At 71.1% G+C, this 57,259-nt stretch carries 47 protein-coding genes and 1 pseudogene; 25 read left to right on the top strand and 23 right to left on the bottom strand.

The features are described from left to right. Positions 1-7 precede the first annotated feature (7 nt). The 3 genes from AB0H21_RS29150 to AB0H21_RS29140 all read left to right on the top strand — a co-directional run bounded on the left by AB0H21_RS29150 (position 8) and on the right by AB0H21_RS29140 (position 1,875). On the top strand, positions 8-304 hold the full coding sequence (locus tag AB0H21_RS29150; protein ID WP_114028534.1) for a hypothetical protein: 297 nt from the start codon (positions 8-10) through the stop codon (positions 302-304). Beyond that, positions 301-1,077: a 4'-phosphopantetheinyl transferase superfamily protein gene (locus AB0H21_RS29145; RefSeq protein ID WP_358522739.1), complete on the top strand. Its 777-nt coding sequence runs from the start codon at positions 301-303 to the stop codon at positions 1,075-1,077. The genes AB0H21_RS29150 and AB0H21_RS29145 overlap by 4 nt, the downstream gene beginning before the upstream one ends. A 72-nt stretch (positions 1,078-1,149) precedes the next feature. After that, positions 1,150-1,875: an alpha/beta hydrolase gene (locus AB0H21_RS29140; protein ID WP_358522736.1), complete on the top strand. Its 726-nt coding sequence runs from the start codon at positions 1,150-1,152 to the stop codon at positions 1,873-1,875. A gap of 8 nt (positions 1,876-1,883) precedes the next feature. Here AB0H21_RS29140 and AB0H21_RS29135 read toward each other — a convergent pair whose 3' ends face one another. Continuing rightward, on the bottom strand, positions 1,884-2,330 hold the full coding sequence (locus AB0H21_RS29135) for a hypothetical protein (RefSeq protein ID WP_358522733.1): 447 nt from the start codon (positions 2,328-2,330) through the stop codon (positions 1,884-1,886). A 2-nt stretch (positions 2,331-2,332) separates the two neighbouring features. After that, entirely contained in the window at positions 2,333-2,884 is a 552-nt protein-coding gene (locus tag AB0H21_RS29130; RefSeq protein WP_358522730.1) for a hypothetical protein, read from the bottom strand. Between the two features lie 216 nt (positions 2,885-3,100). Here AB0H21_RS29130 and AB0H21_RS29125 point away from each other — a divergent pair, with 216 nt between their 5' ends. From AB0H21_RS29125 to cmdF, 3 genes are all read left to right on the top strand, one after another. Further along, positions 3,101-3,295 carry a hypothetical protein gene (locus AB0H21_RS29125; protein ID WP_358522727.1) on the top strand — a complete coding sequence of 65 codons (195 nt, stop codon included), beginning with the start codon at positions 3,101-3,103 and terminating at the stop codon, positions 3,293-3,295. A gap of 242 nt (positions 3,296-3,537) precedes the next feature. Next, entirely contained in the window at positions 3,538-6,765 is a 3,228-nt protein-coding gene (locus AB0H21_RS29120) for a condensation domain-containing protein (RefSeq protein ID WP_358522724.1), read from the top strand. After that, complete coding sequence (cmdF, locus tag AB0H21_RS29115; RefSeq protein ID WP_358522721.1) at positions 6,758-8,437, top strand: tyrosine 2,3-aminomutase; 1,680 nt, start codon at positions 6,758-6,760, stop codon at positions 8,435-8,437. The genes AB0H21_RS29120 and cmdF overlap by 8 nt, the downstream gene beginning before the upstream one ends. 194 nt (positions 8,438-8,631) lie before the next feature. Here the strand turns inward: cmdF and AB0H21_RS29110 are convergent, their stop codons facing one another. From AB0H21_RS29110 to AB0H21_RS29095, 4 genes are all read right to left on the bottom strand, one after another. Beyond that, the gene (locus tag AB0H21_RS29110) at positions 8,632-10,212 is read right to left on the bottom strand and encodes a 4-hydroxyphenylacetate 3-hydroxylase N-terminal domain-containing protein (RefSeq protein ID WP_358522718.1); all 1,581 of its coding nucleotides are present in this window, start codon (positions 10,210-10,212) and stop codon (positions 8,632-8,634) included. Between the two features lie 13 nt (positions 10,213-10,225). Beyond that, positions 10,226-11,461 carry an acyl-CoA dehydrogenase family protein gene (locus AB0H21_RS29105; RefSeq protein WP_358522715.1) on the bottom strand — a complete coding sequence of 412 codons (1,236 nt, stop codon included), beginning with the start codon at positions 11,459-11,461 and terminating at the stop codon, positions 10,226-10,228. Between the two features lie 598 nt (positions 11,462-12,059). Then, on the bottom strand, positions 12,060-13,196 hold the full coding sequence (locus AB0H21_RS29100; protein ID WP_358522712.1) for a DegT/DnrJ/EryC1/StrS family aminotransferase: 1,137 nt from the start codon (positions 13,194-13,196) through the stop codon (positions 12,060-12,062). Positions 13,197-13,218: 22 nt separating this feature from the next. After that, positions 13,219-13,998 (bottom strand): class I SAM-dependent methyltransferase, encoded by a 780-nt coding sequence (locus AB0H21_RS29095; protein ID WP_358522711.1) that lies wholly within the window; start codon positions 13,996-13,998, stop codon positions 13,219-13,221. Between the two features lie 160 nt (positions 13,999-14,158). Between AB0H21_RS29095 and AB0H21_RS29090 the strand changes: the two genes are divergently transcribed. Next, positions 14,159-15,382, top strand: coding sequence for a class I SAM-dependent methyltransferase (locus AB0H21_RS29090; RefSeq protein ID WP_358522708.1), 1,224 nt, complete (start codon positions 14,159-14,161; stop codon positions 15,380-15,382). Between the two features lie 271 nt (positions 15,383-15,653). Here the strand turns inward: AB0H21_RS29090 and AB0H21_RS29085 are convergent, their stop codons facing one another. From AB0H21_RS29085 to paaA, 6 genes and pseudogenes are all read right to left on the bottom strand, one after another. Further along, positions 15,654-17,789, bottom strand: coding sequence for a molybdopterin-dependent oxidoreductase (locus AB0H21_RS29085; RefSeq protein WP_358522705.1), 2,136 nt, complete (start codon positions 17,787-17,789; stop codon positions 15,654-15,656). 23 nt (positions 17,790-17,812) lie between these two features. Further along, positions 17,813-18,907, bottom strand: coding sequence for a 2Fe-2S iron-sulfur cluster-binding protein (locus tag AB0H21_RS29080; RefSeq protein ID WP_358522702.1), 1,095 nt, complete (start codon positions 18,905-18,907; stop codon positions 17,813-17,815). Beyond that, positions 18,907-19,371 (bottom strand): 1,2-phenylacetyl-CoA epoxidase subunit PaaD, encoded by a 465-nt coding sequence (paaD, locus tag AB0H21_RS29075; protein ID WP_358522699.1) that lies wholly within the window; start codon positions 19,369-19,371, stop codon positions 18,907-18,909. The genes AB0H21_RS29080 and paaD overlap by 1 nt, the downstream gene beginning before the upstream one ends. After that, complete coding sequence (gene paaC / locus AB0H21_RS29070) at positions 19,365-20,096, bottom strand: 1,2-phenylacetyl-CoA epoxidase subunit PaaC (RefSeq protein WP_358522697.1); 732 nt, start codon at positions 20,094-20,096, stop codon at positions 19,365-19,367. Before paaC ends, paaD begins: the two co-directional genes overlap by 7 nt. Next, entirely contained in the window at positions 20,093-20,398 is a 306-nt protein-coding gene (paaB, locus tag AB0H21_RS29065) for a 1,2-phenylacetyl-CoA epoxidase subunit PaaB (protein WP_358523148.1), read from the bottom strand. Before paaB ends, paaC begins: the two co-directional genes overlap by 4 nt. Before the next feature lie 36 nt (positions 20,399-20,434). Continuing rightward, positions 20,435-21,367 (bottom strand): annotated as a pseudogene (gene paaA / locus AB0H21_RS29060) (1,2-phenylacetyl-CoA epoxidase subunit PaaA); the annotation flags it as partial. 138 nt (positions 21,368-21,505) lie between these two features. On the opposite strand from paaA, the gene AB0H21_RS29055 reads away from it, so the two are divergent. Then, positions 21,506-23,032 (top strand): benzoate-CoA ligase family protein, encoded by a 1,527-nt coding sequence (locus tag AB0H21_RS29055; RefSeq protein WP_358522694.1) that lies wholly within the window; start codon positions 21,506-21,508, stop codon positions 23,030-23,032. 30 nt (positions 23,033-23,062) lie between these two features. On the opposite strand, the gene AB0H21_RS29050 is transcribed toward AB0H21_RS29055, so the two are convergent. Continuing rightward, the gene (locus tag AB0H21_RS29050; protein ID WP_358522691.1) at positions 23,063-23,863 is read right to left on the bottom strand and encodes an arylamine N-acetyltransferase; all 801 of its coding nucleotides are present in this window, start codon (positions 23,861-23,863) and stop codon (positions 23,063-23,065) included. Positions 23,864-24,085: 222 nt separating this feature from the next. Here AB0H21_RS29050 and AB0H21_RS29045 point away from each other — a divergent pair, with 222 nt between their 5' ends. From AB0H21_RS29045 to AB0H21_RS29010, 8 genes are all read left to right on the top strand, one after another. Beyond that, positions 24,086-25,828, top strand: coding sequence for a non-ribosomal peptide synthetase (locus AB0H21_RS29045; protein ID WP_358523145.1), 1,743 nt, complete (start codon positions 24,086-24,088; stop codon positions 25,826-25,828). A 5-nt stretch (positions 25,829-25,833) separates the two neighbouring features. Further along, the gene (locus AB0H21_RS29040) at positions 25,834-27,738 is read left to right on the top strand and encodes a cobalamin-dependent protein (protein ID WP_358522688.1); all 1,905 of its coding nucleotides are present in this window, start codon (positions 25,834-25,836) and stop codon (positions 27,736-27,738) included. Continuing rightward, a complete protein-coding gene (locus AB0H21_RS29035; protein ID WP_358522687.1) occupies positions 27,728-28,864 on the top strand; it encodes an acyl-CoA dehydrogenase family protein in 1,137 nt (378 codons plus the stop codon). Before AB0H21_RS29040 ends, AB0H21_RS29035 begins: the two co-directional genes overlap by 11 nt. Beyond that, entirely contained in the window at positions 28,861-29,664 is an 804-nt protein-coding gene (locus AB0H21_RS29030) for an alpha/beta fold hydrolase (protein ID WP_358522685.1), read from the top strand. The genes AB0H21_RS29035 and AB0H21_RS29030 overlap by 4 nt, the downstream gene beginning before the upstream one ends. Continuing rightward, the gene (locus tag AB0H21_RS29025; RefSeq protein ID WP_358522683.1) at positions 29,661-30,908 is read left to right on the top strand and encodes an acyltransferase; all 1,248 of its coding nucleotides are present in this window, start codon (positions 29,661-29,663) and stop codon (positions 30,906-30,908) included. Before AB0H21_RS29030 ends, AB0H21_RS29025 begins: the two co-directional genes overlap by 4 nt. 63 nt (positions 30,909-30,971) lie before the next feature. Beyond that, a complete protein-coding gene (locus AB0H21_RS29020; protein WP_358522681.1) occupies positions 30,972-31,841 on the top strand; it encodes a phytanoyl-CoA dioxygenase family protein in 870 nt (289 codons plus the stop codon). A gap of 84 nt (positions 31,842-31,925) precedes the next feature. After that, entirely contained in the window at positions 31,926-32,366 is a 441-nt protein-coding gene (locus AB0H21_RS29015) for an SRPBCC domain-containing protein (protein WP_358522679.1), read from the top strand. A 325-nt stretch (positions 32,367-32,691) separates the two neighbouring features. Next, positions 32,692-33,903 (top strand): class I SAM-dependent methyltransferase, encoded by a 1,212-nt coding sequence (locus AB0H21_RS29010; RefSeq protein WP_358522676.1) that lies wholly within the window; start codon positions 32,692-32,694, stop codon positions 33,901-33,903. Positions 33,904-33,972: 69 nt separating this feature from the next. Here the strand turns inward: AB0H21_RS29010 and AB0H21_RS29005 are convergent, their stop codons facing one another. Next, a complete protein-coding gene (locus AB0H21_RS29005; RefSeq protein WP_358522673.1) occupies positions 33,973-35,454 on the bottom strand; it encodes an FAD-dependent oxidoreductase in 1,482 nt (493 codons plus the stop codon). Continuing rightward, on the bottom strand, positions 35,455-36,999 hold the full coding sequence (locus tag AB0H21_RS29000; protein ID WP_358522672.1) for a methyltransferase domain-containing protein: 1,545 nt from the start codon (positions 36,997-36,999) through the stop codon (positions 35,455-35,457). Positions 37,000-37,132: 133 nt separating this feature from the next. On the opposite strand from AB0H21_RS29000, the gene AB0H21_RS28995 reads away from it, so the two are divergent. Beyond that, positions 37,133-38,557, top strand: coding sequence for an extracellular solute-binding protein (locus AB0H21_RS28995; protein WP_358522669.1), 1,425 nt, complete (start codon positions 37,133-37,135; stop codon positions 38,555-38,557). 85 nt (positions 38,558-38,642) lie between these two features. Here AB0H21_RS28995 and AB0H21_RS28990 read toward each other — a convergent pair whose 3' ends face one another. Next, positions 38,643-39,938, bottom strand: coding sequence for a glycosyltransferase (locus AB0H21_RS28990; protein WP_358522666.1), 1,296 nt, complete (start codon positions 39,936-39,938; stop codon positions 38,643-38,645). 213 nt (positions 39,939-40,151) lie between these two features. On the opposite strand from AB0H21_RS28990, the gene AB0H21_RS28985 reads away from it, so the two are divergent. Further along, positions 40,152-41,126, top strand: coding sequence for an NAD-dependent epimerase/dehydratase family protein (locus AB0H21_RS28985; RefSeq protein ID WP_358522663.1), 975 nt, complete (start codon positions 40,152-40,154; stop codon positions 41,124-41,126). Between the two features lie 64 nt (positions 41,127-41,190). Here the strand turns inward: AB0H21_RS28985 and AB0H21_RS28980 are convergent, their stop codons facing one another. The 4 genes from AB0H21_RS28980 to AB0H21_RS28965 all read right to left on the bottom strand — a co-directional run bounded on the left by AB0H21_RS28980 (position 41,191) and on the right by AB0H21_RS28965 (position 46,101). Continuing rightward, positions 41,191-42,432 (bottom strand): cytochrome P450, encoded by a 1,242-nt coding sequence (locus AB0H21_RS28980; protein WP_358522661.1) that lies wholly within the window; start codon positions 42,430-42,432, stop codon positions 41,191-41,193. A gap of 36 nt (positions 42,433-42,468) precedes the next feature. After that, entirely contained in the window at positions 42,469-44,058 is a 1,590-nt protein-coding gene (locus AB0H21_RS28975) for an MFS transporter (RefSeq protein WP_358522658.1), read from the bottom strand. A 13-nt stretch (positions 44,059-44,071) separates the two neighbouring features. Continuing rightward, positions 44,072-45,247 carry an acyltransferase gene (locus AB0H21_RS28970; protein WP_358522656.1) on the bottom strand — a complete coding sequence of 392 codons (1,176 nt, stop codon included), beginning with the start codon at positions 45,245-45,247 and terminating at the stop codon, positions 44,072-44,074. Positions 45,248-45,348: 101 nt separating this feature from the next. After that, on the bottom strand, positions 45,349-46,101 hold the full coding sequence (locus AB0H21_RS28965; RefSeq protein WP_358522654.1) for an SDR family oxidoreductase: 753 nt from the start codon (positions 46,099-46,101) through the stop codon (positions 45,349-45,351). Positions 46,102-46,240: 139 nt separating this feature from the next. Between AB0H21_RS28965 and AB0H21_RS28960 the strand changes: the two genes are divergently transcribed. Then, entirely contained in the window at positions 46,241-47,641 is a 1,401-nt protein-coding gene (locus tag AB0H21_RS28960; protein ID WP_358522651.1) for an FAD-binding monooxygenase, read from the top strand. Then, positions 47,641-48,975 (top strand): condensation domain-containing protein, encoded by a 1,335-nt coding sequence (locus AB0H21_RS28955; protein ID WP_358522649.1) that lies wholly within the window; start codon positions 47,641-47,643, stop codon positions 48,973-48,975. The genes AB0H21_RS28960 and AB0H21_RS28955 overlap by 1 nt, the downstream gene beginning before the upstream one ends. A 645-nt stretch (positions 48,976-49,620) precedes the next feature. Here the strand turns inward: AB0H21_RS28955 and AB0H21_RS28950 are convergent. Both AB0H21_RS28950 and AB0H21_RS28945 read right to left on the bottom strand, forming a co-directional pair. Continuing rightward, a complete protein-coding gene (locus AB0H21_RS28950; protein WP_358522647.1) occupies positions 49,621-49,758 on the bottom strand; it encodes a hypothetical protein in 138 nt (45 codons plus the stop codon). A gap of 20 nt (positions 49,759-49,778) precedes the next feature. Beyond that, positions 49,779-50,564, bottom strand: coding sequence for an alpha/beta fold hydrolase (locus tag AB0H21_RS28945; protein WP_358522645.1), 786 nt, complete (start codon positions 50,562-50,564; stop codon positions 49,779-49,781). Between the two features lie 307 nt (positions 50,565-50,871). On the opposite strand from AB0H21_RS28945, the gene AB0H21_RS28940 reads away from it, so the two are divergent. From AB0H21_RS28940 to AB0H21_RS28920, 5 genes are all read left to right on the top strand, one after another. After that, the gene (locus tag AB0H21_RS28940) at positions 50,872-52,110 is read left to right on the top strand and encodes a GNAT family N-acetyltransferase (protein ID WP_358522642.1); all 1,239 of its coding nucleotides are present in this window, start codon (positions 50,872-50,874) and stop codon (positions 52,108-52,110) included. 210 nt (positions 52,111-52,320) lie between these two features. After that, positions 52,321-53,067: an alpha/beta hydrolase gene (locus AB0H21_RS28935; RefSeq protein WP_358522640.1), complete on the top strand. Its 747-nt coding sequence runs from the start codon at positions 52,321-52,323 to the stop codon at positions 53,065-53,067. Between the two features lie 174 nt (positions 53,068-53,241). Continuing rightward, a complete protein-coding gene (locus AB0H21_RS28930; protein WP_358522637.1) occupies positions 53,242-54,744 on the top strand; it encodes a benzoate-CoA ligase family protein in 1,503 nt (500 codons plus the stop codon). After that, the gene (locus AB0H21_RS28925; protein WP_358522635.1) at positions 54,741-55,541 is read left to right on the top strand and encodes a tryptophan 2,3-dioxygenase family protein; all 801 of its coding nucleotides are present in this window, start codon (positions 54,741-54,743) and stop codon (positions 55,539-55,541) included. The genes AB0H21_RS28930 and AB0H21_RS28925 overlap by 4 nt, the downstream gene beginning before the upstream one ends. Then, entirely contained in the window at positions 55,538-56,749 is a 1,212-nt protein-coding gene (locus AB0H21_RS28920) for an aminotransferase class V-fold PLP-dependent enzyme (protein WP_358522633.1), read from the top strand. The genes AB0H21_RS28925 and AB0H21_RS28920 overlap by 4 nt, the downstream gene beginning before the upstream one ends. Here the strand turns inward: AB0H21_RS28920 and AB0H21_RS28915 are convergent. Continuing rightward, a complete protein-coding gene (locus tag AB0H21_RS28915; RefSeq protein WP_358522630.1) occupies positions 56,733-57,053 on the bottom strand; it encodes a hypothetical protein in 321 nt (106 codons plus the stop codon). The two genes, AB0H21_RS28920 and AB0H21_RS28915, sit on opposite strands and share 17 nt — an antisense overlap. Positions 57,054-57,259: the final 206 nt, after the last annotated feature.

Here is a 57,259-nt window from a genome sequence, read left to right as displayed (position 1 = left end):
CCGAATCATGCTGATCCAGCTGACGATGCGCAAGGCCCACGGCCTCCCCATGCCCGGCTCGCCGGTCGACGGGATCCGCATCATGGCACTACTGCCGAGCCGCTGGCACAAGGACCTCACCCAGGCCACCGGAGACATCGTCATCCGGGTGCGCACGGACGAGTCCACGACGACCGCACAGGTGCGCGCCGTGGTCACGGAGATCCTCACCAACCCCGAGGTCGACAACTGGGAGCTGGTGACCTGCCGCACGCTGCTCGCGAAAAATCACGAAGAGGACGCCGCTGAAGGAGGAAATCAATGATTGCTTCCCTGCTGGCCCCCGGAGAATGCCGTGTCTGGTGGGCCACACCCGGGGACCGGACCGTGGAGACGCTGTCCGCGGTGCTCAGCGACCCGGAGCTCGAGCGGGCCGCCAGGTTCCGGCGCGACCCCGACCGCCGCCGCTTCCTCACCGGAGCCTGGCTGCTGCGCAATGCGGCCGCCACCCAGCTAGGGGTGCGGCCGGAGGACGTGGTGGTCGATCGGAGTTGCTCGGACTGCAACCGGCATCACGGCAAGCCGTACATCAGGACGTCCGGCCGCCGGCTGCACGTCTCGGTCTCCCACTCGGGGGACCGGGTCGCGGTCGCCATGACGAGCGTGGGAGCGCTGGGCGTGGACGTCGAGGCCGTTCCCTCGACGCCCGTGGATGATCTGGCCAGGTGTGCCCTGACACCGGGTGAGTTGCGGGCCATGGACGCGCTGCCGCCGATGGAGAAAAATGAGGCGTTCGCCAGGGTTTGGACGCGCAAGGAGGCGGCGCTCAAGGCCACCGGGCACGGCTTGCGCATCTCGCCGGACAAGCTGGAGGTCAGCCGCCCGGAGGAGGCTCCCAGGCTGCTCAGCTGGCCGCTGGAGATTCCGCCAGGTAACCTCCGTTTCGTCGACCTGGACCCCGGCGAGGGGTACGTGGCCGTGGTGGCGCTGATCGCCGGCGCCCAGCGCGTCAATGTCGTGGAATCCCAGGTGACCGGCTGGCAGCCGGCCCCCTTCTTGACGCAGCCCGCGCGCTCGCGCGTGCTGCGGGCCGTCTGAACATGTGGACCTGAACCTGTGGACACCGTGGGAGAGCCTCGATCAGATGAGAGGGAAGGGAGGTGACCGTCGGTGAAGAGAGGGCTCGTCCTGATCCCGGGCCCCTGGATGGGGGCCTGGGTCTGGGAGCCGGTCGTGCGGCGGCTGCGAGCGCACGGGCACGACGCCCGCGCGGTCACCCTGCGGGGCCTGGCCGCCGGCGAGGACGACGTGTCGGACGTCGGCCTGGAGACGCATGTCAACGACGTGCTGGCGCTGCTGGAAGCGGACGACCTGCGCGACGTCGTGCTCGTCGGGCACAGCTACTCCGGTCTCGTGGCCGGGCAGGTGGCCGACCGGGCGCGCGACCGGGTCGCGCATACGGTGTTCGTCGAGGGGTTCCTGCCGCACCATGGCAGGTCGATGTTGCACGCGTTCCCCGAGCGCCAGCGGACCCAGGAGTTGCGGCTCATCGCCGACAACGAGGGCCGCTGGCCCGCCCCCGACCCGACGGTCGTGGGCGAGGGACAGGGGCTGACCCGCACGCAGGCGCGGTGGCTCGCCCAGCGCCTCATAGGGCACCCTGGACGCACCATCGCCGAGCCGGCCACGCTGACCCGGCCGCTCGAGCGGCAGCGGGCCAGCTATGTCGTCTGCACCATGGACCACTTCGCCGGGCGGCTGGCGGCCGACGTGTCCGCCATGCGGGCCGTGCCGACCTGGGACTTCCACACGCTGGAGACGGGGCACTGGCCGATGGTCTCCGCCCCGGGCCCGCTCGCCGCCCTCCTGGCCCGTATCGCGGGCCAGGACTCCTGAACCGGGGATCAGGACCTCGGGATGAGCTCCCGCCGGCCGGTAGTGCGGCGCAGCGCACCGCCGTACTGCCAGAGGAGGATCCCCAGCCCGCTCGCGAGTATGAGAGCCGTGAGCACCCACTCGTTCGACCCGCCGGGCCCGTAGACCCGGCCGGCGAGGCCGATGTCCACCGCCCGCGTACGCTCCCCGGCCCGGTACGATTGCCGGTCGCTGCCGTACATCTCGACGCCGGACCTGCCGATCGAGCCGTCGTCGGACCGGAACTCGCCGACCCAGACGCACGACTCGTGACCGGGATGCAGCACGCACGTCAGCTCCCGCGCGATGAACACTCCAGGCGCGCCGTCGGCCCGTGCCGCGCGAACGGCCGTGCCGATGTTCGGCACGGCCAGATAGAGCAGGAACGCCGCGATGAGGGTCAGTACGGCGGTGAAGGCGGGAGAACGCCGGGCCATCACTACGCGGGGGCCACGGCACAGGCGCACCGCATGGCGGCGCGCTCGCCGGGCCGCGGGTGGCGGTGCAGGAGCATCGCGACCACCATGGGGGCGAAGACGATCGCGTTGTAGAACAGGTGCAACTCCACGCGCGGCACGAGGAGCTGGATGAGGCTGGTCGGCACCGGGCGGCCGAGCAGGTTGTTCCCGGTGATCGCCTGCAGGAGCAGAAGCAGATGCTCCAGGTGGTGCCAGACCTGGATCCCCAGCGAGATGTTCCACCACACGCGGGACCGGCCGGTGAAGCCGCTCCGCAGCATGAGCAGCCCGGCCAGCATGAGCAGCGCGTAGCCGTAGTGCATCCATTCGGAGGTGACCAGCCAGGGGAAGGGCACGCCGAGCACGCCGCGCGCCTCCTTCAGCGGCCAGCCCAGCACGTAGATCTGGACGGCCTGGGCCACGTGCTCTGCCCAGTGGGCCAGGACCACGACGAGATAGGCGGTCAGAGCCGCCTTGTGATGCCGGGTGTTCAGCCGGTACAGCGGCCCGGCGGATACGGCTTGCGTGACCATGAGCGGGACCTCGATTCTCCAACCGTTCGGCTCGTTTCGCGGTACCGAGCTTCGATCGGGAGACCGGCGCGGTGCACCTCCGGGATTGCGGACTTCCCCACGAGTGCAATCCAGGAGATGCGGGCAGCCGCCGCACACGGTGAGTATGGGGCCGTGAAAGCACGCTGACCCACTGGTCGCCGGGGCCTCCGCGCTTGTAGCGTGATGTGATTCGCCTTGCTGGAAAGCAGGAACGCGACGGCCTCCGCGATATCGGCGGGCCTGGCGATCTCCCCGAGCAGGATGCCGGTGCGATACACGCCGGGGCTGCCCTCGATCGACGCCTGGAGCGCCCGCTCGTGGTCGCTCCAAAGCGCCGAGAGCATCGGGGTGTCGGTCGAACCCGGGGTCACCCGCGCGCCGCGCCGGTGACCAGTGCCACCATCAAGCGCTCCCGGCGGAGAACCGCGCCGTGGTGATGAGCGTCATGAATTCAACTGCCTTTCTCCGCGCGCCCGGCCTTATTCCCGGTGCGCCGGATTGCCGATTCCAGTGATTTCTTCTTATTGCCAAAGTGCGGTCGCCGATTGCTCGGAACAAGGCGGGAAGGTGGCGGCAAGTTGTCCCCGGCCCGCTGTTTCCTGCCGGCTCGAGGCAACGCAGCACGCCAAGAGATGCCGCGCGCGGCGGCCCGACCTGACGATGTCGTGGTGAGGAAGTCCGGTGTTAAGAGAGCGGCGACCTCGTGGCTGCAGGACCAGGCGTGGTTTCTGCAGAAACTGGTCCCGGATTCACCCGCGTACACAATGTTTCGCGCCTACCGAACGACCGGCGAGCTCGACGTGGCCGCGCTGCGGGCAGCGTGGCGGAGTGTCGTGCTCCGCCATGAGATCCTGCGGACCACCCTCGTGGAGGTTGGCGGGCTGCCCGTGCAGGAGATCGCCGCCGACTGCCATCCGAACGCCTTCACGGAGGCCCGCGCCACCGGCTCATCGGCCGAGCAGCTCTGCGCCGACCTCGCGCGTACCCCGCTCGACCTGGAAGAGGGGCCGCTCGCCCGCCTCACCGTGGCGCGGCTGGGCGCCGGCGACCACCTTCTCGTGCTGCGGCTGCACGAGGCCGTCGCGGACGAGTGGACCGTCGCGACCTTGCTGGACGAGCTCTCCGACTGCTACGCAGCCCAGGAGGCCGAGCAGGCGCCGCCGCCGAACGGGATCCAGTACACCTCCTACGCCCGCTGGCAGCGCGACCAGGTGCACACCCCCGAGTTCCACCGCCTGCTCGGCTATTGGACCAGGACGCTGAGCCCGCCGCCCGCGTCACCGGCGCCACCCGCCGACCGGCCCCGGCCCCAAGGGCCGTCGTTCCACGGTGGGGTCGTCCGGTTCGAGTGGGAGTCCGCGCTGGCACACGCGCTCGCCGGGCTGGCACGCGAGGAGCGGGTCACCCGCTCGGCGGTCATGCTGGCCGCGTTCCTCTGCTTGCTGCGCAGGCACAGCGGGGAGGACCGGGTCGCGGTCGGCACTCCGGTGAACGCGCGGCCCAGTGTCCGGGGCGGCGCTCTCGTCGGCCCGTACCGCAACCACCTGGTGCTCTGCGCCGACCTCTCCGGCGGGATCACCTTCAGAGAGGCCGTCCGCCGGGTGGCGCGGGTGGCGAACGAGGCGTACCGGCACCGCGGCCTGCCCTTCGAGCGCCTGGTGCAGGCGCTGCGGCTGGACCGGGATCCGCGCCAGATCCCGCTGTGCGACGTGATGTTCGACTACCGCGACGAGGCCGAGCCCATGCCCTTGCTGGGCGCGGCCGAGGTCCGGCCCGAGCGGCCGCGCTCCGTCGCGGCCAGGACCGACCTCTCCCTCGCGGTGGAGCACGTCGGGTCCACGCTGGCCGGTTCGCTCACCTACCGCCACAGCCTGTACGAGGAGGAGTCGGCCGAGCTCCTCCTCGACCAGCTCCGCACGTTTCTGGCCATCGCCCTGCGCGCACCGGACCTGCCCGCCGACCAGATCCCGCTGGAGGACCACGCGCGCACGCGCAGGAGGGTCCGCGAGGCGGACCAGACGGCGGTGCCGGACCCCCTCCTGCCCTCCGCGCCCGAGCTGGTGCGCGCCTGGGCCGAGCGGGCGCCGGACGCGGTGGCGCTGGACTGGCAGGGCGGCAGCCTGACCTACCGCGAGCTGGACGGGCGCGCCGCCGCGGTCACCGCCGCCCTGCGCGCGATCGGCCAGGTCGAGGGCGCCTCCGTGGTCGTCCGGATGCCGGCGGGACCGGCCCAGGTCACCGCCGCGCTGGGCGTGCTCGGCGCCGGGGCGCGGCTGACCTGCCTCGGCACCGGCGACGTGGGCGAGCGCGGCAAGGTCGTGCTGGCCGAGCTGCGGCCCGCCTGCCTGCTGGTGGAAGGTCCCGCGGACGGGGACGGCCTGGTCAGGTGGTACGAGGAGGAGCTGGCCGGCACGGTCATCGACGTCGCCGCCCTGGACCTGCCGGGCCAGGCGGTCGCCCCCGTCTGCCCGACGACCACCGCGCCCGCCTACATCGCCTACACCTCGGGCTCGACCGGCAAGCCCAAGGGAATCATCCAGTCGCACGGCAGCCTGGCGCAGTTCGCCACCTGGCTGGCCGCCGAGTTCCGGATGCGGCCGGGCGCCAGAGTGGCCCAGTGGGCCGCGCCCGGCTACGACGCCGCGCTGTGCGAGACGTTCGCCGCGCTGGTCGGCGGCGCGACGCTGTGCCCGGTGCCCGAGCGGATCAGGGCCAACCCGGAGAAGATGGTCCGCTGGCTCGCGGACGAACGGATCACCCTGCTCCAGACCGTCCCGAGCTTCGCGCGCAAGCTCCTCGACGCGGTCAGGGCCGACGGCGCCACGGAGCGGCTCGCGCTCAACTGCCTGCTGCTCGCGGGGGAGCCGCTGTCCGGCGAACTGGCCAACGACCTGCGCGCGTACCTGCCCGCCGTGCGGCTGGCGAACCTGTACGGCGCCACGGAGACGATCCTGGCGACCTGGTACGAGGTCTCCGGCCCGGTGCACGGCATGACCCCCATCGGCCGGTCCATCCCCGGCCGGCAGGTCGTGGTGCTGGACGACTGGGACCAGCCCTGCCCGCCGGGCGTCACCGGGCACATCGTGGTCAGGAGCCCGTACGTCGCGCTGGGGTACACCGGCGACGGCGAGGACACGCCGGCCTTTGAACCGGTGGACCACCTCCAGGCGCGCGGGACCGGCTACGGCCGCTTCTACCGCACGGGCGACCAGGGCCGCATGCGGTGGGACGGCCTGCTGGAGTTCCGCGGCCGCGGCGACTCCCAGATCAAGTTCCACGGCACCCGCGTCGAGCTGGCCGAGGTCGAGGCCGCGCTGAGCCGGCACGAGGCGGTCGCCGAGTGCGCGCTCGTCCCGGTGAACGGCCCCGACGGCTGGGTCACCCGCCTGGTGGCCTACGTCGTGCCGCGGCGCACGCAGGCGGGCGAGGCGGAGGTGCGGGCCGCCGACCTGCGGGCCGCACTGCGCGCCCGGTTCGGGAAGAGCGAGCTGCCGCTGTCGGTCAGGACGGTGAGCGCCTTGCCGCGGAACGTGGGCGGCAAGATCGACCGGCGCGGGCTGCCGGCGCTCGTGACCGACGGGCCGCGCGGCGCCGCCAGCACCCCGGTGGAGCTGGAAGTGGCCGCCATCTGGTCAGACGTTCTGGGGACCGAGCTGGACAGCGACGGCGACCCCTTCTTCGAAGCCGGCGGGCACTCGCTGATGGTGCCCCGTCTGCTCGACCGCGTCCGCGAGAGGTTCGGCGTCGAAGTGCCGCTCTGGGAGTTCTTCGCCGACCCGACTCCTGGCGGCCTGGCCGCCCAGGTCAACGCGCACGCGCTTTCCACCGATGCAGTCAAACAATCTACGGCGGGTGAGTGATGTGACACTGGTTGAGACCTCAACCTCAGTCGACTTCGATGGGGAGAGCCTGGATGTCCCGACAGTGCGGCTGATCGCCGAGAACGAGATCACCTGTGGCGTCGCCCCCTCCGCCCTGGCCAAGGTGGCGGCGAACAGGCGGCTGTTCGAGGACATCATCGCGCGCGGCATCCCCGTCTACGGCGTGACCACGGGCTACGGCGAGATGATCTACATGCTGGTCGACACCTCCAACGAGGTGCAGCTCCAGACCAACCTGGTCCGCAGCCACAGCGCCGGCGTCGGCCCGATCTTCGCCGAGGACGAGGCGCGGGCGATCCTCGCCGCCCGGCTCAACGCCCTGTCCAAGGGCTACTCGGCGGTGCGGCCGGAACTGCTCGAACGCCTGGCGCTCTACCTCAACCTGGGCATCACGCCCGCCATCCCCGAGATCGGGTCGCTGGGCGCCAGCGGCGACCTGGCGCCGCTGGCGCACGTCGCGTCGACGCTGATCGGCGAAGGGTACGTGTTGCGGGACGGCAAGCGGGTGGAGACCGGGCGGGTGCTGCGCGAGTTCGGCATCGAGCCGCTGCAACTGCGGTTCAAAGAGGGGCTCGCGCTGATCAACGGCACCTCGGCGATGACCGGCCTCGGCTGCCTGCTCGTCACGCGGGCCCTGGACCAGGTGCGGCAGGCCGAGATCGTGACCGCGCTGATCTGCGAGGTGCTGCAGGGCTCGACCAGCCCGTTCGTGGCCGACGGGCACGACATCGCCCGCCCGCACCAGGGGCAGATCGACGTCGCCGCCAACATGCGGGCCCTGCTGAACGGCAGTGGCCTGGCCGTTGAACACAGCGAGCTGCGCCAGGCGCTCAGCGTCGACCCGTCGCGCCAGTCGGCACTGAAGGACAGGGAGCCGCCGAGCCGCCGGCGCAAGGACGAGGACGAATCCGCGCAGCACGGCGTCCACCGGACCGAGGTCTACCTGCAGAAGGCGTACACGCTGCGCGCCATCCCGCAGGTCGTCGGCGCCGTCAGGGACACCGTCTACCACGCCGCGACCACGCTGCACATCGAGCTCAACTCCTCCAACGACAATCCCCTCGTCTTCGAGGGCAAGGAGGTCTTCCACGGCGCGAACTTCCACGGCCAGCCGGTCGCCTTCGTCATGGACTACCTCACCATCGCGCTCACCCAGCTCGGCGTCTTCTCCGAGCGGCGGACCAACCGGCTGCTGAACCGCCATCTCAGCAACGGCCTGCCCGAGTTTCTCGTCGCCGGCGATCCCGGGCTGAACAGCGGGTTCGCCGGAGCGCAATACCCCGCCACCGCCCTGGTCGCGGAGAACAGGACGATCGGGCCCGCCAGCACGCAGAGCGTCCCGTCCAACGGCGACAACCAGGACGTCGTCAGCATGGGCCTGATCGCCGCCCGCAACGCGCGCAGGGTGCTGCAGAACAACACCAGGATCCTCGCGGTGGAGTTCCTCGCCGCGGCCCAGGCCGTGGACCTGTCGGGCCGCAAGGACCGGCTCAGCCCGGCCGGGCTGGCCACGTACGAGAGGGTGCGCTCCCTCGTGCCGGCCGTGGACGAGGACCGTTTCATGTCCGACGACATCGAGCTGGTGGCCGCCGCGATCTCCCGCGGGGAGTTCCTGGCCGCCGTCGAGCAGGCCGACGTCGCCCTCCGCTGATTCTCCGGCAATACCAGAGCGCCCCCGGGATCACGACCCCGGGGGCGCTCTCGTATGAAGGGAAGGCCAGGGCACGCGCCTTCCTGCGACGGAAAGCCGGGGCGCCTTCCTGCGGCGGCAAGGCCGGGGTGGCCCGCTACGACAGAAAAGGCGCTGGGAGGGCGAGCCTCCCAGCGCCTTTCCGCGGCGGCGGATCAGAAGTCGTGCAGCCCTGCCCTGGCCTGCCGCAGGTGCTCGAACGAGGACAGGTCGGGGACCGTCCAGCCGTCGAGGTCGTACTCGCTCAGGCACTGGTCGACGAACGCCTTGTACCCGTCCACCTGGCCGCTCGCCGTCTGCGCCGACAGCAGCTCCACGCGCGTGTTCTCGTGGTTGCCCGCGTAGTTGCGCTCGTACAGCTCGTGCCGCCCGCCGAACTCGGTGCCCACGGCGTCCCACAGCAGCTTCATCACCTTGATCCGCTCGACCGAGTCGATGCCGCCGGAGCCCCGCAGGTACTTGTCCAGGTACGGCCGCACATCGGGGTTCTTGAAGTCCTCGGCGCTGGAGTTGATGTAGATCAGGCCGCTGGCGATGTCCTGCTCGATGATCTCCTTGACCCGCGGGTAGCCGATCTGCATGAACCAGCGGTAGGCCAGGCCGTATTGGGGGTTGGGCAGCACCGCGCCGTTCGTCCACGGCACAGGGTTGCGCGCGGCCGCGTCCGACAGCCCCCAGAACAGGTTCCGCCAGGCCAGCACCTCGCCGATGCGGCTCTGCACGCCGCGGAAGTCCTTGGTGCCGGTGATCTCCACCGCCTTGGCCAGCAGGCCGGCGATGAACTCCAGCTTCACGGCCAGGCGTGTGCACCCGTGGAAGGTGAAGCGCTCGGGGAAGCCGGAGCGGCCGGTGAAGAGCTGGACCTTGCCGAGGTGGCCGTAGATGAAGACGTTCTCCCAGGGGATGAGCACCTTGTCCAGGACGAGGATGGTGTCGTTCTCGTCCAGCCGGGAGGACAGCGGGTAGTCGAACGGGCTGCCCATGACGGTCGCCGCGGCCGAGTAGGACGGGCGGCAGATCAGCTTCAGCCCGGGGGCGTGCATCGGCACGGTCGCCACCAGGGCGAACTTCCTGTCCTTGATCGGCAGGCCGTAGTGGGCGATGAAGTTGTAGTGGGTCAGCGCCGAGCCCGTCGCCACCACCTTCGCGCCGCTCACCACCAGGCCCGCGTCGGTCTCCTTCTCCACGTGCACGAAGACGTCGGCGACCTCGTCCGGCGACCGGCCGCGGTCCACGGGCGGGTGCACGATCGCGTGGTTCCAGAACAGGACCTTCTCCTGCGACTCCCGGTACCAGCGCCGCGCGTTGTCGGCGAACGGCTCGTAGAACTCGGCGTTGGCGCCGAGCGTGCCGAGGAAGGCCCCCTTGTAGTCGGGGCTGCGGCCCATCCAGCCGTAGCTCATCCGCGCCCATTCGGCGATGGCCCGCTGGTTGGCCACCAGGTCCTCGGCGCTGCGGGGCGTGGTGAAGAAGCTGTGTGTGTAGCCGTCGCTGCCGGTGTCGGTGGGCGCGACGATCGCGTCCCGCCGGTCCGGGTCGTGCAGCGAGTCGTAGAGCCTGGCGGTCATCCTGATCGGGTTGTAGAACGCCGGGTGCGCGGTCACGTCCTTGACGCGGTCGCCGTACAGGTAGATTGCCCGGTCGTCGCGCAGGCTCTCGATGTACTCCGCGCCGGTCATCGGGCGGGTCTTCGGCCGGGCGTGCTCGACGGGTGGCGCGTCCTGAAGGTCGGTCATCGGATTCCTTCCGCTATTCGAGCCCGAACCGGGCCTTGGCCAGATCGCGCTTGGCGATCTTCGCGAGGTAGGTGGACACCCCGGCGTGCGTGACGAACATCGACATGTCCCGCCACACCCGCTCGATGCGCTCGCCGCCGCGCACGGCGCTCGAACCCGCAGTGGGGAACAGGTACGACTCGACCGCCCGCCAGCACAGCGCGACCGCCTCGCTGCAGATCCCGGCCAGGCCGAGCTCGTGCTCCTTGGTGACGGCTGACGCGCCGTGGGCGCTCGCCTCGCGCCACTGCCGGGCCACGTCCATGGTCGCCGCCTCCGCCGTGGCGATCAGACCGGCGGCCTTGCCGTACGTGAGCTGGAAATCCGGGTCCTCGCTCCGTGTCACGATGGGCGGGAAAGGCGTCGTCCGCGTGCGCATGAGGTCCTCGTACGCGTCGAGCGCGCCCTTGGCCATGCCGACGGCGAGCAGCGCGTCCTCCATGACCATGAAGCTGAGCTGCCCGCCCCCGTACTCGGGGCCGTGGAGCGAGCGCCCCGGGGTCCCCCCGGTGACGTCGATCTGGCTCATGTGGCCCTTGATGGTGTAGCGGTCGGGGACGCGGCCGTTCACGATGCGGATGCTGTGCGACCCGCTGCCCTTCAGCCCCAGAGCCTGCCCCCAGTCGTCCAGGCGGGTCCACTGACTGCGCGGGGCGATGAACAGCATGGGCTCGGGCGGCCCCCCGTCCTCGGGGGAGACCATCGCGTGTCCCATGAAGTGCGAGGCGTACGGCGAGCCGGAGCAGTAGCCCCAGGTGCCGTTGATCAGCCAGTCCCCGTCGGCCGTGCGCTCGGCCGTCCCGCCGGGCACGACGGTAGCGGGGCAGATGAACTCGCCGGAGGCGAAGATCTCCTCCTGCGTGAGCTCGTCGAAGATCGTGGCGGCCGCCAGCGCGTGCGAGGCCCCCAGGCAGAACATCCACCCCGCCGACGGGCAGCCCCTGGTGAGGTTGATCGCCACGCGGACGAAGGTGTCGATCCCGAACTCGTAGCCGCCGTACCGGCGGGGCACCAGGATCCGGTAGAAGCCGGCCTCGGAGAAGCGTTCGTGGACGTCCTCGCCGTAGTACGTGCGCTGCTCGGTCTCGCCCTGGCGCTCGACCAGTTCGGGGATCATCGCCTCGGCCCTGGCGACCACGTCCTCGGGGGTGAGGCCAGGCTCCGGCGGCTCGGCGAGACGGTGCTCGAAAATAGTGGTGTCGACACCCATCGCTATGCGAGTCCTCACGGTTTCGTGGACCAATTGGGCATGTCGACAGCGTCACATTTACGAATTTCCGGCGCATCTTTAGGTGTGCTGTTTTCCCGAGGCTGGAAGGAAGCGGAAAACGGCCTGCAGTCTAATGCCTGTCAAAAGCCTGGTCCGCGCCCTTGCCGCAGCGCAGAGTTCGGGGTGTCAGGAAAACCGAGGCCGCCGACCCTGCCAAGGGTGACACCATTCTCGCTTACGATGACCTCGATCGGCTCGTCTCGAGCACCGATGCGCGAGGTAAGACGACTTTCACGACCACGACGGGCCCGGCCGCAAGACCGGGACACGTGAAGGCTCCGTCACCGGGCGCCTGCCGACCTCATGGACCTACGACACCGCCACCCGGGGCAAAGGCCTGCTCGCCGTCTCCACCCGGCACGGCACGAACGGTGATCACACCAATCAGATTTCCCGCCATGACATGCTCGGGCGGCCCGAGAATCGCGCGGGAAAATGGTCGTGCGCTCGCCACTCTCAGCCAAATGTACGTCGAATTCAAGGCCTGATGAATGCTTTGTGACAACACTCGCGGAGTGCGCACGCAAAGAGAAGGGAATTACCAGCCGGATTTGATCGTGTCCGCTATATGCGCGCGATCGGCCTCGGAAAGCCACCAGCCGACGGGGATGTGGACTATGCGGTCGTGCACGGCGTCCAGGCCGGGCAGCGCCGGATCCACGACGTCCCGCACGGCGCCGTGCGTGTCGTTGCGCCGGACCAGCATGCTCACCATGATCCCCGCGTCGTTCATCTTCCGCATGAACGAGGGCCGGTCCTCGGCCTTGACCGGGTACAGCCAGCAGGACGACTCCCGGTCCGGCTCCCGCGCGGTCAGTTCCAGTCCCGGTACGCCGGCCAGCTCCGCGTCGTAGAACGCGGCGTTCCGGCGGTGCTGTTCCACCCGCTCGTCGACCGTCTCCAGGTTCGCCAGCCCGATGGAGGCGCTGATCTGGTCCAGGTAGAAGTTGTAGCCCCACTCGGGCACGTCGTAGTTGCCGTTGACCCGGTCGGCCCGCCGGTCGATGCCGAAGAAGCGGAGCCTGCGGGCGCGCTCGTACGACCGCTCGTCGGGCAGGGTGAGCATGCCCCCGCAGCCCGTGCCGAGGTGCTTGGTCGCGTGGAAGCTGAACACGCAGATGTTCTCGCCGTCACCGCCCACCGGACGGCCGCGAAGGGTGCTCCCCCAGGCGTGCGCGCAGTCCTCGACGACCACCGGCCGGTAGCCGTGCGCGGCCTCGGCCGCGTCGAGGATCTCCCGCAGCCGGTCCAGGTCCACCGGATACCCGGCCCAGTGGACGATGGCGATGGCGCGGGTGGCCGGTGAGATCTTCTTCGCGAGATCGTCGAGGTCGAGGTTGAGCGTGGCCGGGTCCACGTCGACCCAGCGCAGGCGCAGCCCGTTGGCCAGCACGGCCCAGTTGGTGGCCTCGAAGGTCAGCGGCGTGCTCAGCACCTCGTCCCGGGCGGCGTCCAGTCCGTCGCCGGTGCCGGACGCGCCCGCCAGCCGCAGCGCGAGATGCAGGCCCGAGGTGCCGTTGTTGACCGTGGCCACGTACGGGTTCCCGAGACGCGCGCCCAGCGCCGCCTCGAACTCCTCGACCACCGGCCCGTGCCCGATCATGCCGGTGCGCAGCACGTCGGCGATCCGGTCCAGGGTGCCCGGCCCGATCGCGGCCTTGAGCAGCGGGATCATCGGCGCGCTCCGTCCGGTCCGTTCAGTGCCGGACGCCGACGAAGAGCCCACGGCCGTCCCCGATGTCCCCGCTGTCGATGTACTCGGCGTCGCAGCCCGCGCGCCGGAACGCGGCCGTGTAGTCGGCGGGCTCGAACAGGGTGAAGATCTGGACCTGGTCGAAGTGGCGTACGCCTGTCGCGTCCGCCACGGACCAGTGCGACTCCTGCCGGACGGTGGAGCCCGTGGTCCGCGCCATCCGCCCCACCCGCGCCACCGTACGGTCCGCGCCGCGTACGAAGTCGCCGGCGATGTGGCCGTCGATGAACCTGGAGGGGAAGTACCACGGCTCGACGATCAGCACCCCCCCGGTCGGCAGATGAGCGGCCATGCGGCCCACCGCCGCCTCCAGCTCCGCCGTGTCGGTCATGTAGCCGACCGTGCCGAAGAGGCTGCACACCGCGTCATAGGTCCGGCCGGTGTCGAACCGCCGGATGTCCCCGTCGTGGACCGCCACGCCGGGCACCTTCCCCCTGGCCGCCGCGCGCATCGTCGGGGACAGCTCGACGCCCTCGACCTCGTCGAACATGAGCCGGAACGTCCGCAGGTGCTCCCCCGTCCCGCAGGCCACGTCCAGCAGCGAGGCCGCCCCGGGGTGGCGGGCGCGCACCAGCTCGGTGACGAAGGCGGACTCGTGCGCGTAGTTCTTGCCCCGCCCCAGGTAGACGAGGTCGTAGACCTCGCTCACCTCGGCGCTGTAGACGTTGGCCTTCCGGGCGCCCTCGGCGTCCCGGGTGGCCATGGCGGACATGTCCGTGGTCATCAGCCCTCCGCAGTGAATTCGATCACCCGGCAAGTCTCACATCCGCCGCGTTCGCCGGGCATCTTCCCGATTGCGCAGCGGCGCCGCCGGCGCCGCGGGCGCGGCGAACTGGGCAATCTTCGAGATGTTCCCTGCGAGGGCCCGCGGCTAGCCTCGGCTCATGTCGAATGGTAGCTGTAGGATTTGCGGCGGCACGGTGAAGGAAATCGTCGACCTGGGGCGGCAGCCGTCGGGCAATGGATTTCCGTTGCCTCATGAGATCGAGCACGAGAAGTCTTTCCCGCTCAGCGCGGGGACCTGCGACTCCTGCACGATGTTCCAGCTGCTCGATGATGTTCCCTCAGAGGCGAAATACCGCGACGAATATCCGTATCACGCGTCGGGTTCTGCGGTGCACCGCGCGCATTTCGAGGGGAACGCCCGCCGTTTCCTGGAGACCGAGCTGACCGGGCCGGACCCGTTCATCGTCGAGATCGGCAGCAATGACGGCGTCATGCTCGCCACGATCGCGCAGGCCGGCGTCCGGCACCTGGGCGTCGAGCCGTGCCGGGAGGTCGCCGACGTCGCGCGGGGGCGGGGGATCCGGGTGCTCGGCGAGTTCTTCGACGAGAACACCGCGGCCGCCATCCGCGCGGAGCACGGCCCCGCGGACATGGTGTTCGGGGCCAACTGCATCGCCCACATCGTCCATCTCCGGCGGCTGCTTAAGGGCATCGACACGCTCCTGACGCCCGACGGGGTGTTCGTCTTCGAGGAGCCCTACCTCGGGTCGGTCATCGCGCAGAACGCCTTCGACATGATCTACGACGAGCACGTCTTCGTCTTCTCGGTGCGGTCGATCAAGGCCATGGCGGAACTCGCCGGATTCGAGCTCGTCAACGCCGAGCCCGTGCCGCTGCACGGCGGCACGATGCGCTACACGATCGCGCGGCCGTCCCGGCGCGCCCTGGCTCCCGCGGTGGCGGAGTTCCTGGCCCGGGAACGAGAGCAGGGGCTGGCGGAGCACGGCACGATCGAGAAGTTCGCCGCCGCGGTCCAGAAGATCCGGGAGGACCTCACCGGGCTGCTGGGCGACCTCCACGCGCAGGGCAAGCGGGTGGTCGGCTACGGCGCGCCCGCCAAGGTCACGACGGTGACGAACTACTGCGGCATCGGGACCGAACTGATCCCGTTCGTGGTCGACTCGACCCCGTCCAAGCAGGGACGGCTGGTCGCGGGCTCGCACATTCCGGTGCTGGAGCCCGGGGCGTTCTCCGCGGACCACCCCGACTACGCGGTGCTGTTCGCGTGGAACCACGCCGAGGAGATCATGGCGAAGGAGCAGGCGTTCCGCGAACGGGGCGGACGCTGGATCCTCTACGTGCCCGACGTGCACATCGTGTGAGACGTCCCGGCCCGCCGCCGCCCGCCCCCGTCGAGCCACGGCATCCCGCCGCCGGGCCGTCACGCCGTGCCACCGTGCCGCCGCATGCCAGTCGTGCGGCGGCACGCTGCGTCGCGTGGTCAACATCCCGGTGGGCTGGTGGCTGTCGGACGACGAGCGCGCGCACATCGCGCGGACCATCAGATCCGGCTGGTAGAGCCGCCTCCTGCGGGGGACCGCCCCGGCCGTCACCCGCCGCGCGGGATCGGGCCGGAGCCGCGTGCCTACCAGGTCAGGCCATGACCTTCGAGACCGTCACGGGGACCGCGTTGAAGACGGCGTTGCCCGACACCGGGTCGATGACCGTCTCGTCGGTCAGGGCGTTGGCGTTGACCCCGGCGTGCCGCACCGCCACCGGCTGCTTCCCGCCCGCGTGACCCCACCCATGCGGCAGGCTGACCACGCCCGGCATGATCGACTCGGTGGGCTCGACGGGCACGACGACCTCCCCGGCCGCCGAGCGGACGAGCGCGGTCTCACCCAGCCCGAGCCCGGCCACGTCGTCGGGGTGCACGTGCAGCGTGCACCGGTTGGAGCCGCCGACCAGCACGGGCACGTTGTGCAGCCAGCTGTTGTTGGAGCGCAGCTGACGCCGCCCGATCAGCAGGAGCTGCGAGTCGGGCGCGGCGGGCCGCGCGCGCAGCCGGCGCACTTCCTCGACCATCGCCTCCGGCGCCAGCGCCACCCGCCCTGAGGGCGTGCACACCAGTTCGCCGAGCCGCGGCTCCAGCGGGCCTAGGTCGACGCCGTGCGGCTGGGCGATCAGCTCCTTCAGCGACAGCTCGTACGCGCCGAGCCGCAGCAGGGCGTCGAGCATCAGCTCCGGCCCGCTGTCGCCGGACAGCTCGGCCCGCAGGCCGCTCGCCTCGCCGAGCACCTGCCCGACGATCATCTCGTCGAGCGCCGCCGGGTCGGCCTGCGCGCCCTGGCCCGCGGCGATGAGCGTGAGCCTGGCCAGGATCTCCGCCTCCGACCGCTGGTCGGGGCCGAGCGGGAGGATGGCGGGCGAGAACCTGGCGTAGTTCCGCACGGTCACGGTGGACAGCAGGAAGTCGTAGTGCGGCATCTGCAACATCCGCGGCGGCGGCAGGATCACGTCGGCGTGCCTGGTCGTCTCGTTGAGGTACGGGTCCACGCACACCATGAAGTCCACGCCGGCCAGCGCCCGGTCCAGGCGCGGCCCGTTCGGCGCCGACAGCACGAGGTTGCCCGCCACCGTCACCATGGCCCTGACCTGGCCCTCGCCCGGCGTCTCCAGCTCGTCGGCGAGCGTGGCGACCGGCAGCTCGCCCATCACCTCCGGCAGGTCCCGCACCCGGCTGCGCCAGTTGCCCGTGGTGAACGGCTCGCGCGGCCGGAAGATCTCCGCGATGGCGGGCCGGGTGAACATGACGCCGCCGGGCCGGTCGAAGTTGCCGGTCAGCACGTTCACCACGTCCACGAGCCACTGCGTGAGCGTGCCGAACTCCGAGGTGCAGGTGCCGACCCTGGTGTAGACGGCCGCCGAGGGCGCCGCCGCCAGGTCGCGGGCCAGCGCGGTGATGCGGCCGGCCGGAACGCGGCAGATCCGCGCGGCGGCCTCCGGCGTGTGCGGGGCGACCGCCTCGCGCAGCTCGTCCAGCCCGTCGACCTCGATGTCGATCGAGGTCAGCTCCTCCGCCAGCAGCGTGTGCACGATGGCCAACAGCAGGTGGGGGTCGGTGCCCGGGCGGACGAACAGGTGCTCGTCGGCCATGGCGGCGGTCCTGGTGCGCCGCGGGTCGGCCACGACGAGCCTGCCGCCGCGCCGGCGCAGCGCCTTGAGCCTGCCGGGGAAGTCGGGGGCCGCGCACAGCGAGCCGTGCGACTCGGCCGGGTTGGCCCCGATGACCAGCAGGAAGTCGGTGCGGTCGAGGTCGGGCACGGCGATCGCGAAGGGGTCGCCGAGCATCAGCCCGCACGCCACCTGCTTGGGGGCCTGGTCGATGGTGCTGGCGGAGTAGACGTTGCGGGTGCCGAGCGACTGCGTGAGCGGCATCCGGTACATGAACCCGGCCATGGTGTGGAAGGTCGGGTTGCCGAAGTAGACGGCGACCGCGTCCCGTCCGTGCTCGGAGATCACCCGTCCCAGGCCGCGCTCGACCGCCTCGAAGGCCTCCTCCCACGACGACTCGCGCAGCTCGCCGTCCACGCGGACGAGAGGGTGACGCAGGCGGGAGGGGTCCTCGTCGAGCGCGCCGAGGCTGGCGCCCTTGGGGCAGACGTAGCCCCGCGAGAACGGGTCGTCGGCGTCCCCCTTGACCGAGAGGACGTGACCCGTGTCGTCCAACTGGAGGCGCAGGCCGCAGACGGCGTCGCAAATGGGACAGGTTCTGTGCGCGATGGTCATGGAAACTCCCCGATGTCGAAAGATCAGAGCACGTCGAAGTCGATGCGCACCCGGGCGGTCAGCGGCACCGCCTGGCACGTCAGGATGTCGCCCGCGGCCCTGTCCTCCTCGCTGAGCGCCCAGGTGCGCGCCATGCGCACCTCGCCCTCGACGACGCGGGCGCGGCAGGTGCCGCACACGCCGGTCTGGCAGGAGTACGGCACGTCGGGGCGGTCGGCCATGACCGCGTCGAGCACCGTGCGCCCCGGCTCCAGGGGCACGCTCGTGACCCGGCCGTCCATGACGACGCTCACCTCGGCCGCCCCGGGGACCGTGCCCGTGGGGGAAGCCGGACGGCTCTCGCCGGCGGGCACGCCCGGGTGGAACAGCTCCGTGTGGATCGCGGCGGGGTCCACCTCGTGCCCGGCCAGGGCCGCGAGCGCCTCGTCCACCATGCCGGCGGGCCCGCACACGAACCACTCGTCCACCTCGGCGGGCCGCAGCAGCCGGGCGAAGAGCGCGTCGAGCGTGGCACGGTCCAGCCGCCCACGGGGCAGGCCGACGCGCGGCTGCTCGCGGGAGAACAGGTGCACCAGGTGCAGCCGGCCGGGGTGGCGGTCCTTCAGGTCGCCGAGCTCGTCGGCGAACATCGTCGAGCCGGCCGCGCGGTTGCCGTACAGGACCGTGAAGCGGCTGCCCGGCTCGGTGTCCAGCGCCGTGGCGACGAGCGACAGCACGGGCGTGATGCCCGAGCCGGCGGCCACGGCGGCGTAGCGGCGTCGGCGGGCGGGGTCGAACCGCACGCCGAACGTCCCGACGGGCGACAGCAGTTCGAGCTGGTCGCCCGGCGCGAGCTCCCTGGCCGCGTACGTGGAGAAGGCCCCGCCGGGCACAACCCGCACGCCCAGGCGGAGCCTGCCCCGGCCGGCCAGCTCGCGCGGGGTGGAGCAGAGCGAGTAAGACCGGCGGACCTGGCGCCCGTCCACCGGCAGCCGCACCGTGACGTGCTGGCCGGCGGTGAAGGAGAAGGCGCCGGTCAGCTCGTCCGGGACCAGGCAGGTCACCTCGACCGCGCTGCCGTCCGCGGCGACCGGCGTGACCGACTCGACGCGGACGCGGTGGAAGCGCGGTCTGGCCATCAGTGCGCCTTCAGATGCTCGAAGGGCTCGCCGCAGCCCGGGCAGAGCCGCAGCGCCATGCAGGCGGCGGCGCCGGCGCTGGCCAGCTCCGTGGTGTCGGGGAACGCGCAGCGGGGGCAGCCGGGCTGCAGCAGCGGCAGCGACAGCCGTCCCGGCGGCGCGATGCCCGCGTCGGCGAGCTTGGCGCGCGCGGTCTCGCTCAGCCAGTCGGTCGTCCACGGCGGCGACATGGAGACCACCACCTCCACGTCGGCCGCGCCCGCCGCCCGCGCCGCCGCGGCGACGTCCGCCTTGATCAGCTCCAGAGCGGGGCAGCCCAGGTAGGTGGGGGTGACCGTGATGACGGCGTTGCCGTCGTCGTCCACGCTCACCTCGCGCAGAATGCCCAGCTCACCGATGGACAGCACCTGCAGCTCGGGGTCGGGCACCGCCCGCACCGCCGCCTCCACTTCGGCCTTCACCATCGTGCCCCCACATGCGCTCGGTGGACGTACTGCATCTCCGCCAGCAGCGGACCGAACCACTCCGTGCGCCGGCCCTCCCGGCCGCCCGTCGCCGCCCAGCCGTCCCGCGGCCTGGCCAGCGTCGCCTCGCCGAGGACGCGGTCGACGACCTCCAGCCACGGCCCGCGCAACGCCGCCGGGTCGAGGCCCGCCTCGGGCGCCGCCCACGGCTCGAACAGCTCGTGCGTGTACGGCCACACCTCCTCGACCGCGTCGCGCATCCGCCGGTGCGACAGCGGCGTCCCGTCGCCCAGCCGGACCGTCCAGACGGAGGCGTAGCTCACGTGGAACGCGCTCTCCTTGGCCGCCTTGGCGGCGATGCCGGCCAGCTGGGGCTCGGCCGCGTGCGACAGCCGGGTGTAGAGCAGGTTCTGGTACACGGCCAGGAGCAACGTCTTGGCCACGGTCGTCGCGAAGTCCCCGTTGGGCAGCTCGACGAGCTGGACGTTGCGGAACTCGTGCTCGTCGCGCAGGAACGCCAGCGCGTCCTCGTCCCTGCCGGCCCCTTCGAGGTCGCCGGCGTAGGTCAGGAACGCGCGGGCCTGTCCGAGCTGGTCCAGCGCGACGTTGGCCAGCGCGACCTCCTCCTCCAGCTGCGGCGCCCGCGCGCACCACTCGGCGGTGCGCTGCGCGGCCACGAGCGCGTCGTCACCGAGGCCGAGCAGGTAGTCGAACAGGGAGGTCACAGGCCCTCAACCCCTTCGGGCGGCGGGAAGGAGGAGGCGTGGCGGTACTGCTTGTCCGCGGCGGGGGCGAAGTAGGCGTCCTTGTGCTCGGGGTCCGAGGAGGTCATCGACCGCGACGGCACCACCCACAGGGACACGCCCTCCTCCCTGCGCGTGTAGAGGTCGCGGGCGCTGTGCAGCGCGAGGGCGGCGTCGGGGGCGCGCAGGCTGCCCGCGTGGGTGTGGCCGAAGCCGCGACGCGGGCGCACGAACACCTCCCACAGCGGCCACTCCGCCTCGACCGCGTCGACATCCTGAGCGATGGCCTCCTGCGCGTCGATCTCCCGCGCGGCGGCCTGCTTCGCCGCCTCCTTCGCGGCGTGGGCGGCGGCGGCCTCGCGCACCCAGGCGCCCTCCTCGTGCGCGCGCCTGCGGTGTGCCAGCCGCTGCTTGTTGCGCGGCCCGTGCCCGGCCACCACCCGCATCAGCTCGTCGTAGTCGGGCGGGGTGAAGTCGTGGTGCCCCCGCTCGGGGTTCCAGCGCAGCGCCGGATCGGGTAGCCGGACGCCCAGGGCCTCGGCCTGGGGCACGCACAGGTCCACGAACCGCTGCCGCAGCTCGTCGTTGCTCGCCCGCTTGATCCGCCACGCCATGGAGGAGGAGGAGTGGGTCGAGAGAGAATCCGGCGGCCCGAACATCGCCAGCGACGGCTGCCACCAGCGCTCCACCGCCTCCTGCAGCGACCGCCGCTGCGCGGGCGTGCCGCGCGACAGCGTGTACAGCAGGTCGAAGCCCTGCCGGTGGTGGAAGGACTCCTCCCGGCAGATGCGCACCAGCGCCCTGGCGTACGGCCCGTACGAGGTACGGCAGAGCGAGACCTGGTTGACCACCGCGGCCCCGTCGGTCAGCCACGCCAGCGCGCCGACGTCGGCCCAGGTGAGCGTCGGGTAGTTGATGAACGACAGGTACTTCTGCCGGCCCTCGTGGAGCGCGTCGAGCAGGTCCTCCCTGCGCGCGCCCAGCGTCTCGGCGACCGCGTACAAGTACAGCCCGTGCCCGGCCTCGTCCTGCACCTTGGCGATGAGGACGGCCTTGCGCGCCAGGCTCGGCGCGCGGCTGATCCAGGCGGCCTCGGGCTGCATGCCCATGATCTCCGAGTGCGCGTGTTGCGCGATCTGCCTGATCAGGCTCTCGCGGTAGCCGTCAGGCATCCAGTCCTTGTACTCGATCTTCTGATCCCCCGCGATCAGGGCATCGAACGCGCTGATGCTCACGACCCACCTCCTCCGCAGATCGTCTTCAGCGTCGTTCGCGGGCCCCGCGCCGCGCATCTTCATGCTTGCGGCGATCTGCCCTGCTTGCGGAAATCTGCCATAATTTCGGCAATCTGCGAGATGCACGCCGGGGCGGGCCCCCCGACCATGGGCGGCATGACCATACGCGCGAGGGACCTGCCGAGGACGTTCAACATCGCCACCCACTTCCTGGACGGCAACGACCCCGGCAGGACCGCGCTGCTCACCTCGGCGGGCCCGGTGACCTACGGCCGGATCCAGGCGCTGGCCGGTCAGGTGGGGCACGTGCTGCGCGGGCTGGGCGTGCGCCGCGGCGACCGGGTGCTGCTGGCGCTCGGCGACGGCGTGGAGTCGGTCGCCACCTGGTACGGCGTGCAGAAGATCGGCGCGGTCACCGCCGAGGTCTACACCTACCTGCAGCCGGAGGAGTACCGCTTCTTCGCCGAGTACGCCCGCCCCGCCGTGGTCGTCGCCGACGCGTTCACCCTCGACCGGCTCCGCGCCGCCGGCATCCGGGACCTGCTGGTGGTCGGCGTGCCCGAGGAGGAGTTACGCGCGGGCGAGCACCACTTCGCCTCGCTCACCGCCGCCGCGCCCACGGAGCTGGAGGCCGCGCCCACCACGCCCGACGACGTCGCCATGTGGCGCTTCACCACGGGCAGCACGGGCAAGCCGAAGGCCTGCGTGCTGGCCGCCCGCAGCGCCGCGCTGAGCATGGAGTGGTTCGCCAGGGGAGTGCTCGACCTCGGGCCCGACGACATCGTGCTGCCCGTGCCCAAGCTCTTCTTCGGCTACGCCAACAACATCACCGCGCTGTTCCCCTTCCGCGTGGGCGCGAAGGGCATCGTCTTCCCCGAGCGCAGCACGCCCGAGCGCATCTTCGAGCTGATCGCCGAGCACCGCCCGACGATCCTGGTCAACGTGCCGACCATGATGGCCGCCATGCTCGCCCACCCCGACGCCGCCCGCCAGGACCTCAGCAGCCTGCGCGTGTGCATCTCGGCCGGCGAGGCGCTCCCGCTCGAACTGCACCGCCGGTGGCTGGCGACGTTCGGGGTCGAGGTGATGGACGGCATCGGCTCGTCCGAGATGTTTCACGGGTACGTGTGCAACCGGCTGGGCCGGGCCAGGATGGGCACGCTCGGCCAGGCCGTCCCCGGCTACGACGTGCGGGTAGTGGACGAGCACGGCGTGCCGCTGCCCGACGGCGAGGTGGGCCGGCTGGAGATCACGGGGGAGACGGCGGCGCTGGAGTACTGGCAGGACCCGGCGAAGACGGCCGCCACCTTCGTGGCCCCGGACACGGTGCGCTCGGCCGACCTGTTCTCCCGTGACGAGGACGGCTACTTCACTTTCAGCGGCAGGGCGGACGACCTGCTCAAGGTGGGCGGGAAATGGATCGCGCCCAGCGAGATCGAGAACTGCCTGATCGCTCACCCCGCCGTGGTGGCGTGCGCGGTCGTCGGGTTCGAGCGCGACGGGCTCACGCTGCTGCGCGCGTACGTGGTGACGAGCGGCGCGGCGACCGCGCAGGAGCTGCGCGACCACGTGCGCTCGCTGCTGTCGCCGCACAAGTGCCCCAAGGACGTGCGCCTGGTGGACGCGCTGCCCGAGACCGCGTCCGGCAAGGTCAACCGCCGCGCCCTCACCAGCACGAGCTGACGGCGGGCGCGCGGTGAGGGCCGGCACGCGCTAACGGGTGACGGGCGGCAGGTCCGGCAGCTCGACGCCGAAGCGGGAGCGGTAGGTCTCCCGCAGCTCGTCCTCGTCCTCGATCACCACGGTGCTCTTGCCGCCGTTCTCCCTGACGGTCAGCGTCGTCCCGCTGAGGGTGACCCGCCCGCCGTCCCGCGTCGGGATCGTGCAGTACAGGTGCCGCAGATGCGGGGATTCGGGCGCGTGCTGGTACCACCACCACATGGCCTCGAAGTCGGCCACCAGCCGCGGCCGGTCCTCCAGCCGGTACTGCAGCCGGCCGTCACGCAGCAGGTCCGTGTCGCCGTGCGGCGCGCGGGCCAGCTCGAAGGCCCCGTGCGGGTCCTGCTGCGGCAGGCCGGGCACCCAGCGCAGCGGATGGCGCGTGCCCCGGCCGAACCCGACGTCCACGAGCCACGGGTCGGGGGAGTCCGTCGTGTGCACGCGCAGCGCCATGTGGCCGATGATCGGGCCGAGCGCGCCGTCGTCGGCCACCCGGCCCGCCAGCACCTCCGCCCGGAATCCGAGCGCGCGCAGCAGCTCGAAGAACGCGCCGTTCAGCTCGTAGCAGGTGCCACCGCGCCGCCTGGCGATGATCTTGTCGAGGGCGGCCGCGCCGATGCCCATCGGCTCGCGCAGGTGGAAGTCCACGTTCTCGAACGGCACCGTCATGACGTGACGGTCGTGCAGGTCGCGCAGCGCGGCCGAGGTCGGCTCGCCGGGCCGCTCCGCGCCGATGCGCCGCAAATAGGCGGCCACCGTCCGGTCGTCGAGTAAAGGCCCGTGGGTCAGCGTCATAGTGCGGCTCCGCATTCTCACAGAAATGGCGGTACAAGGACCATGCCATTCTGCGGCCGCCCGGACACCTTTTCCGTTGCGCAGATCTCTGGCAATTCATGAGATGCGAATAGCGCGTGCGCCCGGACACCATGAGGCGAGTAAACGTAGCCCCGGGAGGCAGAATTGACCGGCTCGAGCTCCGCGACGGCGACTCGCCCGTTCGCCGTCGTTTCCGCGGGAGTGCGATGGTGGGCGCAGGTGCAGCCGGACCAGCCTGCCGTGGTCAGCGGTGGCGAGGTGCTGACCTATTCCGATCTCTACGGACGTTCCTCTCGGCTGGCAGGTGTGCTGCGGGCGCGCGGTGTGGGCAAGGGTGACCTGGTGGTCCTGGCGCTCGAACGCTCGCCCGACCTGGTCGTGGCGGCGCTGGCCGTGCTGCTGGCGGGCGGCGCGTACGTGGGCGTGGACGTCGAGGACCCCGACGCGCGGCTGTCGGCCGTCATCGCCGACTCCGGCGCCCGCCTGGTGATCGCGCGGGAGGCCGACGCCCCGCGCTTCGCGGCCGGCGGGACGTGGGACGGCGACGCCCTGCCCGCCGAGCGGGCGTGGCGCGGCGACGTGCTGCCCATCGAGCGGGCCTGGGAGAGCGACGCGCCCGCCCTGCGCGAGGGCCCCGAGATCACGCCGGACGACCTGTGCTACGTCGTGTACACCTCCGGCTCGACGGGCGTGCCGAAGGGCGTGCTCGTGCCGCACGAGGGCATCGCCAACCTGGCCGCCTGGCACCAGGACACCTTCGACGTGCAGCCCGGCGACCGCGTCAGCCAGATCGCCCGGCCCTCCTTCGACGCCTGGGCGCTGGAGGTCTGGCCGTGCCTGGCGGCCGGCGCCACGCTGCACCTGATGGAGGGCCGGCTGCCCGGCTCGTCCGACGCGCTGGCCCGCTGGATCTCCACGCAGGGCATCACGGTCTGCTTCCTGACCACCGTGCTCGCCGTCGACCTGCTCGACCAGCCGGTGGGCGGGTCGCTGCGGGTGCTGCTGACCGGTGGGGAGAAGCTGCACAGGAGGCCGCCGTCCGGGCTGTCGTACCGGCTGTACAACCTGTACGGGCCGACCGAGACCAGCGTGGTCGCCACCTACGCCGAGGTGGGGCCCGAGGGCGGGACGCCGCCCATCGGGCACCCGCTGCCCGGCATGCGGGTGTACCTGCTGGACGAGGAGCGCCGCCCGGTGCCGCGCGGCTCCGTCGGCGAGCTGTACATCGGCGGTACCGGCGTGGCCCACGGCTACCTCAACCGGCCCGAGCTGACCGCGCAGCGGTTCATGCCCGACCCGGTCGATCTCGGCGCCCGCATGTACGCCACCGGCGACCGGGCGCGCGAGCTGCCCGAGGGCGGGCTGGCCTTCGTCGGCCGGGCGGACGACCAGGTCAAGGTGCGCGGCTTCCGCGTCGAGCCCGGCGAGGTCGAGTCGGCGCTGCTGCGGCTCGACGGGGTGCGCGAGGCCGTGGTGGTCAAGAGCGAGCAGGCCGACCAGCTCGTCGCGGCCGTGGTGCCCGACGACCCGGCGGACCTGCCCGACCCCGTGGGCCTGCGCCGCGAGCTGGCCCGCGACCTGCCCGACTACATGGTCCCCGCCGTGGTCACGCTGCTCGACGCGCTGCCGCTGACCTCGCACGGCAAGGTCGACAGGAAGGCCCTGGCCAAGCCCCAGGAGCCGGCCGTGCGGGAGGAGGAGAGCGGCGGCTTGCGGACCGACACCGAGCGCATGCTGGCCGAGCTGTGGTGCGAGGTGCTCCAGGTCGGCTCCGTCGGCAGGGAGGACAGCTTCTTCGAGAACGGCGGCGACTCGCTGCTCGCCATCCGCCTGGCCTCGCGGGCCAGGCAGCGCGGGCTGCACATGGTCGCCGACGACCTGTTCGAGTACGACGTGCTGCACGAGCTGGCGGCCTTCGTCAGCGCAGCGAGCCCGGGAACGTGAGGGTGATGAAGACCTGCCTGGTCGAGCTGACGGTCTATCCCAACACACTGCCGCTGGCCTCGGGCTACCTGCAGGCCTACGCGCAGCAGGACCCCGACGTGGCCCGCGACTTCGACTTCGCCATTCACGCGGTCGAGGTGAACACGCCGCTGGAGACGCTCGTGTCCGACCTGCTCGCGCAGGAGGCCGACGTCTACGGGCTGAGCTGCTACCTGTGGAATATGCGCCGCATGAAGGAGCTGTGCGACGAACTCGTCAGGCTGCGGCCCGACGCCTACGTCATCCTCGGCGGGCCGCAGGTCATGCACCACGCCGCGGAGTACGTGCCGCCGTCGGCCCGCAACGTGCTGGTGTGCAACAGCGAGGGCGAGAAGCCGTTCACCGCGTTCCTGCGCGAGGTGGCGGGCGAGCGCAACTTCCACGAGGTGCCGGGCGTCAGCTTCTGGGACGACGACGGCGAGCTCGTCACCACCCCGCAGCCCGACCGCATCAAGGACCTGGACGAGATCCCCTCGCCGTTCGCGGCCGGCGTCTTCGACGGGGGCGAGTACACCTTCGCCGTCGTCGAGACCAACCGGGGCTGCCCGTACCGGTGCTCGTACTGCTACTGGGGCGCGGCCACCAACGACAAGGTGCACCGGTGGGAGCTGGACCGCGTCAAGTCCGACCTGTCGTGGATCAGCGAGCACGGCGTGGAGAGCATCTTCGTCGCCGACGCCAACTGGGGCGCGCTGCCGCGTGACGTCGAGCTGACCCGCCACCTGGTGGAGTGCAAGCAGCGCAACGGCTACCCGTCGATGGTGGCGATCCAGGCGGCCAAGAACCGTCCCGACCGCGTCACGGAGATCACCGAGATCCTGGTCGAGGGCGGCATGCTCACGAGCCAGCCCGTCTCCCTGCAGACCACCAGCCCGCAGGCGCTGGAGCTGGTGCAGCGCGCCAACATCAAGGAGTCCACGTACGTCGAGCTGCAGGTCAAGCTCCGCGAGAAGAAGATCAGCTCCTATACCGAGCTGATCTGGCCGCTGCCGGGCGAGACCCTGGCCTCCTACCAGGAGGGCATCGGCAAGCTCTGTGCGTCCGGCGCCGACGCCGTCGTCTCCTATCCGCAGCTCCTGCTGCGCAACACGCCCATGTACCGGCAGCAGGAGGAGCTCGGCATCGTCACCGTGCGGGTGGACGACCCCGTCGCCGAGGCCGACGTGGTGGTCGGCACGAAGTGGGTGACCCGCGAGGACTTCCAGGAGGGCGCCTGGTTCTACTACGCGGTCATCAGCATCTACAACGCGCGGGCGGGCTTCTACGTCGCGCGCCTGCTCGACCGCCAGGGCGTGTGCTCCTACACCGACTTCCTGCGGGCGGCCGCCTCCTACTTCAAGACCAGGACCGACACCGAGACCTGCCGGTTCTTCGCCGACTCCGTGGCCACGCTCGGCAACTACGACATCAACAACATCGGCAAGGTGCTGCACTACGTCCTGCACTCCCACCGGGGCGAGATGGACGTGCTGCTGGAGGGGTTCCTGCGCGAGCGCGGCTGGCTGGACCTGCCCGGCGTGCGGTCGGCCTTCGAGCTGGACCTGCTGGCCAGGCCGTACGTCTACCGGGAGTCGGTGGTCGCGCCGAGCGTGCCGCTCACGCACATCCGGCTGGCCGAGCAGGACCGCTACACCTTCGTCGCCGAGCTGCCCCCGGAGGCCGCCGCGCTGCTGGAGCTGCCCGACCTGCCCGAGGGCGAGGACCTGGGCGTGGTGCGGCTGCGCGTCGACCACGTCGGCCGGCGCAAGATGCCCTATCCGAAGCACCGCAGCCTCGACTACAACGCGGGCTACTGCCAGGTCATGATGAACCGGATGCGGGACATCGTCCCCTCGTGGACGGTGCTGTCGGCGGTGCACCATGCGGCGTGAGCTGTTCACCGCCGACCACGACGCCTTCCGCGAGCTGGTGCGCACGTTCGTCGCCAAGGAGATCGAGCCGAACTACCGCGCGTGGGAGGAGCGGGGCGCGGCCGGCAGGGACGTCTGGCGCAAGGCGGGCGAGCTCGGCCTGCTCGGCATGGACGTGCCCGCCGAGTACGGCGGGGGCGGCGACCCCGACTACCTGCACCACGTGATCGTCTCCGAGGAGCTGGGCCGGGCCGGCGTGCACGCGCCCGCGCTGTCCCTGCACAACGAGATCGCCGGGCTGTACCTGCGCACGCTCACCACGCCCGAGCAGCGCGCGCGCTGGCTGCCCGGCTTCTGCAGCGGGGAGCTGGTCACCGCCGTGGCCATCACCGAGCCCGACGCCGGCAGCGACGTGGCGCGGCTGCGGTGCCGCGCCGTCCGGCGCGGTGACGGCTACGTGATCAACGGGCAGAAGACGTTCGTCACCAACGGGTCCGTGGCCGACCTGCTGCTCGTGGCCGTCCGCACGGGTGAAGGCGCGGGCGGCGGGCTCAGCGTGATCGCCGTCGAGTCCGACCGGCCAGGGCTGTCACGCGGGCAGGCGCTCGACAAGATCGGTATGCGTGCCATGGACACCGTCGAGCTCTTCTTCGACGACGTCGAGGTGCCCGCCGCCAACCTGCTGGGCCGCGAGGGCAAGGGCGTGGCCTACCTCATGCGCACGCTGCGCAGGGAACGCATGATGATCGCGGTCTCCGCGCTGGCCACCGCCGAACGGGTGCTGGAGTACACGATCGAGCACTGCCGCACCCGCCAGGTGTTCGGCCTGCCCGTCGGCGCGCACCAGCACAACCGCTTCGTCCTGGCCGAGCTGGCCACCGCCGTGGCCGTGGCCCGTTCCTTCACCGACCGGTGCGTGGCCGAGGAGGCGGCGGGCCGGCTGGAGGCGGAGGAGGCGGCGATGGCCAAGTGGTGGAACACCGAGCTGTGCCAGAAGGTCGTGGATCGCTGCCTGCAACTGCACGGCGGCTACGGCGTGGTGCGCGACTTCCCGGTGGCGCGGGCGTACGTCGACACCAGGGCGCAGACCATCTACGGCGGCACCACCGAGATCATGAAAGAGCTGATCGGGCACGGGCTGATATGAGAACACCTCCGTGGTACCTGGCTTTCGAGCCGAGGCCGTCGGCCAGGCTGCACCTCTATGCCCTGCCCTGCGCGGGCGGCGGCCCCTCGGCCTTCCGCCCCTGGACGCGGCACCTGCCGTCCTGGATCGAGCTGCGCGCCGTCACCCTGCCGGGCCGCCCCGGGCGGCACCGCGAGCCCGCGCACACCGACTGCGACACCGCCGCCCGCGCCCTGGCCGCCGAGCTGGCCGCCGAGCTGGAGGGCCAGAGCGTGCCGTACGCGCTGTTCGGCCACAGCATGGGCGCCATGCTCGGCTACCGCATGGTGCGTGAGCTGCAGTCGGCCGGCGGGCGCCTGCCCGAGCTGCTGGCGGTCGCGGCCTGGCCGGTGCGCGGCGCGCTCGCGCAACCCGACCCGCGCGACGGGGACGAGCGGTTCATCGCCTCTCTGCGCGCCCTCGGCGGGCTGCCCGACGAGCTGGCCGGCGACCCCGCCGTGCTGGCGCGGACGCTGCCCGTGGCCAGGGCCGACTTCACGCTGTGCGCGTCGTACGCCTACCGGGCCGAGCCGCCGCTGCCCGTGCCCGTCGCCGCCTTCTGCGGCACCCGCGACCCGGTCGCGCCGGAGCGCGGCATGGCCGAGTGGCGCGCGCACACCACCGATTTCCGCGGGCTGCGAATTTTCGACGGCGACCATTTCTTCGTGCGGGACCGCGCCGCCGAGCTGGTCAGCGCGATAACAGCAATTCTGAAGATGCGCGGCCCCGCCGCGCGGCACGAAGCTGGGAGGGCTGTTCAACTCCGAGGAGCGTCCCTATGACAGCCACCTTTGGCGGCGATTCCCGGCCATCACGTGAAACCAGAGGACAGTATTTTCCTGAGCTGCAGGGAATACGCGCACTCGCGGTGCTGGCCGTCATCACCGTTCACTCCGCCTTCGCCGCCGGGCAGCTCGGCTACGCCGACCAGCCCGGCAACGGCTGGGTCGCCGTCGTGATCGAGCGGTTCACCCGCGAGTCACTGCCGATCCTCTTCGCCCTGTCCGGTTTCCTGCTATACCTGCCCTTCGCGCGCAAGACCATCGAGGGCGCCCCGCAGAGGTACAACCTGGGCTCCTACGCGTGGCGGCGCGCGCTGCGTATCTTTCCCGCGTTCTGGCTGCTGGCCCTGGTGGCGCTGTTCACGCCGCTGTTCCTGATGGCGGGCCAGGAGCAGGCCAGCTACGGCTTCTGGTACATCGTGCGGGTGCTGACCATGCAGCACGTCTACGTGGCCGGCGGCATCCCGTCCGGCATGGAGTCGACGTGGAGCATGGCGACGGAGATCGCGTTCTACATCCTGCTGCCCGTGTTCGCCTGGCTGTTCCACCGGCTCGCCGCCGGCGCGGCGACGCCGCAGGCCAAGGCGCGCCGCATGATGGTGCCGATCTTCGCCATCGTGCTCATCGGCTACGCCTTCAGCGCCTGGAGCCACCACCCCTCGCTCGGCCAGCCCCCGGTGCAGGGCAACTGGCCCATCGGCTGGTTCGGCTACCTGGCCATCGGCATGGCCCTGGCCACGCTCTCGGCCGCGGCCCAGAGCGGCGGCTGGCTGGCGCCGTACCGGCTGATCGCCCGGCACCCCGGCCGCACCTGGCTGGTCGCGCTCGGCGTCATCATCCTGTACTGCTTCTCGCCCATGGGCGACCAGGGCACCTCCGACTTCCCGTACACCGAGATCGTGCTGTTCGATCAACCGATCGACCTGCTGATCGTGTTCCTGCTGCTGGCGCCGCTGACCGTGCCCGACCTGCGCTCGCGCTTCCTCACCGGAGTGCTGACCATCAGGCCGTTGCAGTACATCGGGCGGGTGTCGTACGCGATGTTCCTGTGGCACATCCCCGCCATCTACATCTGGAACCTGTGGGAGCCCACGAACTTCGCGCTCACGCTCCTGCTCGTGCACGGCACCGCGTTCGTCGCGGCCTTGATCAGCTACTACGCGGTCGAGAAGCCGGCGCTGCGGCTGCGCAACAAGCTGGGCAAGGGCTCCGCCGAGCCCAGCACGCCGGTGCTCGTGCGCTGACCCCCCGACGGACGACCTCCGCGCGCGCTCCGTCGAAAGCCGATCCGAAGAAAGGTGATGATCGTGGCGAGTCTGGCCCGAGTCAGGTCTGACGCCGATCTCGACGACGTGGTGGCCGTCCTGGAGAGGGACGGGGCCGTGATCGTCGAAGACTTCCTGGACAGCGAGACGCTCGCGGGGCTGCGGGCGGACCTGGAGCCGACGCTGCAGGACCAGTCCTACAGCGACAACTGGTACGACGGGCTCCGCACGCGGCGGGTGTCGTCGCTGTTCGCCCGCACGACGAGGCTGACCCCCGTGGTCACGCACCGCCTGTTCCTGGGCGCGGCCCGGGCCATCATGCAGAAGCCCATCCCCATGTGGATCGGCAAGTCGCGCCAGGACATGGTGCCGAGCATCCAGATCAGCGCCACCCAGCTCGTGCAGATCCACAAGGGGCAGGGCAAGCAGCCGCTGCACCGCGACGACGCCCTGCACCTGCGCCCGCACCCGGGCCCCACCACCAGGGTCATGGTCATGCTGGCGATGAGCGAGTTCACCGCCGCCAACGGCGGCACCCTGGTGATCCCCGGGAGCCACCACTGGGACGACGAGCGGGCGCCGGCCACCGAGGAGGCCATCCCCACCGAGATGCCGCCGGGCGGCGGGCTGATCTGGCTCGGCGGCGTCTACCACGGCGGCGGGCGCAACGTCACCGACTCGCCCCGCACCGGCATGACCATCGCCTACGACCTGGGCAACCTCCGCCAGGAGGAGAACCAGTACCTCGCGGTGCCGCGCGAGCGGGTGCTGGAGTACCCCGAGGAGGTGCGCAGGCTCCTCGGCTACGACCGGTGCCCGCCCGGCGTGGGCTGGCTGGAGATGAACGACCCCTACATCTGGCTGGAGCCGGAGGAGGCCAGGCACGCCGCTCTCGGTCACCTGGTCTCCTGACTCCCCAAGTGAGCATTCCTGAATAAGATCGGGACAGCCCGGTCGGACACAATGACGATCCGGCTTACACGAAAGGACGACGCGATGAGCAAGATCGATATCACCCGCGTGCTCGAGGCCCCGCGGGACTTGGTTTACGCTGCCTGGACCCAGCCGGAGCACTTCACCCACTGGTGGGGCGCGCCCCTGGACACCATCTCCATGGACGTCCGCCCCGGCGGCGAGTGGAAGGCCACGATCGTGGTCGATGAGCAGACCCAGGTCCCCTTCGCCGGCGTCTACCAGGAGGTCGTCCCGAACGAGCGCCTGGCCTACACGCTGGTCGACCTCAGCGGCAGGGAGCCCGCTCCGGAGCAGGCCGCCGGCCCCGAGACCGTGACCATCACGTTCTCCGACGCTGGCAACGGCACCAAGCTGGTCTTCGTGCAGGAGGGCAACCTCCCCGAGGAGGAGCTCCCCCGCGCCACGGAGGGGTGGGGCTTCTTCTTCGACGCCCTCGACCAGTACGTCACGAAGATCAAGTAATGTGACGACGGGGGAGATCCCCGGTGACCGCCGGCAACGGACGACGTGGGGACCGCCGGCCCGGTCCGATCTCCTCCACCTGCGGGATGTCCGGCCGCGCCGAGGGGCGGAGCCGTAGCCGGCGACGATGGCGAGGTGCCGAGCGCGACCTGCCTAGAGTGGCCGGACATCCGACGGCCGCCGGTGGCGGGGGAGCACACCGCGCGATCGGGGAGGGGCGTGGCCGATGCCGCGCCCCCGTCGCATGCCCGGACTCGTTCGCGCGCGCGGGAATCCCGCAAACGGCGATAAGCAAATTAACGCCCCGCGATGTTAGCGTCAATTCATGGAGACTTCCTGCCGCATCTGCTCTGGGCCGGTGAAAGGCTCGATAGACCTCGGTGTCCAGCCACGCGGAAATGCCTTCCCCAAGCCTGACCAATTGGCTGGGGAATTCTTTTACCCGCTGATCGTCGGAATGTGTGACTCGTGCGCGATGGTGCAATTGATGGCCGAGATCCCGCAGGAAGTCAGATATCACGACCAGTACCCGTACCGGGCCTCCAACTCCACCGTGCACAGCGAGCACTTCGCCGGTGTCGCGCGCCGGCTGCTGCGCACCGAGCTGACCGGCCACGACCCGTTCATCGTCGAGATCGGCTGCAACGACGGCGTCATGCTCGCCACGGTCGCCGACGCCGGTGTCCGGCACCTGGGCGTCGAGCCCTCCCAGGAGGTGGCCGCCCTGGCCCGGTCGAGAGGCGTGCGGGTGCTGCCGCGCTTCTTCGACGAGGAGACCGCGGGGGAGATCCGCGCCGAGCACGGCCCCGCCGACGTCATCTTCGGCGCCAACGTCATCGCGCACATCTCCCACCTCGACTCCGTGCTCAAGGGCGCCGTGACGCTGCTCGGCCCCGACGGGGTGTTCGTCTTCGAGGAGCCCTACCTCGGCGCCGTCGTCGAGCAGACCGCCTTCGACCTGTTCTACGACGAGCACTCCTTCGTCTTCTCCGTCAGCTCCATCCGCGCCGCCGCACGCCTCTTCGGGCTCGACCTGGTGGACGCCGAGCCGCTGGCCATCCACGGCGGCTCCATGCGCTACACGCTGGCCAAGAGCGGCGCCCGCCGCCCCACCGCGGCCGTCGGCGAGCTGCTGGCCTCTGAGCGGGCGCGGCGCCTCGACCGGCCCGCCACGCTCGAGGAGCTCAACCGCAGGGCCGAGCGCGTCCGCGACGAGCTGACCGAGCTGCTCACCTCGCTGCGGGCGGACGGCAAGCGGGTGGTCGGCTACGGGGCGCCCGCCAAGATCACCACGGTCACCAACTACTGCGGGATCGGGACCGAGCTGATCCCGTACGTGTGCGACTCGACGCCGTCCAAGCAGGACCGGGTGGTCGCCGGATCCCACATCCCGGTGGTGGCGCCGTCGGTGTTCCGAGAGGACCGGCCGGACTACGCGGTGCTGTTCGCGTGGAACCACGCCAAGGAGATCATGGCGAAGGAGAGCGACTTCGCCGGCCGCTGGATCCTCTACATCCCCGAGGTCCACATTCTCTGACCCGTCACGGCCGTCCCATCACGCGAGCGGCCCGCCACGATGTCGTGGCGGGCCGCTGCGGCGTCCGGGCTACCTCCGGGTGGCGCCCTGCATGATGTCGTCGCGGAACAGGCCGTCCGGGTCCACGCGGGCGCGCACCGCGTCCACGGCGTCCACCGTGGCCGCGTCCAGGTGTCCCTGGGGCTGGTCGAAGCGCTCCACGAACGTGGGCGCGGTCGTGCCGGCGTCCCAGGGGGTGAGGGCGGACCTGACCACGGGGAGCCGGGCGAGGATGTCCTCCCGCGTGCCCGACAGCCCGGGGACGCCGCCGCCCGAGTAGCCGTAGCGGGCCGTCAGGTGGTTCAGGGCGCCGCCGGTGGGGTCGGGGTCGGCGTAGGCGCCCCCGAGCTGGCGCAGGCCGGCGGCGATCAGCGGGGAGCGCGAGCCCGCGCCGATGACCTCCAGCAGCGCGTCGATGCCCGCCTCCCCGAGCTCGTTCAGCAGCAGGTGGTCGCCGATGACCTCGACGGGGTCGGACGGGTCCATGTGCGTGTCCAGGAGCCCCGCGGGACCGGTCGTCTGCCACGTGTCGAGCACCGGCGGCGCGATGCCGCGCAGTGGGCCCAGGAGCTCGCCGGCCCGCGCCTGGGCGGCCGCCACGTCGTCGTCCGTCCCGGCCAGCACGGCGCCGTCCACGAACAGGACGGGGCCCGCCGACAGCATGGGCGGCACGTCCGGCAGGTCGGGCAGGTTGAGGACGCGCACGCTGGTCGTCGCCTCGCGCGGGGCGGTCAGCGTCCACTCGCGCCAGGCCCGCAACAGCTCGGGCGCGTGGACGGCGGGCCAGCACGCCGCCCCGGTGACCACCTTCGCCACCGGGAACAGGGCGACCTCCACAGCGGTGACGACCCCGAAGCCGCCCCCGCCGCCGCGCAGCGCCCACAGCAGCTCGCCGTCCCCGCCGGCCCCGGTGTCCGCGCCGAAGACCGCGCCCGTGCCCGACGCCCTGCGGAGCTCGCCGTCCGCCGTGACGAGTTCCACCGCGCGCACGCTGTTGGCCGCGAGCCCGGTGCGCCGGCCGTAGAAGCTGAGCCCGCCCCCGAGGAGGTACCCGACCACGCCGACCGTCGGCGACGAGCCGTGCGCGACCGACAGGCCGTGTTCGGCGGCGGCCTTGACCACCGCGCCCCAGCGGGTCCCCGCGGGCACGCGGGCCACCCGCCGTTCGGGGTCGATCTCGACGCGGCCGCTCATCTCCGTCCGCAGCAGCAGCCCGCCGCGCACGGGACGGGCCGCCTCGGCCCAGTGGCCGGTGGTGTGCACCCGGACGGGCAGGCCCGAGCGGCGCGCGAAGCCGACGGCCTCCCGCACCTCCTCGACCGTGCGCACCACGGCGGCGGCGGCCGGCTTGGGCACCGCGCCCAGCGCGAACACCGCGGTCGCCGCCTCGTAGCCGGGCTGCCCTGGCCCGGCGATGAGCAGGCTGGACCGCCCGGGCCCGGCGACGGGCGTGCCGGCCCCTCCCGGCTTGGGCAGGAGCACGCCGGGCTCTCCCGACTCCGTGACGGCCATTCAGCTCACCCGCCGCGCGGTGATGAAGGCGAACGACTCGGGGCCCGAGCTCTCCAGCACCACCATGCCCGCGTCGGCGAGCCAGCGGTCCAGCTCCTCCCGCTCGAACAGCAGCATCCCGGCCGGCCGGCTCGGGAAGTAGTGCGCGGCCTGGAAGTGGCGGCAGACGGGGTCCTCGTCCCACACGAACGTCATCAGCGTGAACGTGCCGCCCGGCCTCAGCACGCGCCCCACCTCGGCGATGGCGGTGGCCGCCTCGTCGGGGACGGCCTGCAGCGCGTTCCAGCAGACCACGGCGCCCATGCTGGCGTCGGCCAGCGGGATGTCCAGCGCGCTCGCGCGCACCGCGGGCACGTTGGGCACACGGCGGCGCAGCACGTTGAGCATGGGCAGGCCCAGGTCGAGGGCCAGCAGCCGGTCGGTGCCGACGGTCGCGGCGATGACGGAGGTCCAGCGGCCGGCGCCCGCCCCGAGGTCGAGCACGGGGCCGTCCACGGGGCGCACGCTGCGCGCGATGTAGGCGTCCTCGTCGGCGAGCGTGACCGCGCCGCCCCAGTTGCCGCCCGCCACGCGCAGGAATTCGGGACGCAGCAGCGCCTCGTAGTACAGGCCCATGCTGGGCATCTCGGCCAGGCTCTTGAGCAGGTCGGCGGTGGCCTCGTCGGCGTCGTCCCGCACGGCCCTGGTGAGGTCGAGGATGCCGCGGGAGGCCGGGTAGGCGACCGCGCAGGCCGGGCAGCGCACGGCGGCGCCGCTGTTGTCGAGCGGGCCCCGGCAGGACGGGCAGACCAGCGCGGACATGTGCCGCGCGAACAGGCCGAGGCGCGGGTCGGCGCCCGACGCGTCCGACTCGGGCGGCGCCTGCGGGCCGGGCACGTCGACCACCGGGCCGCGCCGGATCGACCAGTACGCCTTCAGCCCCATGTAGCCCCACACGGTCCGGCTGTCGTTGCGCCAGTTGACCTCGGCCTGCTCCTGGCTGAGCGCGCCGATCCACGCCTGGTCGAAGGCGCGCTCCTCGTCGGTGAGCCGCCAGATCTCGGGGGCGGGCCAGACCCGGCCGAGGCCGGTCCGCCGCTCGTCCATGAGGGTCAGGCAGCGGTCGAGCCGGGACCGGTCGCCGGAGTCCAGGCCGAGCCGGCCGGCGACGCCGAGCACCCTGTCGCGGTCGTGCGGGAAATGCGCGAGCAGGTAGGCCAGGGCCTGGCCGAGCTCGGGGCCGGCGCCGTCGGCCAGGGCCAGGTAGCGGTCGAGGCCGGCGCGCACGGCCTCGGTCTGCCCCGCCTCGGCGATCAGGCCCAGCAGGATCAGCAGCCGGCCGGCGCGCGCGTCGTCGAGCCCGTCCAGCGCGCCGATGAGCTCGGGGATCGCCGACGGCGCGCGCTCGGTGAGCGTGCCGCCGTCCCACAGCGTCTGGTCCTGCGCGGTGCCGGGCGACCAGAGCGCGCCGACGAGCCGCGCGTAGGCCGCGTCGAGCCCGTCGGGCGACGCGCCCGCGAACTCCTCGAGAAGCATTGCTGGCGCGTACGTGGTGTCAATGCTCATATTAATTCCCTTCGCGCGAAACGCCTCTTAGCATCACACCGGCCCGGCCGCCCGGTCATCTCCGTGCGTGCGGGAAAGGACTTAGCGCAATAGCGGAGATGCGGCGGGAAAAAGACGGATAAACCATGGGCTCATGAAGAACAGGATTCCGATCGAAGTATGGGTCCCCGACCTGACGTTTCCCGGCTGGATGGATCGGTGGTATCAGCAGGCCGCCGATTTCGAGAGACTGCACCCCGAGTACCAGGTGGTGGTGCACGGCAAGGATTTCTGGCAGCTTCCCAGGCAGGTCGCGGAGGCCGCCGCGGAAGGCCACGTCCCGGCTCTGTCGGAGTACTACTTCTACATGACGCAGGTGGCGCGCGACTCGCGCCGGCAGGACGGCCGCCCGCTGTTCACCTCGGTGGAGAAGGCCGTCGGCGGGCGCACCGAGGTGCTGGGCGAGCCGGTCGTGCTCGGCGACATCATCCCTCCGCTGCGCGACTACTACACCCTCGACGGCGACCTGACGTGCATGCCGACCGTGGGCACCACGAGCCTGCTGTACGGCAACACCGACCTGCTGCGGCGCGCGGGCGTGGAGAGCATGCCGCGCACCTGGCAGGAGGTGGAGGAGGTGTGCGCCAGGGTGGCGGCGCTGCGTGACGGCCCCTCCCACGCCATCACGTGGTCCAACCACGGCACGTTCATCCAGCAGGCGCTGGCCACGCAGGGCGGCCTGCTCGTGAACAGGCACAACGGCCGGATGGGGCGGGCCACGATCGCCGACCTGGCCTCGCCGGAGATGCTGCGCTGGGTGGAGTGGTGGCGCGGGCTGCACAGGAACGGCCACTACCACTACACCGGCAAGATCCCCGACTGGGCGGGCACGCTGAAGACCTTCGCCGACCAGGACGTGGCGATCAGGATCTCCTCCTCCAACGACGTCAACTACATGTTCAGGGCCGCGGAGGACAACGGCTTCGACATCGAGGTGGGCATCTTCCCCTACGACGAGAGCGTGCCGTACGTCGGCAACGCCATCGCCGGCACCGCGCTCTGGATGGCCGAGGGGCTGGACGAAGCGACGCAGGAGGGCGCGCTGGCGTTCCTCATGTACCTGCACAGCCCGCGCAGGGCGGCCGAGCGCCACAAGGCCAACAGCTTCCTGCCGCTCACCCACTCCGCGCACGACCTGCTGGAGGAGGAGGGCTGGTACGCCGCCAACCCGCACCACCGGCTGGCCTACGACCACGTCATGCGCTTCCCGACGGGCCAGCGCGGCGTCCCGGCCTCCGAGGGCGGGCTGTTCGGCGACTTCGCCGGTAACCAGGACGTGATGACCAGGGCGATCGGCGACGTGCTCAACGGCGCCGACCCGGCCGAGCGCATGGCGTTCGCCACCGTGGAGGCGCAGGAGCTCCTCGACGCCTACAACACCTACGCGCTGTCGTCCGGGTTCCGCGACCCGCGGAACAGCCCGCCGACCAGCCTCAGCGTGGAGGCCTTCAAAGAGATGCGGGCCGGTCGCGACTACTCGGCCGCCGACATGGAGGCCGTGGTCAAGCTCCACCGCTGACACCCGCCGGAGCAGCGCGAAGGGGGCCGCGGACCTGATGAAGGTCCGCGGCCCCCTTGTCGATGCGGCTGCAGGCGCGGCCTGGTCAGCGGTGCATCGCGGTGAGCTTCTCCAGGGTGGGCACGATGTCGGCGGGGCCCGGCCGGTCCAGCCACTCCTGGTGCACGGCGGCGGCGCCGTCGCGGTAGCGGGGGTCCTCCAGCGCCGCGACGATCGCGGCCCTGATCTCCTCGACCGACTGCTTCTGGTGGTCGAGGCGGAGCCCGCCGTTGCGCGACTCCAGGTAGCCGATCGCCAACTTGGACAGGATGTTCCGCTCGGCCATCTTGCTGTTCTCTCCTTCGACCACGATGACGCGCTGCGGCTCGTCCGTGTCTCCGACGAGCTGCGGCACCCCGGCGGCGACCGAGGCCCAGAACGTGCCGCTGGAGCCGTGGTTGATGCTGGCCGAGCAGGTCGGCAGCAGCTGCAGCAGCGGGACGTAGTCCACGGTGCGGACGTTGGAGGGGATCGAGGAGATGCCTTCGAGCTGGTCGGCGTTGAGCGTGGCGACCAGCTCGACATCCAGGTCGGCGACCGCCTCGAAGACCTTCGGCGCGCGCCACTCGCCCTTGTGGTACGTCCTGGTGGACAGCCCGACCGACAGGGCCAGGCGCGGGCGGCGCGGCTTGTCGTACAGCCAGGAGGGCTTGACGCCGCCGCCGTTGTACGGGCTCCAGCGCACGGGCACCGCGGCCAGGTCGCGCGACAGGCGCATCTCGCGCGGCATCGGGTCGATGGTGAACTGGCCGACCAGCAGCTCGCTGTCCACTTCGACGCCGTAGTGCTCGGCCAGCGGGCGTACCGCCCGCGCCAGCGGGTCCACGGGCGGCGTGGCCTGCCTGGCGTACAGCTCGACGGCCCAGCCGCTGTAGTCGGGCGCCATCAGGATGCGGCCGTGTGCGGCGCCTGCCACCCTGGCCGCCACGGCGCCGGCGGGGAACCACGGGTCCCACAGCACCAAGTCCGGCCGCCACATGCGGGCGAACTCGACCAGCGCCTTGTTCTGCGCGCTCGGCACGGGCGGGAGCTGGAACCTGACCCCCATGAGGTAGTACTGGAAGAACACGTCCCAGGTGTCGCGCTCGTCCTGCGTCACCTGCAGGGCCGTGGCCAGGCGCTCCATCTCCTCCGGGTCGGGCGGCAGGTCGTCGCGGACCCACCCGCCGGTGTCGGGCTCGCCGCACGTGACGGCCGTCAGGCCCGCCGCCACGATGTCGTCGGCCGCGCCGGGCGGGCAGGCCACGACGACCTCGTGCCCGGCGAGCTGCAGCGCCTGCGCGTACGGCACGGCGGGGTAGAGGTGGCACGTCTGAGGCCACACAGTGAGCATGATTCGCATCTAGCGCTCCCTCGCGAACTCCTCGATGGAGTGAAACTCCCCTAACCAGCATCAATCGCCGGAATTGGCAATGCATCTCCTGACGTGCCGGTTTCCGGCAATGCAGGAGATGCGGGACGGCGGCGGAACGCGTTGTCCTTTTGTTCATCCACGCCATTTCTCCGAGGGAGAGTCTCATGTGTTTTTCCGCCGACAATTCGAGGACGGGCTGACATGGCGGGCGCACGCGCGGTCGTGACCGGCGGCTCCGGCTTCATCGGCAGGCATCTGGTGCGGGCGCTGCTCGCCCGCGGCGACGAGGTGACGGTCTTCGACCGCGAGCCTGACCCGCTGGTGCGCACGGTCACCGGCGACATCCGCGACGAGGCGCGGCTGGCCGAGGCCATCGGCCTGGGGACGGACGTCGTCTACCACCTGGCCGCCGAGGTCGGGGTGGACCGCTACCTGGCCCGCCCCCTCGATGTGATCGACGTCAACTTCCAGGGCACCAGGAACGTGCTGGAGCGGGCCGTCGCGGCCGGCGCGCGCGTGGTGGTCGCCAGCACCAGCGAGGTGTTCGGCAAGAACCCCGCCGTGCCGTGGGCGGAGGACGCCGACCGGGTGCTCGGCTCCACCGCCGCCGACCGCTGGACCTACTCCTCGGCCAAGGCGATGTCCGAGCACCTCACGCTGGCGTTCTGCCGGCAACACGGGCTGGACGCGGCGATCGTGCGCTACTTCAACGCCTACGGCCCCGGCCAGCGGCCCGCCTTCGTCGTCAGCCGCACCGTGCACCGGGCGCTCAACGGGCAGCCGCTCGCGGTCTACGACGGCGGCGGGCAGACCCGGTGCTTCACGTACGTGGCGGACGCGGTGGCCGGCACGCTGCTGGTCGCCGACAGGGGCGGCGCCGGCGAGGTGTTCAACCTGGGCAGCATGACCGAGAGCACCGTGCGCGAGGCGATCACCACGGTCGCGGCGCTGACCGGGGCCAGGACCGTCGAGGTGGACGCGCGCGCCGCCCTGGGGCCCGCCTACGAGGACGTGCCACGGCGCGTGCCCGACAGCACCAAGGCGCGCAGGCTGCTGGGGTGGGAGGCGACGACCCCGCTGGCCGAGGGCATCGCGCGGACCATTGAGTGGGCCAGGGCGAACCCGTCGTGGCTGGCCGTCCCCGACTCCGGCGTCCCCGTGGCCGCCGCGAGCTGACCGCATGACGCCGACCGCATGACAGAGCCTCCGCACCTGGACGGTGCGGAGGCTCTTCATGCGTCTAGGACACCGCTGCGGCAACCGGGGCGGTCAGGCGCACGGGAAGCGCCCGGTGCCCGTTCATGATGAACGTCGGCAGCGGCGCCAGGTCCTGCTTGTCCACTGCCAGGCTGAGCTCGGGGAACCGCTCGAACAGCGACGACAGCCCGATCGTGGCGACCGCCCTGGCGATGGAGACGCCGAGGCAGTAGTGCGGGCCGTACCCGAACGACAGGTGCTCCTTGTTCGGCCGGGTGATGTCGAAGGTGCCCGCGTCCGCGCCGTGCAGGGCCGGGTCGCGGCCCACCGCGGCGTAGTTGATCAGGATCGGGTCGCCCTGGGGGATGGTGGCGCCGTCGAGGTGGATGTCCGTGACGGCGTACCGCAGCGGCAGGTGCGCCAGCGGTGACTCCACCCGCAGGACCTCGTCGATCACGTCGTCCCAGGTGGACTGGCCCGACTTGACCAGGTCGAGCTGCTCGGGGTTGGAGAGCAGCGCGGTGATCGCGTTGTCGAAGAAGTTGATCGTGGTCTCCGAGCCCGCGCCGAGGATCGCGAAGATCGTGTCGGTGAGCTCGACCTCCGACAGCCGCGAGCCGTCGGTGTCGCGCGCGGTCACCAGGTCGGTGGTGATGTCCTCGCCCGGGTTCTGCCGCTTCTCCGCGATCAGCTCGGCCATGGCGCCGCGCCAGCCGGACAGGATCGCCTGCGCCTGCTCCGGCGTGACCGTGGTGTCCACCATCATGTCGATGACCTTGGCGGTGGCCGCCCGGGCCTCCTCCGACATGCCGATCAGGTCCGCGACCAGCATGGCCGGCAGCGGATAGGCGAACCGCTCCCGCAGGTCGACCACCTCGCCGGGCTCCGTCGCCGCCAGCGCGTCCAGGAGCCCGTTCGTCAGCGCCGTGATGCGCGGCTTGATCGCCTCGGTCCTGCGCGGCGTGAAGGCCTTGCCGACCAGCCGGCGCAGCCGGACGTGGTTATTGCCGTACGCGGTGACCATGTTGTCCATGGCGATCCAGCTGATCATCTCCCAGTCGGGCGGGATCTCGCCGTTGATGAACGCGGGCCAGTGGTTGCGCGCGCTCTTGGTGACGTTGGGCTCGGCGAGCAGCTGCCTGACCGCCTCGTGGGTGTTGACCGACCAGGCGAGCACCCCACCGGGGAGCTCCACCTGGACGGCGTGGCCCTGAGAGCGCAGGAAGTCGGTTTCCGCATGGATGTCACGGCCGGTGGTGTCGAGAACGGGGCAGCGTCTTTCCACGGTGGTCTCCCATAGAACTCAGCGATTTGGACGGTGTCAGGTTTTGGCCGACGCGGGCTCCTCGGCGGCGTCGGCGGAAGGCTCCTCGGGCGCCGCCTCCATGGCCTGCGCGGAAGCCGGCGGCACCTTCCTGAGCGTGATCAGCGCGACGGCGGCCAGGCACAGGGCCAGCACCGCGCTGACGCCGGTGGCGGCGTTGACCGCCGTGGTGAAGGCCTCGCGCCCGGCGGCGAGCAGCTCGGCGGCCACGGGCGCGGCCACCTGCTGGGCCGCGTTGATCGCGCCCGTGATGCCCTCGCTCGCGGTGTCCGCGAGGGCGGGCGGTACGGACGGGGGCAGCGTGCCGGCGATCTGCACGCTGTAGACGGCGGTGCCGACGCTGCCCAGCGCGGCCACGCCGAGCGCGATGCCCAGCTCGCCGCCGGTCTCGGAGACCGCGGAGGCCGAGCCCGCCCGCTCGGGCGGGACGGAGCCGAAGATCAACGCGTTGCCGAGCGCGCCCATCGGCCCCGCGCCGATCGAGCCGATGATCAGGCCGGTCAGCACGATGCCCACGCCGGAGGTGACGTCGATCTGGCTCAGCACGAAATAGCCGGTCGCCACGACGACCAGGCCCGCCGTGATGACGTACCCGGGGCGCACCTTGCGCGCGATCACGGGGGCCAGCAGCACGCTGGCGATGGTGGCCGCGGTCGAGGGCAACACCCACAGGCCCGTCTGCAGCGGCGACAGGCCGACCACGGTCTGCAGGAACATGCTGACCAGGAAGAAGCTGCCGTTGACGATGCCGCCGAGAACCATGATCGACACCGCGGCCCGGAAGACCGGCAGCTTGAACAGCTTCAGGTCCAGCAGCGGCGAGTCCAGCCTGCGCTGCCGCCGCACGAACGCCAGGGCGAAGGCGAGGCCCACCACGATGGCGACGGCGTACCAGAGCTGCCAGCCGTGCTTGGCCAGCTCCTTCAGCCCGTAGACGAAGGGCAGGATGGCCGCCAGCGACAGCGCGACGCTGGGCAGGTCGAGCCGGCCGCCCTCGGGGTCGCGGTGCTCGGGCAGCAGCGCGGGCCCGGTCGCGAGCAGCAGCACCATGACCGGCACGGCCAGCAGGAACACCGAGCCCCACCAGAAGTTCTCCAGCATCACGCCGCCGACCACGGGGCCGAGCGCGACGCCGCCCATGAAGCAGGCCATCCAGACCGAGATGGCGGTGCCCATCTGCGCGGGGTCCTTGAAGATGGTGGCGATCAGCGACATCGTCGACGGCATGATCGTCGAGCCGGCGACGCCGAGCAGCGCGCGTGAGACGATGAGCATCTCGGCGCTGGAGGAGTAGGCGGCCAGCACCGACGCGGCGGTGAAGGCGGCTGCGCCGATGAGCAGCAGCTTGCGCCGCCCGATCAGGTCACCGAGCCGGCCCATGGTGACCAGGAGGCCGCCGATGACGAAGCCGTAGATGTCGGTGATCCAGAGCTGCTGGGTCAGCGAGGCCCCCAGATCCGAGCTGAGGTGGGGGAGCGCCAGGTAGAGCACGCTCATGTCGATCGAGAGCAGCAGTGTCGGCAGAGCCAGGATGGCCAGCGCCAGCCACTCGCGGGTGCCGGCCTTCGTTGGTGCGTTCACGTCCATCTAGATCCCTTCCTCAGTTGGTCAGCGCGCCCGTGGGCGCCTGCTCGGCCGGCTCCAGTGGTACCGGAGGCTTGCGGGATCTGCTCCAGTACTTCATGGCCGGGCGCTCCACCAGTGTGTAGAGCAGCCAGCCTGTCACGACGGTGACGCCGGCGAGCCCGATCACGAGTAGCGTGCCGCCCACGGGCCCGTACTCGGCCTTGCCGAGCACCGCCTCGCGCAGCCAGTAGAGGACGATGGACTGTGTCAGGTAGAAGCCGAAGGAGATCTGTCCCAGCCAGACCATCGGCCTGGTGCCGAAGAACGTCTTCCTGCCCTTCAGGTTGGCCTGGGCGAAGGTGCCGATGGCCAGCGCGAAGGGGATGGTGGTCACCAGGGAGACGCTGTAGGGCGAGGGGACGTACAGCGTGGCCGCGTACGCGATCACCATCAGCGCCATCACGGGGAGCACCCCGATGCGCGGCCACCTGCCCGCGGCGACGATCCTGGCCAGGATCATGCCGAGCACGAACTCGAACAGCCGCACGGGCGGGAACAGGTAGATGAACCAGAACTGCGGCAGCGACAGCGCCTCGCCCGGGTACTTGGGCGCGTCGGGCAGCAGCGTCAGCGTGACCAGGCACATGAGGGCCATGCCGGCGAAGGCCAGCCCCGCCCACAGCCACAGCCGGTTGTCGGCGATCTTCCTGATCGGGATGATCAGCGCGGGGAAGAGCAGGTAGAACAGCATCTCCGCGCTCAGCGACCAGGCCGGCATGTTCGCGCCGCCCCAGATGGCGTTGTCGTTGACGAAGACGTTGAGCAGCAGCAGGTTCGGCAGGCCCCACAGAAGCGTGTACGAGCCGGCGAACAGCAGCATGGCAAGCGCCCACGTCACCACGTGGTTCGGCATGATCTTCACGACGCGGCGCCGGTAGTAGGCGCGGATCCGGTCACCCGGCTTGGCCGCCCACGTGATCACGAAGCCGCTCAGGATGAAGAAGAACGACACTCCGATGGTACCGCCGGGATATAGCAGCCATATCAGCTTCTGGGTGATGCCGTCGTCCGCGTATGGGGTGGCCATATTCTGGTTCCCCTGCGTGAAGGGGAAGATGACGTGACTCAGGAAGACCAGTAACGCGGCGATGATGCGCATTCCCGTTAGTGCGGGCAGATCTCCGCGCACGGCAGGGGGTGTGGAGGTCACGATGGGCTCCTTTCTCTCAGAATGCCCTGCTCCATCTTTTGTGCGGCCATCTGCCCGCCGCATCTCGCCACGTGCGGACTTCGAATGAGCAGGCCGCCGGATCAGAGGGGAACGGAGGTGGTGAGCCCGCCGTCCACCCGGAGTTCCTGGCCGGTGATGTACGACGAGCGCGGCGAGAGCAGGAACGCCGCCGCGTCCGCCACGTCCTCGGCGGTGCCGAGCCGCCCGAGCGCCACCTGCGCCCGGCAGGCCTCCTGCGCCTCGGGGGTTTGGGCGATGCCCTCGAACATCTCGGTGACGATGTAGCCGGGGCTGATGGCGTTGATCCGGATGCCGCTGGGCGCCAGGTCGGCCGCCAGCGTCCGGATCAGGTTGATCACGCCGGCCTTGCTGGCCGCGTACACCGAGGTGAAGGCCAGCCCGCGGTGGGTCAGCCAGGAGCCGTTGACGACGACGGAGCCGCCGCCGGTCATCAGCCGCACCGCCTGCTGGATGGTGAAGTAGACGCCCTTGAGGTTGGTGGCGACGATGTCGTCGAAGGCCTCCTCGGTGACGTCGCCGCTGCGCGAGAAGCCGGCCACGCCCGCGTTGGCGAACACGCCGTCGAGCCTGCCGAAGCCCTCCTCGACGCGCGAGACCAGCGCGCCGACCTCGGCCGGGCGCGACACGTCGGTGGGCACGGCGAGCACGCGGTCGCCCGCGTCGAGCTCGCGCACAGCCTTGTCCAGGCGCTCGGGGCTGCGTCCCGCGAGCACGACCCGCGCGCCCTCGGAAAGGAGCCGCTGTGCGGTGGCCAGCCCCATGCCGCTGCCGCCGCCGGTGATGAGAACCGCTTTGTCGGAAAACTCGTTCATGGGATCAGAATCACATGCCGCCCCGCGCGGAATTTCTGAAGAATTGCGCTGTCGCGCGCGGCCAGCAATTCAGAAGATGTTACGCATCTTCTCCGATGTGACCCTGTGGTGAACGCTAAAGCGCGCAGGAGGCGATCCAATGGGTGATGAGTCAAAGACCCGTGCGGTGGTGCTCGGCGGCAGTCTCGCGGGGCTCTTCGCCGCCAGAGTGCTCTCCGACGCCTACGACGAGGTGGTCGTCGTCGACCGAGACGAGCTGATCGGTGTGGAAGGCCCGCGGCGCGGATGCCCGCAGAGCCGGCACATCAACGGCCTGCTGGCCCGCGGCCAGCAGGTCATGGAGGAACTGTACCCGGGGATCACCGAGGGACTGTTCGCCGACGGCGTGCCGACCGGCGACCTGGCCGGTGACGTCCGCTGGTACTTCAACGGCAAGCCGCTCCAGCGCCACCACGCAGGCCTGGTGTGCGTGGCGGCCAGCCGCCCCAAGCTGGAACACCACATCAGAGAGAGAACCAGGGTCCTGCCGGGCGTGGTCTTCGCCGAACGCCACGACATCCTCGGCCTGGAGTTCACCGCTGACGGGAGCCGGGTCATCGGCGCCAAGGTGCAGCCGCTCGACGGCGAGGGCGGTGCGCACGTCATCGACGCCGACCTGGTGGTCGACGCCACGGGACGCGGCTCCCGCACGCCGATCTGGCTGGAGGCCCAAGGCTATCCGCGGGTCGAGGAGGAGCGGAAGAAGATCGGCCTGGGGTACGTCACGCAGCACTACAGGCTGACCGCCGACCCCTACCACGGCGACCTGTCGATCAACCCGGTCGCCAACAAGGACCTGCCGCGCGGCGCCATCTTCACCAAGACCGACGGCGACCGCGTCGAGCTGACCACCTACGGCATCCTCGGCGACCATCCGCCCACCGATCAGGAAGGGCTGTACGCGTGGCTGAAGTCGCTCGCCGTCCCTGACATCTACGAGGCGGTCCAGCACGCGGTGCCGTTGGACGAGCCTGTCGCCTTCCGCTTCCCGACGACGCTGCGGCGACGTTACGAGAAGCTGACACGCTTCCCCGACGGCCTGCTGGTGACCGGCGACGCGTTGGCCTGCTTCAACCCGGTCTACGCGCAGGGCATGACCGTGGCCGCGCTCGCCGCGCTGGTCATCCGCCAGCACCTGCACACCGGCGCGCTGCCGGACCCCTTCCAGTATTTCGGCGATCTGGCGCGCAACGTCATCGGCCCGCCGTGGGAGATGACGCACACGGTCGACATGGGCTTCCCGGGCGTGGAGGGCGAGCGCAGCGCCAAGGTCCGCATGGCCCAGACCTTCCTCGGTCTCGTGCAGCAGGCGGCCACCAAGGACCCCGAGGTGGCCGCGGCCTACATGCGCGGCGCGGGGCTCGTCGACGGGCCGGAGGCGCTCATGCGGCCGCCCATGCTCGCCCGCATCCTGTGGAACGCGCTGCCATGGGTCGGCACGCCCGCGCAGTCGCCGCGGCGCGCCGCCCAGTCCAAGGCCCTGGCGAGGAGTGAGAAATAGTGAACGTCACAGAGCTGTTTCCGCTCTCGTGGAACCAGGGGTTCCTGCGCGCCTTTGACTCGGGCGACGAGGCGGGTCCGTTCGGTCCCCGCTACATCATCGTCTGCGGCTGGCGCCTGGCCGGGCCCGTCGACCCCGCCGTGCTGCAGGAGGCGCTGGACGAGGTGGTGGCGCGGCACGAGGCGCTGCGCACCGAGATCTTCCGGAGCGGCGACGGCCACCAGGTCGTCCATCCGCCGAGCCGGGTCCGGCTGACCGTGCACGAGCTGCCGGGCGATGACCGGGACAGGCGCGCGGAGCAGCTGCTCACGGACGCGGAGGCGGAGCCGTTCCCCATCAAGGAGCTGCCGCTGATCCGCGCGGTGCTCGGCCGCTTCGACGACGACGACGCGGTCCTGGGACTGATCGCCCACCACACCGCCGTCGACGAGTGGTCGATGCAGCTGCTCATGCGGGATCTCGCGTACGGGTACGCCGTGCGCACCGGGCACCGGCCCTCGCCCCTGCCGGAGGTGCCGCAGTACCGCGACTACGTGGACTGGGAACGCGCGGGCGCCGGCCAGGACGACGGCGAGCGGTCGCTGGCATATTGGCGTGACAACCTGCGTGGCGCGGGGATGCTCGGCACCAGGACCGATCACCTGCGATCCGCGGGCCTGCCCAAGACCACGGCGTGGCAGCGGTTCACCTTCCCCAAGGCGGTGACCGAGGCCGTCAAGGACATCGTGAAGGAGACGCGGAGCTCGCCCTTCATGGTGCTGCTGGCCGCGTACACGGTCTATGTGGGCCGGCGTGAGGGGACCGGCGACGTCGTCGTGCCGAGCTTCTCCTCGGGTCGCGGGCCGGCCCGATTCCACGACACCATCGGGTCGTTCTTCAACTTCCTGCCCTTCCGCGTGAATCTGGAGGCCTGCCGTTCCTTCAGAGACGTGATCGTGTCCACGCGGCAGGCCTGCGTCGGGGCCTACGCGCACGACCTGCCGTTCGGGCAGATCCTCGGCGTGGCGCCGGAGCTGATGACCCCTGTGATGCGTGACGACGCCGGCGTGGTCGCCTTCCAGGTCTTCAAGTCACCGCTCGGCGGCGACCGCGGGAGCGCGGGCGCGTTCGAGTACTCGGTGATCCGCAGGAGGCAGGTGTCCCAGTGGGACGGTGGCGACGTGCCTGACGGCGCCATGTGGCACCTGGAGATCGACTCCAGCGGGGACATAGTGGGCTCGTTCGCCTTCAACACCAACCTGTACGGCCAGCAGACGGTCGACGGGATGGTCGAGGACTTCGGCGAGCTGTTGAAGCGGCTGACCGCGGACCTCCACGGCCCGCTGGAGCTCTGAGGCTCACCCCAGGCGGTCCAGCCAGCGGAAAAGTCGGGGAACACCTGTCTGGCCGCCTGGTCGGTGAGCATTCCGTGGCCCTCTCCCGCCGGTTCCACCCACTCGGAGTCCGGGTGCAGGCGCGGGAGATGGGCCCGGACGGCGTCCACGGGGATGCGGGGGTCCCTGTCGCCGTGCGCCACGAAGAGCGGAACCGCCGCGAGCGTGTCATCGGGGGCGAACCTCGCCGTCCTCATGAATGCCTTGACGGGGGCGTGTTCGGCCTCGTGCAGGTCCGCCGAGCGCAGGAACGAGCACAGCAGGAAGGCGCCGCACACTTCAGGGGCCGCCGGCGCGAGACGTGAGGCCAGATGGCCACCGTAGCCGAGCCCGCCGGTCACCACGGGACCCACGGTGGTCTCGCGCAGCACCATCACCGCGTCGTCCACGTCGTCGGCGCCGTACCGCTCGGGCAGCGGCGCGGACACCGCGGGGTCGATGAGCCTGCTGCCGCGCAGGTTGGGCCGCACCACGCGCCGGCCCGCCCGAGGTCCAGCCGAGCGCGAGCTCCTCGGGGGAGCGACACGGACGTCGGGGCTTGTTCCATGGCGGCCCGCCCCGTTGACGTCCCGTTCTGTTGTCCCGGCCGCCCGGGGACGACGCCGGTCAGTACGACTTCGTCATGAGCACGTCGAACTCCTCGGCGCTCTCGTCGACCTCACCCAGGTCCCAGGTGATCTCCATGTGCGTCCACTTCCTCTCGGCCGTTGATCCATCGTCGGCCGAAAGCAGAGGCCGGCACATTTTGACGTTGCCCGGCTGGATCAGTCGCGGAAGTAGGCGGCCAGGGGCGGCGCCAGCGCCTCAGGGGCGATGTCGTGGCCGTGGCCGTCCAGCACGGTGAACTCCGCGTTGGGCACCGCCTGCGCCACCGCCTTGCCCGCCGACTGCATCCAGGCGCCGCTGTTGCCGCCGGCCAGGGCCAGGGTCGGCGCCTCGACCTTCTCCAGGTCCTCGACCGGCAGCCGGTTGCCCGGCCCGCACACCGCCGCCTCGTACACCAGCGTGTGCGCCACCGCCTTCATCCCCTCCCAGTACGGGGACTCCCGCATCGGCCCGACCATCTCGGCGGGCACCTCGGCCGCCTCGACCATGAACCGCTCGACGACCTCGCCCCGCTTGCCCTCCGCCACCAGCGTGGCCAGCTGCTCGCGGAAGTCCTCGGCGATCGGCGCCCTGCTGTCGTCGATGATGAACGGCGGCTCATACACCGCCAGCTTGGTGATCGGCAGCCCCGCCGCGGCCGCCCGCAGCGCCAGCGCCCCGCCCGACGACCCCCCGAACACCGCCGCCGAGCCCCCGGCCGCCTCGATCACCGCGGCCAGGTCTTCGATCTCGCGCTCCACCTCGTACGACTCGCTGTCGCCGCTGTCGCCGCGCCCGCGCCGGTCGTAGTTGTAGACCGTGAACTCCTCCGACAGCGCGGCTGCCAGCCCTGCCCAGATCGGGTGCGTCCGATCGCTGAATCCGCCCTGGACCAGCACCACCGCCGGACCGGATCCTGACTTGTCGTAGGCAACGGTGGTACCGTCTGCCGACGTCACATGCATGTGAGTCTCTCCGCTCTTCTGTTGACTGAAGGCGTGCCGCCTGGGCACAGGTCCATCCAAGATGCCGCAAGATCGGTCGCCGGTCTTCTCCGAGAGTGCTTTCCGAGGGGTGCGCGTGTCGCACGGCAGAAGACGCCGCGGGCGCCGCGCCGGCCTCCACTTCCCAGAACTTGCCAGAAACCCGGCATCTTCAAAGTCGCTGCGGATATTTTTCGTGACCTGCGAACGGTGCGCAACTCAGGAGGTGAAGCACGGGAGATGGCCACGCGACCATACGAAAGGCATCGACAATCCGGAGGCTTTGGTCATGGCTGTGGCTGTCCAGAACGACGAAGTGACGATCGAGGTTCCGACCCATGAGGATTGGGAGGACATTTATGCGATGTTCTCCGGGGGCATCAACATCGACGGCGACCCGCAGAGCCTTGAGGCAGAGCGCCCGCTCTTCGAGCCGAGCCGCTCGCTGATCGTACGCGCCGGCGGCCGCGTCGTCGGCACGCTCGGCGCGAACACCCGCCAGATCGCCGTCCCAGGCGCGGTAGTGCCCGCCGCGCACGGCTGCAGGGGCGCGGTGTCGGCCACCATGCGACGCCAGGGCATCCTCACGCGCCTGATGCGCAAGCACTTCGAGGACGCGCGGGCGCTCGGCGAGGCCATCACGCTCTGCTGGGCCAGCGAGGGCCGCATCTACCACCGCTTCGGCTATGGCCTGTCGGTGCGCAGGCTCGGGCTCAACGTCAACGCCCGCGAGGTCACCGTGCCGAAGGGCGAGGAGCCCGGCAGGATCGTCGAGGGGACGGTCGCCGACCTGCGCGACGCGCTGGTCAAGGTCTACGACCAGGTGTACGCCGACCGCCCCGGCTGGTCAGAGCGCACCGCCGCTCACTGGGACTACCGGCTGGCCGACACGATGGCGATGCGCCAGGGCGCCTCCGCGCTGCGCGTCGCGGTCCACGAGGGCGATGACGGCATCGACGGCTACGCCTTGTGGCGGGTCAGGGGCAACTGGACCGCCAACGGCCCCATCAGCGACGTCGTCGTGATCGAGCAGGTCTCGACCACCCCTGAGGCGTACCGTGCGCTGTGGCGATTCCTGCTGTCCGTCGACCTCACTCGCTCGGCCTCGACCTGGGCGGTCAGCGTCGACGAGCCTCTGTTCTACTGGGTCGGCGAGCCGCGCCAGCTCGACGCGCACCTGTGTGACGCGCTGTGGATCCGCGTCGTGGACGTGCCCAAGGCGCTCGCCGCCAGGAGGTACGCGACGCCGATCGACGTCGTGATCGAGGTCACCGACGACTTCATGCCGGAGAACTCGGGCACCTGGCGGCTGACCGGCTCCCCGGAGGGGGCCACCTGCACGCCCACCTCTGAGCAGCCCGAGCTGTGGTTCGACGTCCGCGCGCTGGGGGCGGCCTACATGGGAGGCACCTCGCTGTCGGCGCTGGTCGAGGCGGGCCTGGTCAAGGAGGTACGGCACGGGGCGCTCGCCGCGGCCTCGACGGCGTTCAGATGGCACAAGTCGCCCTACGCCTTCGAACTCTTCTGACCACCGGCACCCAGAGCGTGAACCTGCACGCGCTGTACGGCAGGGGTCCATCGCACATTGGGGATCGATTCTGTGGAAGAAAGTTGACGGGATCCCGTCCGATCAGCTGATCGGACGGGATTTCGCGTTTCCGGTTGATGCCCGGCCACCAGCACCTTCCTGCCAGCGGCAGCCATGGGCGGCGGCCCCGGGCAGCCGTAGGCTCGCGCCATGCCTTACAACGAGCTGCTGTCACGCCACGTCAGAACGCCCGACCGTGTCATCCGCTACGGACCCCACCCCGAACAGGTCATCGACGTCCTGAAGGGAGGGGAACGCGGGGTCGTCATCCTCGTGCACGGCGGGTTCTGGCGAGCCGAGTACGACCGGCTCCACACGCGCCCCATGGCCGACGCCTTGGCCGCCGACGGCTACACCGTCTGCTCTCCCGAGTACCGCCGGATCGGACACGAAGGCGGCGGCTATCCCGGCACGTTCGACGACATCACCGCCGCCATCGCCACGATCCTGGCCGAGGTGCCCGCCCGCGGCCCCGTCGTCGTGGCCGGCCACTCGGCCGGTGGGCACCTCGCGCTCTGGCATGGCTGCTCGGGCGGGAAGATCAGCGGCGTCGTGGCCTTGGCCGCCCTGTCGGACGTGGGCCGGACGGTGGCCGACGGCCTCGGCGGGGGAGCGGGTACCGCGCTGGTCGGCGGCCGTACCGGCCTGTTACGCCATGTCGACACCATGCGACTTCCGTGGCGGAACGAGGGCGGGCTGGTGCTGGTGCACGGCGCCAAGGACCGCGTCGTACCCGTCGAGATGAGCCGCCACTACGCCGCGCGAAATCCCGCCGCCAGGCTGGTCGAACTGCCTGACGTCGGCCACTTCAAACTCATCGACCCGCTCTCCCGCGCCTGGCCCGTGGTCTCGGCCGCCATCGGCGAGCACGTCCGCCCGGAACGCATCAGTCTTTAGGCACAGCGGGTTCAAGGCCGCGGTCGGCATCTCGGCAGGCCCTCGCGTCCACCCCCGATCCCGCATTCGGCGATAAATTGGCACGAACCTGTCAGCGAGCCCCATCTTCCTGCCCGCTCTACACCTCCCTTCGCCACCGACCGCCAGGCACCGTGAGAAGCGAAGGAGGTGCCCATGAATTCCCTGAACATCGCGGAGCGGTTCCTCGACGGCAACGACGGTGACAGGACCGCGCTCATCACCCCATCGGGCCGGCTCAGCTACGCGGAGCTGCGGTCGCTGGCCGCCAGGACCGGCAACGCGCTGCGCGCCCTGGGGGTTCGCCGCGGCGACCGCGTGCTGATCTGTCTCAGCGACGGCCCGGAGTTCGTCGCCACGTGGTACGGCGCACAACTCATCGGCGCGGTCACCGCCGAGATCTACACCTATCTCCAGCCCAAGGACTACCGCTACTTCCTCGACTACGCCGAGCCCCGTGTCGTCGTCACGGACGCCGCCGCGCTCGACGGGCTGCGCGCGGCCGGGGCGCGCGGCCTCCTGGTGGACGGCGTGGCGGAACACGAACTCCTGCCCGGCGAGCGGCACTTCGGCTCGATGGTGGGCGCGCAGGACGACCTGCTGGACCCGGTCCCTGTGGCGCCTGACGACGTGGCCCTGTGGAAGTTCACCACGGGCAGCACAGGCGCGCCACGTGCGTGCGTACTGCCCGCCAGGAGCCCGCACGTGAGCTTCGAGGGGTACGGCAGGGGAGTGCTCGGCCTGCGCCGGGACGACGTGGTGCTGCCGGTGCCGAAGCTGTTCTTCGGCTACGCGCGTGACCTGGCGGCGCTGTTCCCCTTCGGCGTGGGTGCGGCGGGGATCGTCTTTCCCGAGCGGAGCACGGCAGGGCGGATCTTCGAGCTGATCGCCGAGCACCGGCCCACGATCCTGGTCAACGTGCCCACCATGATGAGCGCCATGCTGGCCCACCCGGACGCGGCACGCCAGGACCTCAGCTGCGTGCGCATGTGCGTCTCGGCGGGCGAGGCTCTTCCGCTCGAGCTGCACCGCAGGTGGCTGGAGACCTTCGGCGTCGAGGTGGCCGACGGGCTGGGCTCCTCCGAGGCGTACCACATCTTTCTGTCCAACCGCCCGGGCAGCAGCCGTGCCGGCAGCCTCGGCACCGCGGTGCCCGGCTACCGTCTGCGGGTCGTGGACGAGCATGGCGGGCCGGTGCCGGATGGGGAGGTGGGCCGCCTGGAGATCACGGGTGAGACGGTGGCGCTGGAGTATTGGCAGGACCCGGTCAAGTCGGCGGCCACGTTCGTGGCCCCGCAGACCGTGCGCTCAGGCGACCTGGTGAGCAGGGACGCCGACGGTTTCTTTGTCTATCACGGCCGCGTTGACGACCTGCTGAAGGTGGGTGGCGTGTGGGTGGCGCCCGCCGAGATCGAGAACTGCCTGCGCGGCCATCCGGCGGTGGCCGACTGCGCGGTGGTGGGCTACCGCGCGGATGGGCTCGTCCTGCCCCGTGCCTACGTGGTGGCCGGGGCACCACTGACGGCGCAGGAGGTGAAGGACTACGTGCGGGCGCGGCTGGCGCCGCACAAGTATCCGAGGGATGTGATGTTCGTGGACGCGTTGCCGCAGACCGCCTCCGGCAAGGTGGACAGGCGAGTCCTGGAGGCGACGGCATGAACGACGCCGCGCTGGCCCAGGAAACACGCCTGACCTACGCCTCCTACCTCGAGCTCGGCCGGTTGCTCGACATCCAGCGGCCGCGCTCGCGCGCGCACGACGAGATGATGTTCATCGTCGTGCACCAGGTCTACGAACTGTGGTTCAAGCTGCTGCTGCACGAGCTGACCTGCCTGCAGGAGCGCCTCGAGGCCGACGACAGCGACCCCGCGCTGCACACGCTGCGTCGTTGCGTGGCCGTGCTTCAGGTGGCCGTCGACCAGATAGACGTCCTGGACACGCTGACGCCCGCGCAGTTCGCCGGTTTCCGCGACTGCCTGGGCTCCGCGAGCGGCTCGCAGTCCGCGCAGTTCCGCGAGCTGGAGGCAGTGCTGGGAGCGCGTGACCGCATCGTGCTCGAGCACTACGAGGAGGGCAGCGCCGAACGGCTGCGCATCGAGGCCGCCATGAACAGGCCGTCCCTGCTCGACTCGTTCCTCTCCTACGTGTCGCTGCAGGGCTACCCCGTTCCCGCCGAGGTGCTGCGCAGGAATCCCGCCCTGCCCTTCGAGGCCACCCAGCCGCTGCGTGAGGTGCTCGCGCAGGTCAACCACGACGACATGGTGGCTGCCCAGGTCGCGCAGGGCCTGCTCGACCTGGACCAGCTGCTGCAGGAATGGCGCTACCGGCACAGCAAGATGGTGCAGCGCATGATCGGGGCCAGGCGCGGCACCGGCGGTACCTCCGGCGCCGACCACCTGCGCGCCACCTGGGCCAGACCGGCCTTCCCCGTGTTGTGGGAGGTGCGTGGCGCATGACGGGCGACCTGGCCGCGTATCTCGCGCCGCACTACACGATGTTCCGCGTCTCAGAGCGCCTGCTGCTCACCGGCCATTCGCACCAGGCCTGGCCAGACGTCGCGCTCGACGGTCAGCTGGAGGCGTTCCATGACGCCGCGCTCGGCGTGGACGCCAAGTGGGCTCGGGCCATGGACAAGGCGGAGGAGGTGCGGGCAGGCTTCCGGCGCGTGCTCGACGACCCCGCCGCCGAGCTGGCCCTGGGCTCCAGCACCCACGAGCTGGTGATCCGCTTCCTGTCCTCGCTGCCGCTCGGCGACCGGCCCAGGCTGGTGACCTCCGACGGCGAGTTCCACACGCTGCGCCGCCAGCTCAGCCGGCTGGCGGAGGAAGGGCTGGAGGTGGTGCGCGTGCCCGCGGAGCCCGTCGGCTCCCTGTCCGTACGGCTGGCGGAGGCGGTCGACGACAGGACCGCCGCCGTGCTGGTCTCCGCGGTGATGTACGAGACCGCCACGATCGTGCCGGAGCTCGGAACGCTGGCGGACGCGTGTGACCGCAGGGGCGCGCAGCTGCTCGTCGACGCCTACCACGCGCTCGGCGTCGTCCCCTTCTCCGCCGCGGCGATCCCCTCCGCGTGGGTCGTCGGCGGCGGGTACAAGTACCTCCAGCTCGGCGAGGGAAACTGCTTCCTGCGGGTCCCGCCGCACGCCGCGCGGTTCCGCCCGGTGATCACCGGCTGGTTCGCCGAGTTCGCCGACCTGGCCGCGGAGGCGGGGCCGGACACGGTGGCCTATCCGCCGGGTGCGCAGGCCTTCTCCGGGGCCACCTACGACCCGACCAGCCACTACCGCGCGGCACGCGTGTTCGGCTTCTTCGCCGAGCACGGCCTGACGCCCGACCTGCTGCGCCTGGTCTCCCAGCGCCAGCTCGCCAGGCTGACCGCGCGTTTCGACGCCATGGACACCGGCGGACTGATCAGCAGGGACACCGGCACGCCGCTGGCGGGCGTCGCGGGTTTCCTCGCGCTTCGATCACCGCACGCGGCGCGGCTGAGTGATGGGCTGACCGCGCGGGGCGTGCTTGCCGACAGCCGCGGCCACATGCTGCGGCTCGGCCCCGCGCCGTACCTGTCGGACGATCAGCTCGACGCCGCGATGGACGCGCTGGAGGCCGAGCTGGCCGCCATGCGCGCGAACCGGCCCATCGCCCGGATCAGCGGTGCGGCCTGAGCGGGGCCACCTTCTCCAGATCGGCGGCCGAGTAGTCGCGGCCCGCCGAGGCCGCGCTGAACGACTCCACGCCCAGACTGTGGTCGGGGCTGCCGCCCGGGTCGCGGAAGCCCGTGCCGATCGCGTACGCGTTGTACTCGTCCAGCAGCTTCTGCGCCTCGGCGGTCGCCTCGGTGAAGCGCGCCACCGGATCGGCGCCGCGCGCCGGCACGTCTTCCATGGCGCGCGTCATGACGTCCTGGTCGCCGGCGGAGTCGCCGAACAACGCGCCCTGCGACACCGGAATCGGGCCGCCGCCGGGCAAGGCCCGGCTGGGTAGCTGTTGACGTGCTCGTAGGCGACCCGGTGGTAGGGATGCCGGTCGAACCAGCCCTCATCGAAACTCCTTGAAGGCTGGAGACCCCGGGCTTTAGCCCAAGGCCGTGAAGTTAAGGCCTCAGGGCTGGTGGCAAGGGACGGTCTCGATCTGATGGACCGCCGGACATGGGAAGCGGAGCCCCGATAGAACGG

The organism is Sphaerisporangium sp. NPDC051011, assembly GCF_040653595.1.
In the GTDB taxonomy this organism is placed as follows: domain Bacteria; phylum Actinomycetota; class Actinomycetes; order Streptosporangiales; family Streptosporangiaceae; genus Sphaerisporangium.
The sequence above is the reverse complement of the archived record's forward strand: the minus strand, read 5'-3'. Positions and strand labels throughout refer to the sequence as shown.

Bases quoted from the DNA above. Each gene is read 5' to 3' on its own strand.
- AB0H21_RS29010 (WP_358522676.1), top strand. From the start codon at position 32,692: ATGGAGACTTCCTGCCGCATCTGCTCTGGGCCGGTGAAAGGCTCGATA.
- AB0H21_RS29055 (WP_358522694.1), top strand. From the start codon at position 21,506: ATGACCATACGCGCGAGGGACCTGCCGAGGACGTTCAACATCGCCACC.
- AB0H21_RS29100 (WP_358522712.1), bottom strand. From the start codon at position 13,196: ATGATCCCGCTGCTCAAGGCCGCGATCGGGCCGGGCACCCTGGACCGG.
- AB0H21_RS29110 (WP_358522718.1), bottom strand. From the start codon at position 10,212: ATGACCGACCTTCAGGACGCGCCACCCGTCGAGCACGCCCGGCCGAAG.
- AB0H21_RS29085 (WP_358522705.1), bottom strand. From the start codon at position 17,789: ATGACCATCGCGCACAGAACCTGTCCCATTTGCGACGCCGTCTGCGGC.
- AB0H21_RS28960 (WP_358522651.1), top strand. From the start codon at position 46,241: ATGGGTGATGAGTCAAAGACCCGTGCGGTGGTGCTCGGCGGCAGTCTC.
- AB0H21_RS28975 (WP_358522658.1), bottom strand. From the start codon at position 44,058: ATGGACGTGAACGCACCAACGAAGGCCGGCACCCGCGAGTGGCTGGCG.
- AB0H21_RS29025 (WP_358522683.1), top strand. From the start codon at position 29,661: ATGACAGCCACCTTTGGCGGCGATTCCCGGCCATCACGTGAAACCAGA.
- paaD (WP_358522699.1), bottom strand. From the start codon at position 19,371: ATGGTGAAGGCCGAAGTGGAGGCGGCGGTGCGGGCGGTGCCCGACCCC.
- AB0H21_RS29040 (WP_358522688.1), top strand. From the start codon at position 25,834: ATGAAGACCTGCCTGGTCGAGCTGACGGTCTATCCCAACACACTGCCG.
- AB0H21_RS28920 (WP_358522633.1), top strand. From the start codon at position 55,538: ATGACGGGCGACCTGGCCGCGTATCTCGCGCCGCACTACACGATGTTC.
- AB0H21_RS29030 (WP_358522685.1), top strand. From the start codon at position 28,861: ATGAGAACACCTCCGTGGTACCTGGCTTTCGAGCCGAGGCCGTCGGCC.
- AB0H21_RS28935 (WP_358522640.1), top strand. From the start codon at position 52,321: ATGCCTTACAACGAGCTGCTGTCACGCCACGTCAGAACGCCCGACCGT.
- AB0H21_RS29000 (WP_358522672.1), bottom strand. From the start codon at position 36,999: ATGAGCATTGACACCACGTACGCGCCAGCAATGCTTCTCGAGGAGTTC.
- AB0H21_RS29105 (WP_358522715.1), bottom strand. From the start codon at position 11,461: ATGGGTGTCGACACCACTATTTTCGAGCACCGTCTCGCCGAGCCGCCG.
- AB0H21_RS28995 (WP_358522669.1), top strand. From the start codon at position 37,133: ATGAAGAACAGGATTCCGATCGAAGTATGGGTCCCCGACCTGACGTTT.
- AB0H21_RS29015 (WP_358522679.1), top strand. From the start codon at position 31,926: ATGAGCAAGATCGATATCACCCGCGTGCTCGAGGCCCCGCGGGACTTG.
- AB0H21_RS28985 (WP_358522663.1), top strand. From the start codon at position 40,152: ATGGCGGGCGCACGCGCGGTCGTGACCGGCGGCTCCGGCTTCATCGGC.
- AB0H21_RS29050 (WP_358522691.1), bottom strand. From the start codon at position 23,863: ATGACGCTGACCCACGGGCCTTTACTCGACGACCGGACGGTGGCCGCC.
- AB0H21_RS29090 (WP_358522708.1), top strand. From the start codon at position 14,159: ATGTCGAATGGTAGCTGTAGGATTTGCGGCGGCACGGTGAAGGAAATC.
- AB0H21_RS29035 (WP_358522687.1), top strand. From the start codon at position 27,728: ATGCGGCGTGAGCTGTTCACCGCCGACCACGACGCCTTCCGCGAGCTG.
- AB0H21_RS29095 (WP_358522711.1), bottom strand. From the start codon at position 13,998: ATGACCACGGACATGTCCGCCATGGCCACCCGGGACGCCGAGGGCGCC.
- AB0H21_RS29150 (WP_114028534.1), top strand. From the start codon at position 8: ATGCTGATCCAGCTGACGATGCGCAAGGCCCACGGCCTCCCCATGCCC.
- AB0H21_RS29130 (WP_358522730.1), bottom strand. From the start codon at position 2,884: ATGGTCACGCAAGCCGTATCCGCCGGGCCGCTGTACCGGCTGAACACC.
- AB0H21_RS29135 (WP_358522733.1), bottom strand. From the start codon at position 2,330: ATGGCCCGGCGTTCTCCCGCCTTCACCGCCGTACTGACCCTCATCGCG.
- AB0H21_RS28965 (WP_358522654.1), bottom strand. From the start codon at position 46,101: ATGAACGAGTTTTCCGACAAAGCGGTTCTCATCACCGGCGGCGGCAGC.
- AB0H21_RS29005 (WP_358522673.1), bottom strand. From the start codon at position 35,454: ATGGCCGTCACGGAGTCGGGAGAGCCCGGCGTGCTCCTGCCCAAGCCG.
- AB0H21_RS29120 (WP_358522724.1), top strand. From the start codon at position 3,538: ATGCCGCGCGCGGCGGCCCGACCTGACGATGTCGTGGTGAGGAAGTCC.
- AB0H21_RS28990 (WP_358522666.1), bottom strand. From the start codon at position 39,938: ATGCGAATCATGCTCACTGTGTGGCCTCAGACGTGCCACCTCTACCCC.
- AB0H21_RS28925 (WP_358522635.1), top strand. From the start codon at position 54,741: ATGAACGACGCCGCGCTGGCCCAGGAAACACGCCTGACCTACGCCTCC.
- AB0H21_RS28940 (WP_358522642.1), top strand. From the start codon at position 50,872: ATGGCTGTGGCTGTCCAGAACGACGAAGTGACGATCGAGGTTCCGACC.
- AB0H21_RS28930 (WP_358522637.1), top strand. From the start codon at position 53,242: ATGAATTCCCTGAACATCGCGGAGCGGTTCCTCGACGGCAACGACGGT.
- AB0H21_RS28950 (WP_358522647.1), bottom strand. From the start codon at position 49,758: ATGTGCCGGCCTCTGCTTTCGGCCGACGATGGATCAACGGCCGAGAGG.
- AB0H21_RS29080 (WP_358522702.1), bottom strand. From the start codon at position 18,907: ATGGCCAGACCGCGCTTCCACCGCGTCCGCGTCGAGTCGGTCACGCCG.
- AB0H21_RS28945 (WP_358522645.1), bottom strand. From the start codon at position 50,564: ATGCATGTGACGTCGGCAGACGGTACCACCGTTGCCTACGACAAGTCA.
- AB0H21_RS29145 (WP_358522739.1), top strand. From the start codon at position 301: ATGATTGCTTCCCTGCTGGCCCCCGGAGAATGCCGTGTCTGGTGGGCC.